This window comes from Parachryseolinea silvisoli, from assembly GCF_021190955.1.
Taxonomy (GTDB): Bacteria; Bacteroidota; Bacteroidia; order Cytophagales; family Cyclobacteriaceae; genus Ohtaekwangia; species Ohtaekwangia silvisoli.
Genome location: NZ_JAIOAO010000004.1, coordinates 1 through 57,671, shown reverse-complemented (window position 1 = coordinate 57,671; position 57,671 = coordinate 1). Strand labels below are relative to the sequence as shown.

The following is a 57,671-nucleotide window of genomic DNA, read 5'->3' as shown; positions in this document are numbered from 1 at the left end:
CAATTGTCCGTATGGGCGGTTGCTTTTTTCTTTTTCGCGCAGGGCTGTATAGGGATAAATTTATCCGTATACGATTCCATTTTCCCATACTTGCTGTACACCGTTGTACTCCTGAAATTTGTACACAAGAAAACGCACTGTATGGAACACAATTTTGATTTCAATAACGAACTGGCCGGTAAGATTGCTCTTGTCACGGGCGGTACCAAAGGAACCGGCAAGGCAATAGCAACCCGACTGCTGGCCGCCGGAGCCACGGTGATTATCACAGCCCGCAACGCGCCAGAAGATAGGTCGGAAGACTTTCACTTTATCAAGGCCGACTTAAGTACACCGCAGGGTACCGAAAAGGTCGTTCAAGAGGTCTTGTCAAAATTTCAAAAGCTCGATGTGCTTGTGAATAACCTCGGAGGATCGGAGACGCCGGCAGGTGGATTTGCCATCTTGACCCACGAAGATTGGCTCAGTACCATAGAAACAAATCTGTTGGCACCGGTACAATTAGATCGAGGCTTTCTGCCCAACATGATCGAACGCAAAGCAGGCGTAATCATTCACATCGCCTCCATCCAGGGTAAGCTTCCGTTGCACGACTCCACACTTCCGTATGCAGCGGCAAAAGCCGGATTGATCAACTACAGCAAGGGGTTGTCAAAGGAAGTATCCCCGAAAGGCGTGCGAGTACTAACAGTTTCTCCCGGTTGGATTATGACCACCGCCGCAAAACGAATGATGGAGCGAATCGCTGACAGTTCGATGATTTCACTGGATGAAGCAACACAAAGTGTCATGCGTGCGCTGGGAGGAATTCCCTACGGAAGACCAGCAGAACCAGAGGAAGTGGCAGAACTTGTCGGATTTCTTGCTTCTCCACGCGCCGGCTACCTGACCGGCGCGGAATACGTAATTGACGGAGGAACCATTCCGACCATTTAAAACAAGTATTAGAGTTTTTTTGCTTTTAACCAATAATAAATCAATATGAAAACAATGAATTTGCCAACATCAGTAAAGTCTTTGATTCAGGCACAGGAACGTCTCGATAGTGTTGCTTATGCAAAGAGTTTTTCGCCAGATGCCAAAGTGTTTGACGAAGGGAGAACGCACGAAGGACATGATGAAATAAAACAATGGATCCAACGCGCAAATGCAAAATACAAAACCGTCATGGAGCCGGTTGAATACCGTGAGGCATCCTCGGGCGGTATCCTCAAAGCGAAAATAACGGGTTCGTTTGAAGGAAGCCCGGCCGTCCTCACTTACTATTTCCGTTTCAAGGAAAACCTTATTAGTTCTTTGGGAATTACCGGCTGACGTCTCAATCAAAATAGGGGCTATTGTTTAATCAAGGTGATAAAGGTAATTTGTATTCATGTACGAACGAAAGATAACACCTTCACTCAATTGTGGGCTTGACCTGATTGGAGAGGTTCTTTATGGAAAATGGAAAATTCGTTTGTTGTGGTTTATCAATGAAGGTCATCAAAGACCCAGTGAACTGCAGCGCAAAATCCCAGATGCGTCCAGAAGGGTATTGAACATGCAGCTAAATGAACTTGAGGCACACCAACTTATCACGAAGATAATATTTCCGGTTGTACCCCCTAAAGTCGAATACAGCCTGACCGACCTCGGAAAGAGCTTAATACCGGTAATCGGAGCGCTTGGGGAATGGGCAGATCACCACCAGGAAGTACTGCGCGAAACAGTCCTAAAAAACATCAGCTCATCGTAATAAGCGCTTTTTATCGCGACACATCCGCGCCAGCGTGAGATTGTCTTCTTCTGTTAGTTTATCCCGATAACCTCTGAAAAATCCAGTCGTCCAAAACGACTGAAGTAATCCTATACTCTAATACTTCATAATTCGGTAGGTTCTCCTCCGATATCCCCTGGCAGGGAAAAATGTACCAGGCGCATGGATATTTGTCCATTTTCTTGGGCCGTCATCCGCTGCACCTTTGTACCGTCAAATTACTACAACAAAAAAATTAATAAGATATGAATAGCGCAGCCACTGCCATCTGGACCGGCACCATCAAAGAAGGCAACGGTAACCTTACAACGCAAAGCGAAACGTTAAGTAACGCAGCGTACTCGTTTCAGTCACGACTAAAAAAAGAGACAGGCACAAATCCCGAAGAATTAATGGCTGCAGCGCATGCGGGATGTTTCACGATGAAGCTAAGCGCAGACCTGACATCCGCAGGATTTATTCCCGAAGAACTCACCACGACGGCGATAGTATCCCTCATCAATGGAGTCATCTCTAAATCTGCGCTTCATAGTCATGCGCGCGTCCCTGGAATAACAAAAGAGCAATTTATCAAGATCGCAGAACAAGCTAAAGATACTTGTCCTGTAAGCAAAGCGTATAACATGGAGATCACGTTAGAAGCACAACTGAAGTAATACCATCAAACTCTAAATATTAACTAAAATGAAAGCAATCATCTTATTCACAGCAGCTACTATCATTAGCGTTTCGCTCTTTGCACAGGGGAAAAGAGTGCCCGCGTCTGCGGGACGACAAGAATTCATTGAAGTGGAGAAAAATGTAAAACTCCATGTTACTGACATCGGTGAAGGACAACCCGTCGTGTTGATTCACGGGTGGCCACTCAGTGACGCCATGTATGAATACCAATACCAGGCGCTGGCACAGAGGGGGTTTCGCGTAATCGGCATTACACTGCGAGGCTTTGGAAAATCAGACAGGCCGTATGGAAAGTACGATTTTGACGTCTTCTCAGACGACATAAAAGTAGTGCTGGAGGAACTTAAAATTCAACGTGCAGTCCTGGGAGGTTTCTCAATGGGTGGTGCAGTGGTTCTTCATTATGTAACGAAGTACAACGCCGCCCACGTAAGCAAACTCGCATTGTTTGCAGCCGCTGCGCCTTCGTGGAAAAAGCGTGACGATTTCCCGTATGGAATTTCAGACGCTGATGCCGAAGGACTGATAAAAGCCACCATGACCAGCCGGCAGGACTTGATCGCCAGCTTCGGGGCAGCATTTCCGGCAAAGGAAGGCGGCATATCAAAGAACGTAGAGAAATGGCTGGAGAGCATCAACCTGGAAGCATGGCCTTACGCGATTACGCAGTCAATCACTGCACTGCGCGATCTTGATCTGCGTCCTGCACTACCAAAAATTAAGATCCCAGTCGCCATTTTTCATGGCACGCAAGACAAGCTGTGTAACTTTGTGTTTGCCGAAGAACTTCAAAAAGGCATTAAGAACTCATACATTGTAAAATTTGAAAACAGTGGTCACGCATTGTTTGTCGAAGAGGCAGAGAAATTTAATACTGAACTTGAAAAGTTCGCAAAAAAATAAATCGCGGCACGTTGCCGCTAAAGGAACAGCCATCGCCCCAGGGATCGCGTCATCCACACGGATACAACACGGCACTAAAAGAAAGGCGTCCGCATAATCAGCGGACGCTTTTCTTCATTTTAACAAGAGTCGTGCGTTTTAACACTTTTTTGTTTGCCAGATCTTTGACGAATTGTGATTCAGGATCACTTGCCATGCGGTTTTGATTTTAGCTGTTTTAAAACTTTATCCAGTTGATCAAATCGTTTTTCCCATAGTTGCCGGAACTGGTCCAACCACGCGTCCACTTCTTTTAGTTTTGTTGGATTAAACGAGTAGTATATCTCGCGACCGGACTGTTCCTGCTGCACCAGCTCGCATTCGGTCAGGATACGAATGTGTTTGGAAACCGCTTGCCGGCTGGTATCAAAGTGCTCAGCCAATGCGTTCGGCGTCATCGCCTGTATCGCAATGAGTGTCAAAATGGCCCGCCGGGTAGGATCGGCAATGGCCTGAAATACATCCCTTCTCTCAATCATACATTTAATTGGAAACTATTTGATTGCAATATATGCGCAACTACGTGGCTTCTCAAATATTATTTTTCAAACGCATGCAACCTTCCCCCCTTCATCGGTATCTTCTGTCAGTACCCCGTATTCTCCACATTTTAAACCCTCCTGCGTATGTTGAAGAATTTCATCATCATTGCCTTGCGGTCGATGTCGCGGCAGAAAATGTACACCACCATTAATATTGGTGGTTTTGCGCTGGGGCTTGCCACGTGCATGCTCATCTTCCTGTTCATCCGGCACGAGCTAAGCCATGATCAGGCCTACCAGGAGGGGAACCGCATTTATCGGCTCTATAATAATTTTACCAAACCCGATGCCGGCAAATGGACGTCCATGCCTGCCTCGGTGGCGTCTATCGTGAAAGCTGACTATCCTGAGGTCGAGCTTTCCGCGCGGCTTATTCCCTTCAACTGGTTTAAAGCCGGCAGCAACTTGTTCCGCCGCGAAGAGCAGGCGGAGAATACCTTTGAAGAAGGCTTTGCTTACGCCGATCAGGCCCTACTTCAAATTCTGGAAATACCCATGGTCTATGGTAACGCGCTGCATGCGCTGGATCGCCCTAATACCATTGTGATCTCAAAAAGCAAAGCTGACAAATACTTCCCGGGCGAAGACCCCATTGGCCGCACGGTTGTCTTAAATGACGAGCGCAAAGTGCCCTTTACCATTGGCGGGGTGATGCCGGATTTTCCGGCCACATCACACTTGCATTTTGACTTCCTGATCACGCTGCAAGACGTTGAATTCTGGCCCGGCGAGCAAACGAGCTGGTGTTGCTGGAACTACGATGTATACCTGCGCCTGCGCCCCGATGCCGACCCGCATGTCTTAGAACAAAAGCTGACCAGTATGCGCGATAAGCACTTGCTGGGTTATATGAAGGAGGTGGGCGACCAATCTATCGACGACGTACGCAAGTATCATCACTTCGGCCTGCTGCCTGTACGCGATATATACCTGACCGCCGAAATCAACGACTCCCTTCAGCATGGCGATATGCGGTACGTTTGGCTGTTTGGAGCCGTGGCGTGTTTTATCCTCGCGTTGGCGTGTATCAACTTTATCAATCTTTCGACGGCCCGGTCGGCCAATCGTGCAAAGGAAGTGGGACTGCGCAAAGTTGTCGGCTCATTGCGTTTTCACCTGGTCCGACAATTCCTGATGGAGTCGTTGCTCTATAGTCTCATCTCCTTTGTCATTGCCTTGCTGCTGGTATGGATGGCATTACCCTCTTTCAGCGCTCTGGCCGGTCGTACGCTCGCCATGCCGTGGACAGCCTGGTGGTTGGTGCCAATGGTCTTGCTTGCTGCGGTACTGATCGGCGTGGTCGCCGGTATATATCCTTCGTTTTACCTGTCGGCTTTCAAGCCGATCGATGTATTGAAAGGCAGCGTGAGCCGCGGCAGCCGCAGCGCCGGACTGCGCAACGGATTGGTGGTCTTTCAATTCACCACCTCGATGGTCTTGATCATCGGCACGTTTATCATCTACCGGCAGATGAATTATATGCTGCACACCAGGATCGGGTTTAGCAAAGATCAGGTCATCATGATCCAGGGCACCAACACGTTGACCACAGAGGGACTCAAAACGCTGAAAGACGAAGTATTAACCTTGTCCGGAGTGCAGCATGCCACTACCGGCAATTATCTGCCCGTAGCGGGATCACACCGCGATCAGAATTCATTCTGGAAAGAAGGGCGCTCCAAGATCGACAAAGGTGTTTCCGCACAGCGTTGGTTTGTAGACCCCGACTATTTGGCCACCATGGATATGAAACTGCTACAGGGCCGGAACTTCGATGTACAGATCGCCTCCGATTCCCAGGCAGTCATCATTAATCAGGCCATGGCCCGCGAGCTGGGCTTACAAAACCCGCTTGGCGAGCACATTCAGAATTGGGAAACATTTACCGTGATCGGCGTAGTCGAAGACTTTCACTTCGAATCCATGAAAAGTAAGATCAATCCTTTGTGCATGACGTTGGGCAGTGGCGGCTCGGTCATGGCCGTCAAGACACAAACAGCCGACATGCAGGGTATACTGAAAGCAATTCAGGATAAATGGGACGTGGCCATGCCCAACCAACCTTTCCGGTATACCTTCCTCGACGAAAGCTACGCCAGGCTCTACGAAGATGTGCAGCGCATGGGGAGTGTGTTTGCAAGCTTCGCCGTGCTGGCTGTCATCGTTGCCTGTCTGGGATTGTTCGCACTTTCATCCTTTATAGTTGAACAACGTAGTAAGGAGATCAGTATTCGGATGGTGTTGGGTGCCTCTGTCAATACCATCCTGCGCCTGCTGACGCAGAGCTTTGTACGCCTGGTATTGATCTCGTTTGCCTTGGCTACTCCGCTGGCCTGGTACCTCATGCAGCGATGGCTGGACGACTACTCTTACCGCATCGAGCTCACGTGGGATGTATTCGCCCTGGCGGGCGTCGCAGCGCTCGCGATTGCCTTGTTAACAATTAGTTACCAATCAATCAAAGCCGCGTTGGCAAATCCGGCTACGCGGTTACGATCGGAGTAAAAGAAGAAGGGGCTTCAAAGCCCCTTCTTAAATGCGTTCACAATAGCGTCTACTGGTTGATATAGCAACGTTTCATTGACCATAAGCATCGCGCGGTTGTCGCCGTCGGGTATAGGCATCAGGATGTTCGATTCGCGCAGGGTGTCTCTTAACTTTTTACGGTCTATCTTTTTATCCAGGTCAAGCGTATAAATGTTCGTTCCCCCGTCAAGCGCGCCAATCTTTACACCTGGTAATTTATTCAACGCTGCAAAGATTACTTTGGACGCCTGAATGGCATTTTGCAAACGGGTTTCAAAACCTTCCATGCGGTGTAATGCCATGGCGGCATTCGCCCAGTTGCCATACATGGCACCGCCGTGTACTTTCACCAGGTGGGCCATCTTGTCTATGACCTCGCGCGGACCGCACAGCATAGCGCCGGCTGCCGCGCCAAAGTATTTGTAGAGTGAAATGTATACCGTATCAAAATAAGAGGCATATTCTTTAATCGATACACCTGTCCAGCCGGAGGCCAGAAAGATACGTGCACCGTCGAGATGCAGGCCGATGTTGTTGCTGCGACAATAGGCGCTGATCTTTTTTATTTCTTCCAACGGCACCACCCGACCGTCGGCACGGCGTACGGGGTTTTCAATTGACACCGCTCCTACATTTGTTTTGAATACCTCCGCCTCCTTTAATGCCGCAATACCTTCTGCTAATTGTTGCCCGGTGAAGTATGCCGCGTCTTTCGCCAGCGGCACAAGCCGTTTGCTAAAGATCGTTTGGGCAGCGTCGCTTTCGTCCCGGAACACATGGCTGGTCTCCTGTACGATCACTTTGGTATTTTCACCACTCAGCACCGAGATGGCCAGTTGGTTCGACATCGTACCACTGGGCATAAAGATGGCTTTTTCCTTGCCCGTTATCTCGGTAAACTTTTTTTCCAGCGCTTCAATAGACCCACCCATGCCATACCGGTCGCGGCCAATGCCGGTAGTCGCCTGAAACTTTTGCAGCTCGGCCAAATAGTCAACAGGCTCAAACATTTCGCCGTCGCCAAAGAATTTCACCGCTGGCCCCGTCGGCGCAGCAGGTTGAGTGTGCCCCATGCTCGTCGCCAAGACCGACGATACGGGAATCATGGCCGGCAGCAATGCCGCGCCGGATGTCTTTAGGAATTTTCTTCTGTCCAGGTTCATGGGATAGGTGTGTTACAACCGCTGTAAGATAGGTACGTGACAAGGGATCCACAATACTATTCGCTGCGCAACACCTCCGCGGGAAGGGTCATACGATACGAATAACAAGATCATCAAGCTTACCTCCTACCCAATATTCACGCCATGAATAAATGACCCTACGGGACCCCTGGGGGCCTTAGCCAGTCGCCGGACGCCCATCGGCGGACGGAAGTGTCCGCTGGCGGATGATACCAGCGTTGTCTATTTCACCCAATACCCGTTGGCCCCACCCCCCTGGAATACAAGATCCCTGTGTAACATATGTTTTCCTAACAGGCTCTCGCCGCTACCTTTTGTCAGATCATATGCGTACACCAACGTGTCATACTCCGCAAACGTTGTATACATGCGATTTTTCTCATCCACTGCATAGTACCTACCGGGGAACGAAATAAATTCTCCTTTTTTACTTACAAGATTTATTACCCCGTCAAATTCGCCACATTGTATCGCCATGAACATTTTCGGAATGGGTTGCGGATCAGGGATCCAGACGCCAGCTTCGCTCTCCAATGGCCCTATATATTTTTCGGTAATGCTATCGCCCACAAGGCATCTCATCCAAACGTCTCCGGTATTTTCTAAACTCGATCCTGTATTAAGGCAAATGATCAATACGACCCGGAAGGAATCTACTTCGATGGTATCATAGTTGATATTATACCTATCGGAAGGATATTTCACGAGCGAGAACTTGCCTTCCCAACGCTCCTCCACGGGAGCTACGGCTGCCTGTTGGTGCAGCCAATACACGGCGTTCCCTATAGTGATCAATGTACCGATCACTATCACAACCAGTATACCCGCCACAATCTTAAGTACTATACTGGAACTGCTTAAAACAGCCCTGCATCCGTAGACAACCACCGCCAGCACGATAAAGACAACGACCAGGAACAGCGTCTTGGTTAAGACAAAATACGTGTCATGAAGTTGTATGTCGACCGGCTGGCCATCCCATAACGCTTCTCCAAAAACCAGGATTCCGGTAATTAACGTCGACAGCAGGATGGCGCCAGCCCAGTATAGTTCTTTTCTTTTATCGAATCCCATTGACATTTATCGTTCAGGAATGCACATAAGCGGCTTAAAGTAGAAAAAATCATACGGCAATACAACAGACCGCCAGGTTCACTATATTTGGGTTCCTACAGTATGTATGGTACAACCTACCCGTAACTCCCCGCCACGGAACTTTGCGCACAAAGTTCTCGGCACCCTTAGCCTTCAACGCTCTTGGTTTAAGAAATTTACAAAAGCCATCTGGATCCTGCTCATAAGTTTTATCGTGGCGGTGCCGCTGTACTTTTATGTGGTTAGTATCAACTTGTTCGGCCTTTTTGGCGAGATGCCCAGCCTCCGGGCTATTGAAAATCCGGAGAATGATCTCTCTTCCGAGGTTATCTCTGCCGACGGCGTATCGCTGGGGCGTTACTTCCGTTATAACAGAAGTCAGGTAACGTACGAGCAGCTTGCACCCGTACTGGTTAAAACCCTGATAGAGTCTGAAGACCACCGTTTCCATAACCATTCCGGCATCGACTTCTGGGCCTATCCACGGGTAATCTTTGGTGCGTTAACCTTTAACCTCCAGGGCGGCGGCAGCACGTTGACCCAGCAGCTTGCCAAGAACCTCTATACGCTCGACCTCGACGGGCCGTTGGCGAAGGCCGGTAAACTACCACAACGGCTCATTCAAAAATCCAAGGAGTTAATTATCGCCATCCAGCTCGAACGTAATTATACGAAAAACGAAATTCTGACGATGTACTTAAACACCGTCGAGTTTAGTAGCAATGCGTATGGCATTAAGGTTGCGAGTGAAACATATTTTAATAAACCTCCGTCAAAACTCAACCAGCAGGAAGCGGCCGTGCTGGTAGGGATGTGCCAGAATCCCGATTATTTTAATCCTCATTATCACGCAGACCGATCGCTTCGCAAACGAAACGAAGTGTTATACAAACTTTACACACGTGGACATATCGCGAAAATCCGTTACGATTCGCTGAAAGCGTTGCCGCTCGACTTGAAGTATTCCGTGCAAAACCAAAACAAAGGCATGGCAACTTATTTTCGTAGTGTTCTTTATCCAGAGCTTAGTGCGTGGTGCAAGGAACATGGCTATGATATACGCGATGCCGGATTGAAGATCCATACCACGATCGATAGCCGCCTGCAGCGCGATGCCGAAGACGCGGTGGCTGACCACATGGCTGGCCTACAGCAACAATTCAACCGGGAGTGGCGCCAACGCGGTCTTAACCCCTGGGTAGACCCTCGTACGGGGCAGGAAATAAAAGGCTACCTGGAGGCCAAGATCAAACGCACCGATGCGTATCGCAACCTGGTGAAACACTACGGCGCCGATTCCGATTCGGTGGGCATCCTGTTACGTGCTAAAAAGCCCATGACCGTCTTTACCTACCACGGCGAACGCGACACACTCTTCAGCTCCATGGATTCGCTGGCGTACTATAACCGGTTCCTGCAAACCGGACTGATGTCAATGGACCCGCGCACCGGCGCGATCAAAGCGTGGGTGGGCGGCATCTCGCACAAATATTTCAAATATGACCACGTACGCCAGGGCACACGTCAACCCGGCTCTACGTTCAAGCCCTTTGTTTACGGCACCGCCATCGAAGCGGGCTTTAGTCCCTGCCAGGAATTTGCAGACATATCGCCCACCATCCGCCTCGCCGACGGCACGCCCTGGACACCTGCTAATTCCAACGGATCCCACGGCTCAGGCGACATCATGACCATGCGCCGGGCCATGGCGTTATCCTTGAATTCCATTACCGCACAGGTCATGCAAAAGGTTACGCCGCAAAATGTCGTTTCCTTTGCCCAGCGATTGGGTATCACCAGCAAACTGGACGCGGTACCTTCACTTTGCCTGGGTACGAGTGACGTTACGTTATATGAAATGGTGGCGGCTTACAGTAGCTTTGTCAATCTGGGCATCTACACACAGCCCTTTTATATCACCCGCATAGAAGACAAGAATGGCAACGTATTAGAGAATTTTACACCCAAAACCCGCCAGGTAATGGACGAGCTCACGGCGTACAAAATGATTTATATGCTACGTGGCGGTGTAGAAGAGGTCGATGGCACTTCGGCAGGACTGAGCTACGACCTGAAGGTAGGCAACCAAATCGGAGGAAAGACGGGAACGACTGATAATGCATCCGACGGCTGGTATATTGGCATCACGCACAACCTGGTGACCGGCGTCTGGGTAGGTGGCGATGAGCGCAACATTCACTTCCCTTCCTGGAGTTTTGGTTCAGGTACGCGCAGCGCACGCCCTATTTGGGATAAATATATGACCATGGTCTATCGCGATCGAAACGACGGCTATGACAAAGGTACATTCCGCCAGCCATCCCAAAAGCTGGACATCGAGCTGGACTGCAGCCAGTATATTGATACGCCGACGGAAGAAGGAACTTTCTAACCTCCTACAGCGATCCTGGTATCAGTACGCATAGCGACAATACCCGTTTACCTCCTGCACAATCTTTTCAATGTTGTCCTTGATCGAAAGTGACAAGGCCTCGATAAGCGCCGAGTTGAAATCGGCACGGAGCAATTTTGGGGAGCCGTAACGCATGTCCGGTGTTTGGGGAGCGTGTTGGCTACGAACAACATCTTCTATCAAAATCGTGTCACCCTTCCGCAATCGATAGCGACATTGTGCATAAGCCATGGAGTTACCGATACCTTCTTTTTCATCAAAAGCATAGGCAAAAAGCAAATAGATAAAAGATCCTTTCTTAAAATATTGCCCCTGGGCGCCAATGCTGTCGATCCCTATTTCCAGTACCAGGTCATCCGCAGTACGAGCACTATCCGCAGTAAAAATGCCGCTTCGTGAGCTCTCGGTGATTACGGCCGATTGAACAAACGAGGCTACGTCTTGTTGAATCGAAGCGCTACCAAGCCTGTAGTCAAACTCACTTCCCCACTCGTTATAGATGATCACAGGAATGACGTACGAGCGCGCTGCACGAACAGATCCGGGTCTGTTAAAAGAAGGATCCGTTATTACCGGTCTCACGACCTGCACCTGACAGGCGGACAGCTTCTGATTTTTGGGCGCATCGTGCAGGTATTGCAAGCTGGTTTTCCGACTGGTAAAGTCTTTATAGAAGCGAGTGGAGGAGCCACAAGATGTCGCTCCGAAGGCCATCACCACGAGGCCTGCCAACGGTAGGTATATTTTAACGTCCATAGTTTACGAGGCGAAAACGGGTTTTGGCGATTGCTTTTACGGTCTCGTTCGACGTGCAGTCAAACGCTTGCTGATAGCGGGCCCGAACATCCACCGAGTCGGCTTTAAGTGCATGGAGGCAATCCGTTTTCAGGATCAGCGCCTGACAATCCAGCCCGTCGCCCGGAAATTTTGCTATCATCTGATACGAGGCCAGGTATTTTTTCTCATTTAACAGCCGGATGGAGCGCAACAGGATACGGGTAGGACCATCCTCCACGTAACCGATCTTAGCATCGAATTGCTCCCATTTCCTTTTGTTAATATAGTCGATCAGCTTCGCGTCAGGCACTTTCTGCGCATCGATCAGGAAAAGTTTCTGTTGGATGGGCTGGTTCACCGCTTTCGGGTACGTCTTGTCCGTAACAACCTGGTAGGTAGCCGAAGATCCACAGGCCATACATAGTCCGGTAACGACCAGAAAAAGCATGGCGTTTAGCACACATCGATAGTTCATGCAGGTGATAGAGTTTACACGAAATAAACGAAAACCACGCAGGATTAGTATACATACCTATATTATTTTCTGGCTACGTCCAGGCATCTCCGTTTTTTACAACAGCCGGCAGCCGTCCATCCCCATTTACTTCACTACCGGCAATCATAACGATTTCTTAAAAAAGCTTTTCGGTCGCAAATCCCGATACCGCCTTACCTTTCGGACATGGCCGGACAACATACGTCCGGTTAAACTTCATAGCATGAATCTGAAAATATCGCTGCCCCTGTTCTGGGCAATCCTGCTGTGCGTGACGGCCCACGCGCAAACCGACAAAACCCCTATCAACCACCTGCAAGTGATCGGCTCGCACAACAGCTATAAGAAGGCCATTGATCCGTCCTTGTTTCGTATTCTGCAACAGCGCGACTCCCTGCGCATGACGCGCATTGATTATAGCCACATCAGCATCCTCGAACAACTAGACCTCGGGTTGCTCAACCTCGAGATCGACGTCTATGCCGACGCGCAGGGCGGCCGTTATGCACATCCCAAAGGCCTGGAGTGGGCTCCCGGGCAACCGCCCTTCGACCCGGAAGGTGTCATGCTCAAGCCTGGTTTTAAGATCTTCCACATTCAGGACATCGACTTCCGCAGCCACGCGCTCACGTTTAAGCAGTGCCTGGAGCAGCTCAAACAATGGTCGGACAAACACCCCACCCACTACCCGATCTTCATTACCATGAACGCTAAAGACGAAACGATCGACAAACCGGGCTTTACTGCGCCGGAGAAGTTCACGCCTGCGGTATACGACGCGCTGGACCGCGAGATCCTGGAGTACCTCGGCGCCCGCGATGTCATTACACCCGACCAGGTACGTGGCAAACAAAAGACGCTGGAAGCCGCCGTCCTGAAACAGCAATGGCCTACACTCAAAGAGGCCCAGGGTAAATTTGTCTTCATTCTCGACGAGAACGGCGCCAAGCGTGAGCTGTACGAAGCAGCCCACCCGTCGCTGAAAGGGCGCGTCATGTTCACCAACGCGGAGCCCGGCACGCCCGAGGCGGCCATCCGCATTGTTAACGACGCCAGGGGCAACGTTGCCCTGATCAAAAACCTGGTCGAAAAAGGTTATATCGTACGTACCCGGGCCGACTCGGACACGCAAGAGGCACGGGCCAATGACAAAAGTGCCTTCGAGGCGGCGTTACAATCAGGCGCACAGATCATTACAACGGACTATTACCGCAAAAGCACGCACTTTGACTCGGAATACATCATCACCTTTGAAGGCGGCGGTTTTTCACGGGAGAATCCCCTGTTTACGGGTAAACAGTAACTTTTTTTTGTTTTTTTCACCCAGGTGAAAATTCTTGCGGCAGTAATACGGCATGTTTGCATTGTCAATACGACAACGACTTAACAAACACGCATATGAAACGTACTGCTACCGCCGTTTGGAACGGCAACATCAAAGAAGGTCAGGGCCATATTTCTACGGAAAGCGCTGTCCTGAACAAAACATCCTACTCTGTTGCCAGCCGGTTTGAGAACGGCGTTCTGAAATACAACGGGCAACCGTCCACCAACCCGGAAGAACTGATGGCAGCGGCCCATGCCGGATGTTTTACCATGAAGCTGAACCTGCTGCTGACGACCGCCGGTTTTAACCCCGCTACGCTGGAAACACAGTGCAGTGTAACGCTCGACCCGAAGATTGCTGCCATTACCCAGTCAGCGCTAAAGCTCAAGGCGAGGGTGGCCGGCATTACCAAAGAACGATTTAACGAGATCACGCAAGACGCCAAAGCCAACTGCCCGGTGAGCAAAGCGTATCAAAACAACATGGAGATCACGCTTGAAGCCGAGCTGCTCGCGTAAGTGTCACCTGGCTGTTACCGGATTCGGGGCGCTCATCTTATCTTTGTACCGCCCCCACCGGGTGCACGATTGATATGGATCAGAACAAAGCGTTTCTCACTGAACGGCTAACAGCTTTTTCCGAGCTCACTGCGAACGACATCGCGGTGAGCTTGCCTTTTTGGAAAACCCGCAAGATCAGCAAGGGCGATTTCTTCAACATGCAGAATATCGTCTGCTCCGACCTCGGGTTGGTGATCAAAGGTATCTTCCGCATATACTATATCGACGCCGGGACGCAGGAAGAACGCAATGTTTTTTTCTTTTCTGAAAACCAGTTCATTGTATCTTTCCGCAGCTTCCTGCACCGCATGCCTTGTTACTATTTTATCCAGGCGCTGGAAGACTCTGAAATCATCTCGATTCAGCATCACGATCTGAACTACCTGTATAGCACCTATAAGCCGTGGGAACGTTTCGGCCGCCGGATTGCCGAGCTGTTTTTTGAGTATTCTCAATCAAGCATCGAGGACCAGCTTTTTAGCACCGTAGAAGATCGTTATGTCAAGCTTGTGCAAAACCATCCGCAGCTGGTAGAACGAATCCCCCTCTATCATATCTCTTCTTACCTCAACATCAAGAACCCTTCCCTGAGCCGGATCCGGAAGCGGCTCGAGGCGCGCGACCGCGCACGTGCGAAATCTCGGTAATACCGGGCGATCGCCATACGCTTCTCGTTATCCCCTGGCTGTTCGTAAGCGTTGCCGACGACACTCCTGCGGGAACGGGAACCTTGCGCGTCGATGCTGACAAGTAACCACTGCCGTAGTACAGTTCCTGGCGTTGGCGTTTGCCGGAAGGCCATGCAAATTCAATGGCAACATCGAGCGACGCGGGCGTGATCCAGTCGGTTCGCGAGGCTACCGGCGTAAAAACCCGCAGACTATCCCGATTGGCCGTGGCTAACCAATTCGAGGCACCGTTTGCACCGGCCAGCAACGCCAGGCTCTTCGCATCGCTGTTTATAAAGAACCCCGAACGTGTTGCCGGCAGCGCGTGAAATGCGCCGTGACCATCCCCCAACAGGCAGAGGCCAATACCAGCATCGTAGTGTCCCACCAGCGGATCGATGGCGTAGCAGTTACCAATGCCCAACAGGTCGAGATGGCCGTCGTGGTTGATGTCCGTTGCCTGCAGGCCGTTAAGAGGGGCCGTTTGCGCCTCCACCGGCAGGGAACGTATAGCAAACCGGCCATCGCCCAGGTTCTCCACGTAGGACGACGTCAGGGTGGTTGCCTGAAGGACCAATGCACCTTCCAACTGTTCCGCCGGCAGCAGGTCAGCGCGCGTAGCCGCACCGTAGATACTATACCGTGTCAGGTTGCGTTTGTAGCGTACGATCTGGTCCGTCAGGGTTTCGCGTGGGTGGGTAAGGTGCTCCCGACCGTTGATATAGCGCGACATCAGCGGGTCGAAGGAGCCACTGCCATCGAAGTCCTTCGCATAGATCGAAACGGGTTCCCGTGCCGACGCTTCAAACAACGTATTCAACCCCACGTTGCCCGCGATATAATCCGTGTCGCCATCGTGATCAAAATCACCGCCGGTAATGCTGTTCCACCAGCCGGGCGCTTCGGCAAATGCCTGTGTGAGCGAGCGACCCTGGTCGTTGCGATAGAAGGTAATGGGCATCCACTCTCCTACTACGGCCAGGTCAATCCAGCCGTCGTTATCGAAGTCCGTCCACAAAGCACCTGTGATCATGCCGGCATGTTTCAGGGCGGGCGCCAGTGCGTCAGTGACGTTCGTGAATATACCCTTGCCGTTGTTCAACAAGATCAGGCTTTCCGGTGCGGATGGATACTGCCGCGGCACAATGCGGCCGCCGACGAACAGATCAAGATCGCCGTCGCGGTCAACGTCACACGCCACCACGCAGCTACCGCTGCTGGTTTCGCCGGGCAGGGCGGTGGTATCCGCGCGCAGTATACCGCCTTCGTTGCGATAGAAACGATCCTGATACAAGGTATGCCCGGCACCGAACTCGGTGCTGCCGCTCACGCAGTACAGGTCGTTGTCGCCGTCACCATCGGCATCAAATAATAGCAGGCCGGCATCTTCGTTTCCCTTGCCCGGCAAAGAGTCTGGGCGAAAGGTGCCGTCGCGTTGTTGATGAAAGATACGTGCTGCCCGGCGGGCGGCGCCACACAAGACCACGTCGTCCAGACCGTCGCCATCAATGTCGCCCACCGCTACTGCCGGGCCGGCTTGAGAATATTGCATCGGCAAGGTGGGCGTGGCCTTAAAATCAATATAAGTATCTTCTTCGTGGCGATACTGCAGATGAAGTGATGCCGACACTTCCTGGAAGAACAGCGCGGGCTTTTTATCACCGCGTTCCTTTGCCCGCGTGGCATCTTTGATATCAAGCGTCAGTACCTGGTTCGCAGCCACGCCGGTCAGCACTTGTTCGTAGCCGCCCGGCCACCGTATATGTACCGTGTCGACAACAGTGGTTTCACCCAGGCCAAAGTGTAAGTATGGCTCTACCGTGGATTGATACCCCCGCTGCGGCGCATACTCCCGCACTTGCTGCTGCCCGTGCTGGTGCAGTGTAACGCGCGCGCCAACACCGTTGTGGTTAGCGTCTGAGCCTTTGAGTTGTATCGGCAGATAATGATGGTGCCTCGCATCCTGGTCGACACTGGTGTTTTGGTAGACAAAAGCCCTTTCGTTTATATTGTTTACTACCAGGTCTAAGTCGCCGTCATTGTCCAGGTCGGCATAAGCGGCGCCGTTGCCATAGGCCTCTTGTGTCATGCCCCAGGCCTGCGAAGCGTTGGCAAAGCGCAGGTTACCCTCATTGTGGAATAGAAGGTCGGGCTTGGGTACTCCCTCCAACGCTTCGACGGCTTTCAACGCATGCTTGAGCCGAATGGCGTCGGTGCCAAACTTCGAGGCTTCCTGGCTGTAGGCCATGAAGTCGAGGTTGGTAATGTCTTTGCGATAACCGTTAGTGATCAGCATGTCCTGCCGGCTGTCGTTGTCGAGGTCGGCCATCAGCGCGCTCCAGCTCCAATCCGTAGCATAGATGCCGGCCAGGTAACCAATGTCGCTGAAGGTCCCGTTGCCATTGTTGAGCTGTAACACGTTACGTACATACTGCGGCTGGTAGTGCATGCGTATATTCTGCTGAAACCGGTCATAGCCTGTGCCGGAGAACATCGTCTTCTGCCGCAAGTTATCTTCCGGCATCATGTCCACCACCAGAATATCTTGCAAGCCGTCGTTGTTGATATCGCCAATGTCAGCACCCATGCCGTTATACTCCTGGTGACGTAACGCGGCAGCGATCGTGTTGGTAAACGTGCCGTCGCCGTTGTTGGTATATAGATGATCGTTCGACAGAAAGTCATTGGCCACATAGATGTCGGGATGGCCGTCAAGATTAATATCACTGACAACAATTCCGAGCCCCCACCCTTCTGTGAGGATGCCCGCGGCAGCCGATACGTCAGTAAAATGAGGCAACGTGCCGGGTGTTCCATCATTGCGATATAACTTATCCACGCTCTTGCCCCCACCATCGGTGCGCTGACCGATGGGAGCGTTGCGCGTATAACGCTCGATCGCGTTGGTCAGCAAGTACATATCGAGGTCGCCGTCGCCGTCGTAATCCAGAAAGGCCGCCTGGGTAGAGTAGCTGTGATCGGCCAGGCCAACCTGGGCAGCCACTTCTTCGAAGATCGGTATTCCCTGATCGTTGAGACCTTTGTTGTGAAAAAGCAGGTTGGGCGAGGAATGTTTAGGATCGGGATGGACGGTAGAAATATACACATCCTGCCAGCCATCCTGGTCGATGTCTACAACGGCCACACCGGTACACCAGTGTCGTGTAGCCACGCCTGATAGGGCTGTCACGTCGCGAAATCGCAGGGAACCTCTGTTGAGATACAACCGACTGCTGACCATGTTGCCGGCCAGAAACACATCTGACAAGCCATCGTTGTTAAAATCGCCAATTCCAACGCCTCCGCCGTTATAAATATACTCAAACGTCAGTACGTTGAGCGTATCGTTTTCGGTCAGACGGTTTTCAAAATCAATGCCGGTATAGGCTGCCGGTAGCAACTCAAAACGTTTGGGCTGGCGGCAGCTGATCGCTGCCGCCAGAACCAAACACGCTATCGTGTAGACTTTCCTGTTCATGCCTAACGTTGGAGACCGGGTTAATATCCCAGGTTCTGATCGTCCTGGGTAATGTTGGGGTTATTATTTAATTCGTCCTGTGGCAGCGGCAACAACTCGTACATCGGGGCGTAATACGAAATTGGCTCCGTGGTGAGTTTATCGTCTTTGCGCCAGCGCAGAATATCAAAGTTGCGGACTTCCTCGCCCGCCAGCTCGACCCGACGCTCGTGAATGATCGCCCGCGTGATCTCAGCCTGCGAGTTGACGGGATACTCGGCCGTAGGATACTCCGGCATGTTTACACTCGGCCGGTTGCGGATCTCGTTGAGATAATCAATGGCAGCCTCGGGAGAGCCGACTTCGTTTTCACACTCGGCCAGCATCAGCAACACATCGGCGTAGCGGTACATGCGGTAGTTGATACCGATTTTATCCCAAAATCCTCCGGGGTCGAGTTTGTACATCACCGAGTATTTCTTCCAGCTTACCTTCTGTTCTACACCGTTAAAAATACTTTTGTTACCCTGCACTTTGTCTTCCGTAAGCTCCAGCGGCGCACCGGGGTCGCCGTAGGTATCGCCGATGAAGTAGAAGGTATCTTTCAGGCGCGGGTCGTTGGGCTCGTATTCCGCCAGCAAACTATTGGAAGGAATCAGGTTACGCCACCCCACCGCCGAATATTCCTGCGAGCGAATCCAGGACTCGTTTACTTGTGTGGCGTTCCCGTCGGCATCCCAGTTATAGTTACCACCGGAAGTATATGAAAGCTCAAAGATCGACTCCTGATTATATTCTGTCTCCTCCGTGAAATTATCGAAGTAATTATCGGTAAGCGCATAGCCCAGGTCTTTGATAGCCTCCAGACGGGTTTTGGCATTGGTATAGTCACCATTAAAGATATAGGCCTTTGCCAGTACCATCAGGGCCGCGCCGCGCCCGGCACGTCCGAAATCGTTTTTATTATACTCTTCGGGCAGATCGGGAACAACGGCGTTCAGCTCCGTGTAAACAAAGTTCCAAATCTCGGCAGCGGTACTGCGCGCTTGCGGTTCGGAGTCTTCAAACTGTATCGGCGTGGTGGTATACAGCGGCACACCGCCCCAGAACCCCGCCAGCTGATAATAAGCCCAGGCACGTAAGAAGCGGGATTCGGCAACCAAACGTTTCTTCAGCTCTGCATCGCCGGTAGCATCCGGCGCATTTTGAATGATGGCGTTGGCGCGATGTATCAGGCGGAACATACCGTTGTAGACCGACGTCATAACCGCGTTGGTGGGGCCGTGCGAGCCGATCAGCAGCTGGTTGCGCGGCGTCTCTAACTGGCCGCCACCGGCAGTCACGTCGTCCGAGCGCAAGTCGTGCAGAAAAAAGTATTCCCGCCCACCCAGGTTGTTACTTTGCAAGATAGCGTAGGCGCCCGTGAGGGCACGCGAAAGCTCGTCTACGGTACGATAATAATTATCGACCTGCACATAGTTCTCGCTCTTTTTATCGAGGGCCGAATCGCCGCAGGCATTTGCCAGCAACGCCGCGGTGGCCGTGAACAGTATAGTTGTGATGTTGATTCTCATAATGCTGTTTCTTTATCGATCCGTTAAAAACCTAACTGTATACCGGCCATCACCGTGCGGGGCGAAGGAAACTGACCGTAATCGATGCCGTTGATCAGCGTATTGCCCGTCGTGTTCTGATAGCGGTTGCCGATCTCGGGGTCATAGCCCGTGTAGTCGGTAATCGTAAACAGGTTTTGTGCCGACACATACACACGAAGTTTCTTGAGCGTGCCGCGTGTCATATCCTGTGCCAGCGTCCCGGGCAAGCTATAGCCAAGGCTGATATTCTTCATCCGCAAGAAGGAGCCGTCTTCCACAAAGCGATTGGAGGTGCGTGAGTTCTGATTCGGATCGCCGCTCACCGCGCGGGGTACATCGGTATTCCGGTTTGTCTCTGTCCAGGCATTGTTCACCGCCGTGCCGGCGCCAAACAACCGCAGCATACCTTGTTCCAGTACCTTCGTACCGTTGTAGATGGAGTTGCCTTGTACACCTTGCAAGAAAATGGCCAGGTCGAAGTTGCGGAAGTTGGCCGAGAGGTTTACACCGTAGGTAAAATCGGGCAGGTAGTTGCCCAGGCTCGTCTGATCGGAGGCATCGATCACGCCGTCGCCGTTGATGTCCTTGAAGCGGATGTCGCCCGGGGCAGCGTTGTTTTGATATTTAGTGGTGGGATCACCATCCAATGCGTTGGCCGCCTGAATCTCTTCCGTATTTTGAAAGATGCCATCCGTCTGATAGCCGTAAAACTCCTGGATCGGGCGTCCTGCCACGGTGCGGGCTATATTAAAGCCGCCAAAGTCGGCATTGTTACCGCTAAAGAGCGCCGCGTTGGGAGTATTGAGGCTCTTCACTTCATTGCGGATGATACCCACGTTGGCGCCCAGGTTAAATGTCAGCGCTCCCACCGCCCGCGTGTAGCCCACGGAAAATTCACTCCCCCAGTTCTTCATTTTTGCCACGTTCATTTTGGTGGGCGCCGTGAAGCCGAGCGAGGGGGTGGCGTTTACGTCAAGCAACAGATCGTCGGTATTCCGCACAAAATACTCAACCGAAAAGGTCAGCGCATTGGCAAACAACCCTACATCGATACCGTAGTTGATCATGTTGGTTTTCTCCCACGTGAGGTTGGGATTTGACAGGCGCTCGTAGTACGAACCGGGCGTAGCCGTGTTGTTAAAATCATAGGCCGTATTGGAGCTGATGAAAGACTGGTACTCATACGAACCCACGCTGGAAATAGAACCCAGCGAGCCATAGCTGGCACGCACCTTCAATTCCGATATTGCCGGCACAGACTGTAAGAAAGCTTCTTCGCTCAGGCGCCATCCCACCGACACACCGGGAAAGCTTCCCCACCGGTTATCGGGTGAAAAGCCGGAGTAGCCATCGCGACGCAGCGACGCGCTCAACAGGTATTTTGATTTATACTCATAGTTCACACGCCCCAGGAACGACAGCAGCACATTCTCATTCAGGTTACCACTCACGGCGGGGTTGGCCGTTCCGTCCATCTGACCAATGTCGTTGCGGGCATGCTGAGCGGAGCTGTTGAGCACCTGTATGGCGTTGTCCTGACGCTCGGCCACCGCGACAACATTGAGCGTATGCGCACCGATAACTTTATCGAACGTCAACTGGTTGGAATAATACGGCGATAGCGTCGTTGTGCGGTTGTCCACAATGTTGTGCGTCGTGCGCCCGTTGAAGCTGTCACTATAAATAGGCAGGTCTTCGGTATGGCGTACGACAGAGTAGTTCAACCCGGCGGTAAAGCGGTAATGCAGACCATCGACAATGCGGGCGTCAATATAGGCGCGGCCGATCAGGTTCATGACATTGTCCTTGTTGACGTCCATCGTGGCAATGCGTACCGGGTTCTCGGGGTCAGAGCCGTCGTTGCCACTCGGCGCGCGGAAGCCGCCCGCCAGCGTCGGATCGTGTATCGGGATATAGGGCACCGAGCGGATAAGATGCTGCACCATGGTGCGGGCACCGCTCTCGGGTTGGTTCTGGATGGTTGCCGTCGAGATACTCACATTTTCGCCGAAGGTAAAACGGTCGTTGATGCGCGTCTCGTAGTTCAGACGCAAGCTGTAACGGTCGAAGTCGGTGCCGAGCATGATACCCTCCTGCTGGAACCGGCTGACGGAAGTATACAATTTAGACTTCTCCGTCCCGGTCGACAACGACACCTGCACCTGCGAGATGGGGGCCGTGCGGAACATCGCGTCCTGCCAGTCGGTGTTGGTCTGCCGGTAAGTTTGCGTGGCGCCGGTATAGACCGGATCATCCATCGCCGAGAATCGTTTCGGCAATTCACTGCCAGCATTTGTCAGCAGGGTCGTGCCGTACCTGACATAATCGTCCGTACCCAACAAGTCGAGCTGGCGCCAGGCCTTTTGTACGCCATAATAAGCGTCTACATCGATGTGTACCTTGTTATCACGGGCACCGCTTTTGGTGGTAATGATAATGACACCATTGGCCGCACGCGATCCATAGATAGCGGACGCCGCGGCATCTTTCAGTACCTCTACCGATTCAATGTCTTTGGTATCGATGTTATTCAGGTTTCCGGCTTGCGGAAAACCGTCAATTACATAGAGCGGTTGAGACGACCCGGTAATCGATCCGATACCACGAATGCGAACGGATGGCGTTGTACCCGGGCTGCCATTGTTGGTTACTTGTACACCGGGCACGCGGCCCTGGATGGCGGCATCCACACCCGCGACGGGTAAGGCGGCGACCTCATTCGAAGAAACCGTCGTCACAGCACCGGTAACGGACGAGCGCCGTTGCGTGCCGTACCCCACCACTACTATTTCATTGAGTTGCTGTACATCGGGTTGTAATACAATGTTCAGGCTTGTTTGTGTACCGACGGTAATTTCCTGCGACACATAGCCAATAAACGTAATGACCAGTACCGCACTTCCATCCGGTACGGACAGCGTGAAGCGACCCTCGGTATCGGTCGTCACCCCTTGCGCCGTTCCTTTCAGCAGAATATTTACACCGGGCAGCGGACTACCGGCGTCGTCCGTTACTTTGCCGCTCACAAGGATATCAGCAAAGGCGGCCGCCAGCGCTTCCGTCGTGCTCACGGATGCTACCGGGGAAAGAAATATATCAGTGGCGCTTTCTGCATTGGCTTGCGCAAGTTGCGCGTCGGCCGCAGGGCGTGTACGCGCTTTGGGAAAGATGGAATACGTACGACTGTTGATCTTTTTGTATTTTAATCCCAACGGGTCCAGTACGTATGATAATACATGTTCTATTTTTTCGCGGGGTGGGATCGTTCCTGAAAATTGTTTTCCTTCTACCGCAGCAGGCTCGTAAATGAATGTGATGGCAAAATGGTCGCGAATTTCTTCCAGCACATCTGGTAGCGGTCGGGTACCGGTTCTGCGTTCTGCCTGTGCCAGCATGCTGTCCTGCGCCGGTAGCAGCAGCGGCAGCAGTATCAGTACCAGCATGCTGCAAAGCATTCGTATGGCGTTATAGTTGTAGCGATATAACATATTGGGTTTGGTTTTGGGTTAAATTGATATAGTTGATTGTTAGTATCTTATGGTGATGATATTGTCACATGCTGGCCCTCGCGGTGTACTTCGAGGTTGAAGGTCTCGGCAATGGCATATAAGACATCCTCTACCGTCGCCGATGATATCTCGCCGGAGAGCTCACGGTGCTCCAGTCTCGGGCCGACAAACGTGACCTCTAATCCATAGGTGTCGTGTAATAGTGTCGCCACTTCGGCCAACGGTGTGCGGTCGAATACTAATGTCTGGTGCAACCACGATGTGTATCGACGCTCTTCCACCGGGTGAGTCGACACTGTCGTGCCCACGACGGAGGCAAGCTCGCCGGGGCGAAGGTATACCGGGGCACCGGTGCCGTTCACGACTTCGAGTTTAACTTTGCCTTCCGTCAGCATCACTTCCGACCGCTCCGCGCGGCTTCGCACATTGAATTTTGTACCCAGCACTTCGACATTCAATTCCTGGGAAGTATGCACAATGAACTTTGTATCGAACTCGGTGTGACGCACCGCAAAAAAGGCTTCTCCGTCTATCCAGACCTCTCTTTCCCCATTTTTCTTCCAATCGGTTGCATACCGCAACGACGAGTTTCCGTTAAGGGTCACCTGCGAGCTGTCGGGCAGCGTAACGCTGATCCGTTCGCCGGGTAGACTATAAACAGTAGTCATGGCGTTTATCTTCCAGTACAATACCACCGTGACCGCCAACAGCAACAACACCGCAGCCGCCATGCGATAGGCCTGCGCAGTATATATCCACGGACGTGCGGGTTGCTCCAACCGTGTGATTTGCCGACGCGTTTCCGCGAACATCGTTTCTTTTAAGAGCGTTCGATCTTCTGGTGACAGGCTGTCCAGGTAGGAAGTATCTTCCATGGCCTGCTGCCAGAAATCTTCAAGTTGTTGGCGCTCATGCGGCAATAGCGTTCCTGCCCGATGCCGTCGAATCAGGTCCCCAAGAGGGTAATAGTCCATTTTACTATAAGGTTTCTATCTGTATGAAGGTTGTGGGGGCTCGACACCCTAAATCGATTGCAATATTTTTTACATCGATTACATTTTTTTATAACTTCCCTACACCAACACCTAACCCAATATGTTCAGCACCCGGAAGGAAGGCATGACCGATGTGGAATTTGCGGAGATCTACGAACTCTTCTGGGCGAAGCTTTATGGCGTTGCCTACAACTATTTCCGGGACAGAACCACGGCACAAGAACTGGTACAGGATGTTTTTGTACACCTCTGGATGAAGCGCACCGAGCTCAGCCATGTACAAGACCTGCCGGCATACCTGTTCCGTTGTATGCGGAACAAGATCTACGATCAATATGACTCGCTGGCCAGTCGCGAAAAGCTGATACGCTCCGCCACGCATAGCTATCGCGAAGAAGTATATGCGACAGATGAAACACTGGCCTACGAAGAGACGCTCGACCTTCTGAACCAGGAGCTTGCCAAACTTCCGCCCACGACCCAAACCATCTTTAGGTTAAGCCGTTTTGACCGCTATACCAACGAGGAGATCGCCAAGCGCATGCAGGTGTCGGCCAAAGCCGTGGAATATCACATTACCATCGCGCTGAAAAAGCTACGGATCAAGCTGGACCGGGTAGTTTATATTATTATAGCCATTCTGACATCGGGTAATAGCTGATGATGGGGTCTCGCACTATAAAAAAATATATAGCAAGGGTACTTTCACCCGTAAACGGGTAAATTATTTCTATATCTTTGAGGTTGCGTTTGCCAACCAGAACGACTATCTGCCCTGCATGAAAAGGTATATGCTTTTGCAAAAAGACCGGTGGGATGCCGTGTCCAATACCAACGATTCCCTGCGCCTGGAACTTACCGAGGCTATTAAATTCCTGGAATCCATTAAATCCGGCAATCTTCAGGCCACCTATGAAGGTGACCAACAGTCCGAGTTCGGGCTGGCCCTGACCTCGTTGCGCGACCGCATGGTCGAGCTCAACCAGGAGGAAGAACAGCGGAACTGGATCAACCGTGGCCTGGCCACGTTCTCGGACATCCTGCGTCAACAGCAGGACGATATCCATCAGTTGTTTGACCAGGTAGTCTCCAAGTTGGTAAACTATCTCGGCGTAAACCAGGGTGCCATCTTCGTCCTGAACGACGATGATCCCGACGATGCCCATCTGCAACTGATCAGTGCCTATGCGTACGAGAAAAAGAAACACGTGGAAATGCGCGTGAGCATCGGTGAAGGCCTGATCGGCCAATGCTTCCTGGAAAAAGATCTCGTGTACCTCAGCGACGTACCCCGCGGCTACATCCGCATTACTTCAGGGCTGGGCGAAGCTACTCCCCGTTGCGTGGTGATCGTTCCCCTCCTGCTGGACCGCGAGATTGTCGGGGTGCTGGAACTGGCATCCTTCCGCGCGGTAGAACCTTATAAGATCGAGTTCCTCAAGAAGATCGCCGAGAACATCGCGGCCCTTTACTCCAGTGCCCGCAACGCCCGCCGCACCCGCACCCTGTTACAGGACAGCCAGGCGGCAGGTGAGCAGCTCAAGTCGCAGGAAGAGGAAATGCGCCAGAACATGGAAGAGCTTGTCGCCACGCAGGAAGAGGTGTCGCGCCAGATGCAGCGCGCCCGCGACAACCAATTATATTATAACGAGATCATCGAAGGCATCGACGATTGTATTGTCACCGTCGACCCGGGCTTTCAGATCATGGTCGCCAACAAAGCCTTCCGCACGTTGTTCTCCCGCTATGGCGTACCGGTAGACCCGGGCAACAGCCTGCTGGCCATGGCGCCGGGCCGCGAAGAGCAATTTAAGCAGCCTTACCTGCGCGCCCTGGCCGGCGAGCATGTAGAAGAGCCGTTGCGCCACCACTTCGACCGCGACTTCCACGTAACGTATAACCCGCTACGCAATACCGTCGGCACCATCATCGGCGTAAGCCTGATCGCCCGCGACATTACTGACCAGCGTGCTCAGCTGAAGAAGACTGAAGCCATGCTGCTCGAGTCGCAGCAGCAAGCCGAAGAGCTCAAAGCGCAGGAAGAAGAAATGCGCCAGAATATGGAAGAGCTCAATGCGCAGCAGGATGAAATGGTACGTGCCATGAATGAAATGGATGCGCGTGAGCAATACTTCAACGAGCTCATCAACCACTCCGGCGACGCCATCTTCACCCTGAATCGTAAATATCGTATAGAGACCTACAACACCCGCTTTGCCGAACGCATGCAGCAGATGGACGTGAAGGTTAAGAAAGGATTTGACTTCTTCTCGATCTTAAAGCCGGAAGCGCATGCGGCGCATAAAGAACGGTATGACCGCGCATTTGCCGGTGAAGAGTTTGAGCATGCGGAAACGTCGATGGTCAATGGGCACGCGCTGCCGATTGTATCGCGTTATTCGCCGATGCGAGATTTGAAAGGAGAGATCGCCACGATTGCTTGTTTTACGCGGGAAGTCAAGTAGAACGAAGATATAGCTCAAAAAAGAAGCTACGTCCATATTGGACGCAGCTTCTCATACTGACAACATCATACCTTACATAATAAAACTACGACTTTACCAAAGTAAGGTGGTCGCCGGGCTGCAGTTTGGACATTCAGTATTCGCCCACGCGTTAGAAGCCACGTCGCCCTTCACATTGTGATTAATTACGCCGTCCATATTTAACTGCCAAAATGGAGGCTCTGTATAGAACGGCCCGTGCTGGGCGTTGACAATAGGAACGTACCAAGCCCCACTATAGCAGTCATTGGATGTATTGATGTTATAAAAATATTGCGGGAGTCCGGAACCAATCATTTGCGCCCATCCCGATACACTCACGGTTGTTCTCCGTTGCTCTCCAGCAGGTTTCCAGCTACCGCTCCCCTTCCACTCCAGCTTGATCCGCAAAACCAAATGGCTATAATACACAGGACCAGGGGCAACGCTGTACGTTTCATCATAGACCTCGTGAACATACTTTCTATTCCCGGCTGCATTACCCAGCGTCCCGCCACAGGGCTGGTACGTTTGTTGGCTAAATGGACGCTGGTTCTGCGCATTTAAACCATTCCATTGAATGGGTGCCGTGCCGGGCCGACCATTTGGGCTATTCGCAGCACCAATGGCGGTGGATGTAACCGCACCGTATTTTGTGCACTTCTCCGGATGGCGTTTTAGTTCACTCAAATGGGACTCCTGGTCTTTTGAAAAAGAGTACAATGTGCCTTCATTAAACCAAATAATATTATCTCCTACCTGAAATTCATAGTCCTTATTCAGCATAGTTTTAAGCATACTAGAATAATTTTCCAGGGACGGATCTTCTGTATTCAAAAGCGTTGTGTGATTTTTCTCGGTTGCCCATTGGGCCAGCTGTTCCACGGTGGACTTCTCTAAGAGCATTATATACGTTCGATCAAAATCTGCCATATCCTTGAAAACCAGTCGGTCTGTTGGAGCAGAATTTAAAACGACATTTTCTTTGTCACATGACAGTACAACAAGTAGCATGGCTACAAAAAATACAAAACTTGATTTCATGTTTGTTTTCTTTAATTATATGTAATAAAAATAACGAGTAAGGTATGATCTCAGGAGAAGGCTGGTATGGTATACCCAAATGATGTGCTGCTAATGGTACCATTGAATAGTGGCTAACGTTATTATACGATAATATTACAGTTTAAAAATGAAACTATCATGAACAGCATTAACTATTCTATCGAAAGAGACACAAATCCAGATTACTGCAAGTCGTCCGCCGGATTCCCGTTCGCTAAAGCTACATCCCGGCTCCCTCCATAAGGCAACGTCAGTTCCATCAAGCCCCCTGAAAAATCAGGTACAATTGCAGCCAACTTCCAATATATTCAATAGATATCCAATAGTTAATAAAATCATACCAAATAGATATTCAATAATTATATAACTATTCAATATCTCCCTAAGATCTTCAACTTTAAAAATATATTTCTATTTGATATATTCTAAGATGCCTACCTTTCCGTATATTCGACCTGGACACCGTTACTAATTTCGATGTTGTCTGAAACCCTCTCGTTACCGCTAAAACTAATCGATTATGCCCTTTCTTGAAGGACCATTCGCCTTTACTGGCAAGTTGGATATGCTCAGCGCCTACCGCATGCGCGGCGTTGACGGGATTGTCGTCCGCCGCAAAGGCGGCCCGAGTGGCGAAAAAGTAAAAACTGCCGCCAGCTTTGCAAATACGCGCCGCACCATGTCGGAATTCGGCGGCTGCTCACGTCACGGCAGTTACGTGCGCAAGGCGTTGATTCAGATCCGACACCTCTCGGACTATAATTTCGGCAGCGACATCAACAGCATTATGCGCCAGGTACAATTGCGCGATGGCACCAGCGAATGGGGCCGCCGCCGGATTACCCTCTCCGAACATACGCGCCTGCTCGAAGGTTTCTCCACCACGCTAAAAGCCCCAAGCTTCGATTCCATCGTGCGCGCACCTATATATTATACAATGGACCGCCAGAAGCGTTCGGCGCGCATCGATCTTCCGGAACTGCTGCGTGATATTAATTATTTCCCACAAAACAATCATGCCATGTTTCGCCTGACCGTCACATTGGGAATTGTACCCGATGTGACATACGACGTGCCGTCCAAAGAATACCTGCCGCCAACCTGGTATAGCCGGGCTTACAATTCGATAGACGCTTCGACGGATTGGAATCCTTCTCTGGAAGGTATGCCCGGTACTACGCTGGAGCTCACGATGGACGCGGCACTCCCGCCGGACGATGCATGGACATTGATGCTATCGATAGGAATCGAATATGGCGCGTTTCGCGAAAACGGAAAGATCAGAGAAATACCGCGGTTCGGCGCGGCGAAGATTATGGCCCTGCAGGGGAAGGATGGCGCATCCGGAGAAGCTCCGGAAGACGACGGAAGCGAAGCCGATGCAGCGCATGTGACCGATACGCCGGTTGTGACTGAAAGTATGTCACCTATAGCCCTGGAAAAAGCACCAGACGTCGCTCAACAGCCAGTGCTACACTATGTCTACACGACAAAGGAAACTGTGACGAAAAAACAGGAAACCAGGGTTTATAGCTATGTTGTTCCAGTGCCAGCGGAGAACGTAAACTGTTCTGACACGGCACGACATGCAGTTGCGCATGCAGCGCCAGGACTCACGCCAGTCGTAAACAACAACCTTTTCCGCTCTACATTACCGAATCACAATTTTCTTTACCAGAACAATAACATCTTTGTGGACCACCAAATTATACAGCCCCGCAGGGAGATGCTCCAGCGATATCGTGGCGGGGTCTTTCGTCAGGGTGATTGTCAGCGCATGAACAATATTCCCTTGAGCATTGACCACCGACACCGAAGCTGTACCGCGCAAAGTATTATTCACACGTATCTGAAACACACCCTTACTGGGATTGGGATAAACTTTCAGTGCCTGATCTGAACGCTCTTCCATTCCCGTAATAACGATTTGGCGAGACGCGTAGCCGGCGGAAACACATTCTGCTTCGCTTATGCTATAAACCTTATAGAGGCCTGACTCCGTCGCGGTGATAGTGGCCGCATGTGTTTGCAACGCAACGTCGTTTAGTGTCCATCGATAGGTATCGGCGTTGCTGGTGGCTGTTAAGGTCGTGCCCGATGCATCTTCAGTCAATGTTGGTGTAGCCGGTAAAGCATGTACCGTTATGTTCACTGCCGCCGATGGCGGACTGGGGCAGCCGTTGTCTACGGAAACATCATAGCCGCCGCTCTCGTTCACCTCAATTGCGCGCGTGGTGGCACCGTTGCTCCAGTGATATTCATTAAACCCTTCCGGGGCAGAGAGCGTAACGCTTCCGCCCGAGCAAAACGCAAGAGGTCCATTCGCGGTAATTACCGGCTGGGCAGGAGAACCAAATTGCAAGGTTATGGTCTGTGACACGGTGGTACCACATTCATTCGCCATCGTGCAGACCCAGGTACCGGCGTGGGCTGATGTGAAGGCCTGGAAGTGCAGTGTTGTGGATGTCTGTTTATCATCCGGTACGCCGTCGTGTTTCCAGCTGGCGGTTGTGGTATTGTTGCTGCCCAGGTCCACTGTAAAGGGGGCGTCAGCGCAGACGGAGTAGGTTGTTTGCTCGAGTGGTGTGTAGGCAGGCTTGCGGCAAATTGGTATCAGTGATGGAGCGTAGCCTACTCCATTGAAGCGACCTGCCGTGCGCATGACACCGTCGGTCGGATTATATTCAAAGATGCCATATTGCGTGGCGCCATAGAGCTTCTTGTTCTTGCCCTGGATCAGTGGCGTGGGAAAAACGCCCAGGTCATAGATTGACTGGCCTGCAATCGTAAAGCTATACTTCTTCGTAAAGGTTCCAGTTGCAAGGTCGAATTCAAACAGTATGCCGCCACCGGCAGGAAGGCCGGGACCGGGCTCAGGGATGCCACCACCGTGGGCGGTGCCATAGAGCTTGCCATTGCCAACCGAGATCAATGACTGCACCTGGTAGCTATAGGGGTAGCCGACGAAGTCATGAAGTTTGGTATAGGTGTTTGCTGTAGGGCTGTATTCATAGATCACACCGCTGTTGCCCGTCCCACCGTATGCCGTCGTTCCATAGAGCTTCCCGTTTACTTCGGCCAAAGAGCCGTCGTAGGAATAACCGTCCGACACCAGACAGCTGGCCTTAAAAAACACCTCAATGCCGTTGCCATTGGCGTCCATGCGCATAAAGGAGCCAGCGTACGGGTTGGGAATGGGACACTGCGAATTGGTGGATGTAGTCGCATACCAATAATTGCCAACCTTGTAGAACCCCTGGTTCAATTTATTTTGCAGGGTGCTATTCATGGCGTCGCCTGTATAGGTCGGAAGAATGAAAGGTCTGGTGAACTCGCCTGTGTTGATGTTATAGGAAAACACATAGGTTCCCTGACGCAAAAGTCCGTATAGCACGCCGGGCCGGATCTCTGTCAATACCGGCTTTCCTTCTGCCCGTGGAAGGGTCGGATTTGATGGAAGCCCCGTGAGGTTGGTACCGAAGGCGGCCAGCACACGAAACTGATCGGTGGCCGGGTCGTATTCGAATAGTGTGCCGCTGGAATATATACCTGCCGACGGCGAGCCACCCGAGGCGGCCATGCCGTAGAGCTTGTTGTTACTGGCCAGTGTCAACGCGCTGATGTTCTCGCCGTCGATGTCTGTTTTGAAATGATGTACGATTTGCAAATTGTCGCCGATGGAGTCGGACCGGAAAATAAACCCGTTGTTATAGTCTCCTCCGGACATGGACGAGCCCCAAAGCTCGCGTTGAGCGTATGAAGTAGTGCAAATAAGGAAAAACAGAAGGAAACACAGCAGACTTTGGCGCAGGGTGAGCGGTAACACAGGACGTATGGTGTTTAGTTGCGAAAACGGAGAGTCTTGCGGCTATATCGTTTTCGAGCGGCATATGTAACCTGTGCGTGTGTGTGCAATCCTGATTTTTGGGAAAGAAGATCCGGAATCCGGCTACATCCTTCGGGGGTTCGGATACTTTTGGACACATCGGGATGTGGAGCTTTGTCCTATGAAAACAACATTAACACAAATCAAACTCGGTAGCCAGGGGCTCGTCGTTCCGACTATCGGACTGGGCTGCATGGGCATGACCGGCTTTATGGACAATGATATGTATGGGCGGGCGGATGAGGCCGAAGCGATTGCCACCATTCATCGATCATTGGAGCTGGGCGGCAACTTTCTCGATACGGCCGATATGTACGGTCCGTTCCTGAACGAGCGTCTCGTCGGCAAAGCTATTAATGGTCAACGCGACCGCTATACCGTGGCCACTAAATTTGGTTGGGAGATCGACGACGAAGAAAAACTCACGTGGGTTATCAACGGTAAAAAAGATTATGTTCGGAAATCGGTCGAGCGCTCGCTCAGGAACCTGAATACGGACTACATCGATCTATACTACCTGCATCGTCTCGATAAGAACACCCCTATTGAGGAAACGGTAGAGGCTATGAGTGCCTTGGTGAAAGAGGGCAAGGTGAAATATATCGGCCTGTCGGAAGTATCTTCCTCCACGCTCCGTAAAGCACATGCAGTGCATCCTATCACGGCGGTTCAGAGCGAATACTCGCTGTTTGAGCGCAGCATTGAAGAAGCCGGCATTACCAGCGCGTTGCGTGACCTGGGCGTTGGCCTGGTGGCCTATTCACCACTCGGGAGAGGATTCCTTTCCGGGCAATTCCGGAAGCCCGACGATCTGCCGGAAAACGACTTCCGGCGCGGTATGCCCAAGTACCAGGGGGAGCAGTTTCAGAAGAACCTGGAGCTGCTGCAAGCGATCGAGCAGATGGCTGCCGACAAGGGTATCGCCAGTACACAACTCGCCATTGCCTGGACGATCGCAAAAGGATCGTTGCCCATTCCCGGCACCAAACGTGTGAAATACCTGGAGCAAAATATCGCCGCTGCCAGTGTCACATTGACAAGCGATGACCTGGCAAAACTTGAAAGTATCATTCCGTTGGGCACGGAGACGGGCAATCGCTATGATGACTTCGGTATGCAGTTAATTGATTAAATTTATCTCCGGAAAGCGGCACGCCTGGGCTGCTTTCTATCTTCCTCTCTATGAAAACACCACATTACGTAGACTCCATCTCGGTACTGCACAGCACGCTGGGGTTGAAGAAACCAAAACATCCGCTGGTGAGCGTGGTCAAGCTGGACGATGTCGTTTCAGCGCTTCACCGGCTGGAAGCGTTTGCATCGTATAGCTACTATTGCATTGCCCTGAAGATGAATTTCGAAGGCAAGATAAAATATGGTCAACAGTATTTAGACTTTAACGAAGGGGTGATGACCTTCACGGCGCCCAGGCAAGTTATTCAAATCGAGGCACTGAGCCCGGTACCTGTGTCGGGATATCTGTTGATGGCACATCCTGATTTTTTTCAATCCTATCCGCTGGCCACCAAGATCAAAGAGTACGGCTTTTTCTCGTATGCGGTACATGAAGCCTTGCATTTATCCGATACGGAAGAGACGATGATTGCCGACATGATGCAGAACATCGAGCGGGAGATCGCCGCCCCGATCGATTCCTTTAGTCAGGATGTAATTGTATCGCACATCGACTTGCTGTTAAACTATGCCAATCGTTTTTATAACCGCCAATTTATTACGCGCAAAACCGTCAACAACGATATACTGATCAAACTCGAAACGTTGTTAGAAGAGTACTTCAACAGTGACAAAATAGAACAGGCCGGACCGCCGTCGGTGCAGTATATTGCCGGCAAGCTCCACATTTCGCCCAATTACCTGAGCGATATGCTGCGCGCCCATACCGGACAAAACACCAAACAGCACATTCAAACCAGGTTGCTCGACAAAGCCAAAGAACTACTCACCACCACCTCGCTGCCGGTAGCAGAAATTGCCTATCGTCTCGGCTTTGAATTTCCGCAGTCGTTCAACAAGCTCTTCAAAAGCAAGACCAACGTCTCGCCGCGGGAATATCGGCAGTCCTATCAGTGACACTGACTATTTGCCCATAATCTTCTTACGATGGGAAAGTCCCCAAAAGTGTAGCTCCTCCATGACCTTCTCCAGCGACTGGCCGTGGGGGGTGATGGCATATTCCACGGTGGGCGGAAAAGTGTCGTATACCGCGCGGGTGATGAGGCTGTTCATCTCGAGGTTCTTGAGTTCTTTCGAAAGAATCTTATCGGATATACCCTCCACATCTTTCGAAATCGTTTTAAACCGTTTGGGACCGGTGGCGAGCGAAAACAAGATCAGCAGCTTCCACTTTCCTTCCAGGGCTTCCAGGGCATCCCGGATCGACATCATGTTCTTGGGGCATCCTCCGCGTGTCAGCATTTGTGTAGGGGTGTTATTGATCGATACTATCCTGTAGGTAAGCGCTTTCCCGCAGGATAGTGCTTACCAACGGAAAGCAAAGATACAATACCTTTGGCCATCATACGAACATCATGACAAATCAACCTAAACCTTCGAAAGCCTTGCACATCACCCTGTGGGTGGTGCAAATACTAGTAGCCATAACACTCCTGTGGGCCAGTGCGGTAAAATTGTTTCAACCCGTAGGCGAAGTTGCCGCCATGTGGCCGTGGGCGGGCGAGGTGCCCGTAGCCGTGCTAAAACTCACCGGCGTGGTTGATCTGCTGGGGGGGCTGGGGTTGATTCTGCCCGCATTACTGCGGATACAGCCCCGGCTTACAGCAATCGCAGCCGTGGGTATCGTCGTATTGATGTTCTGTGCCAGCGCCTTTCACATTTCTCGCGGCGAGGGATCGCAGATCGGGTTCAATGTACTATTTGCAGCTTTGTCGGCATTTGTCGCCTGGGGACGATGGCGTAAAGCGTCTATTGCGCCGAAGCATCCCTAAACAATGTGGTAACTTTATCGGCGACATTACATCGGCACCGAGATATAGTATTTTATACCTATATTTCGGTGCCCTCTCGATGTATTACAGTTCGCTGAACAGTATCGTATCATGAAACTCCTCATCTCCGGAGCCCTCCTGTTGCTCCTTAACACTTTCCTTGCTGCGCAAGACAAAATCCGGTATTACAAAGAAGACGGCACAAATGCGCTCGATGAAGCAAGCGCGGCCTACTACCGTACCGTGGAGAAAACGGCCGACGGTAAAGAGCTGCATCGCTATTACTGGTTGCCATCAAAGAACAAAAAAGAAGAGGGATACTATACGAACGATAAGAAGACCGGGGTATACAAATGGTATTATCGCTCGGGCGCGCCCAACGCCGAAGCACTTTACGGCGGTGAGAACACACGGTATATACAATTTTGGTCTTCAGAAGGTAAACCCTTGCTAACACAAGGCAACGGTTTTGTGCCTCAGGCTGCAACACCAGGCTGGAATGCTACGTTTCTGATCATCGAAGACTCATTGCTTACCTGCGGTGGCATCGTACGCCCTGAAAAGGGCGACACCCTTTATTCAGGGGGTAACATCCAGGCGGAATACCCCGGTGGCACCGCCGCATTTAATCGCGAGCTTGGGCAGGCACTGGTATACCCCGACGCAGCCAGGCGCCTGGGCATTACAGGCACCGTGACGCTGGAATTTGTTATCACCAAAACCGGTACGTTAGACGAGATTGTCGTCATCCAAGGCATCAGCGACAACTGCGACGCTGCCGCTGTAACTGCACTGAAGACCCTCCGCCCCTTCAAGCCTGCTACCTATAAAAACAAGCCCGTAAAAGTAAAAATGAGACTGCCGTTATACTTCAAGCTCGACGGCGAAGACGAGGACGACGACGAAAAGAAAGGCCGTAAACGCAAAAAGCGCAACGACGATTAACCTTTATGGCCGCAACACACTTCGAACCGCTTTGATGTCAATCCACTTCACATCGCCCTGGCTACTGAAAAAGAAATAATCTCCACCCGGCGCGAAATACGGGCAATACTCGCGCGTGCCGGTATTAAACGCCGGACCGAAGTGAACGGCCGGCTTCCACACGCCATCCTTGCCGCGCACAGCGCCATAGAGATCGGCACCGCCAAACGTATCACTGCGCTTAGACGATGCAAATACCAGCATATCTTCCTGTTGCGAAATGCCGGGATCGTATTCTGACTTCTCTGAGTTAATGGCGGGGCCGAGGTTCCGAGGCATGCCATAGTTCCCTTCGCTGTACGCGCTCACATAAATATCTTCCTGCCCCAGGCCACCGGCACGGGACGATGCAAAGTAAAGGTTGCTGTTGTGCGCCACGGAGATATAATATTCATTGCTGTCGGAGTTGACTGCCGTCAGGTTTTGAATCGGCGACCAGCCCTCCGCTTGCGGAGTTACAAACCAGATATCATAGTCTGCCAGTGTATCACGTGCATCTTTCGGGCGGTTGGAAATAAAGTATAGTTTACCATCCGGCCCAAAGGCCGGATCGGCCTGCGAGTAGCCGGCTTCGGTAAATGGCACCGGCACGGCCGTATGCCATATACTATCATACCGCGCGACGTAGAGGATCAATTGCCCCTTTATGGACCGCGTGAAGTAGTACGCTTTGCCGTCGGGCGAAAACGCTGCATTAAAGTCCAGCGAGTCGCCCGACACGACTCCCTTCAGGAAAGTAAGGGCCGTTGTATCGGGCAGCGGAAAGGGATATGGAATATGGTTATGTCCCTTTTCCTCGCGCGTGGTGCATGCAAACACGTTGAACAAGCATATGACTATTAAAAATCTGACAACATTCATGCTGCTCCTATTTATTTTACTCTCACCCACACATCTTTATCAAACGCCAGGAATTCTGTTACAGCGCCCTGTTCTTTTTTCGTAACCTTGATTGGAAAGTGGAAGTCTTTGGCAAAAAAGGCAGTCTCTGATTCGGCTTCGAACACAACTTCGCGTCCATCCCATTCTTGTTTCAGGATCAACTTCTCGTCTCGTGATGTTAATTGCAAATGCGCGTCAGGTCTGCCTACCATGGAGTATCTGCCCTCCAGCGATTTCCACTGGTGCGGATCGAGCTTGGCAATCTTCTTGGGTGCCGGTACTTCAAATCCTTTCCAGTGATAGGCGATTGCTACGCTGTTAAGCAGTTCGTGCAGAATCGCGCCGTTATCGGAGTTTACCATGATTGCTACGCCGTTGCCACCTTCGAAACTACCGGTGTAAAAACATCGAAAGCCGTCGTTAGAACCGCCGTGCTCAAAATACCGGGCATTGTCGCGATTGGTAATAAACACCCCTAACCCGGCGGCCTCGCGATAAGGCGTGAGTCTTTTCTCGGTATATGCCTGGGTCAATACTTTTGAAGATTTGCCCTGCAGGGCCAGCTGTGTTTCGATTATATACCGGGCCAGGTCGGTGGGTGTTGTCCATAACCCGGCGGCAGCTTGTTCCGGGTAGATGTGGAATTTTCCCGCTACCGGTGTGCCGTCGTGGTGATATGCTGTCGTTAGTTGCGCTTGTTTGGCCGCCGGGGGTGGCTGTGTATAGAAGCTGTTGATCATTCCCAGCGGTTTTAGCACCGACTGCTCCATAAAAACATCATACGGTTGGCCCGTGACGTCCATGGCGATCAACTGACTGATGGTGGTGCCCCCGCCGGAGTATATGGGCGCCTGATCGGGCTCTCGCATCGACCGCACAGCGTCCGAGTTAGCGGGCTTCTTTCCATTTAGGATTTCGATTATGGTTGGTAAGGAATCTCCCGGGGCGTAACCGCCAAAGCCGTGCACGGTGAGCCCCGCGGTGTGCGATAGCAAGTTGGTGATCGTTATCTTTTTGCCATGAGATGCGGAATCGTAGGGGAACTTCCAGGAAGTGAGATAGGTATTAATATCTGTATCCAACGCTACCTTGCCATCTTGCGCCAGCTTCAACAATCCCACGGCGTTTAATGACTTGCTGATGGACGCTGCCTGAAACACCGTTTCGGTGGTCACGGCCCGTTGCTCTGCGCTATCCGCCCATCCGTAGGCCTTGGCCCAATCGAGCTTGTAATCCCTGATCACGGCAATGCTCACGCCATGGATTTTATGAACGGCCAGGCGCTCCTCTATGGTCCAGGGCCCCTCGCCTTCTATCCGCACCGGGGCGAAAAGGTTCTTCTCTACATCACTGATGCGATCCTGTACGTTGTCTGATGCCGGCTTAGGCTGGCTGCACGATAAGACACAACAGGCGGCGACGGCTACGCTCGCAAAAATGTTACGATTCATGGGAAACGGGTTAAGGTGAATACCAATATACATCTATACTGTTACAAATACCAATGCCGTAAATACCTCGCGATAGAATAGCAAGAAACAGGTTTTGCCCGCGCTGTGCGTATGCCAGCTTTGTTATCAAAACAACATCTATGCACCACGTCAGCAGTCCTTCCATTTTATATTTTGGTACACCCGTCGTCGTGATCAGTACCCTCAACGAAGATGGCACCTCTAACCTGGCCCCGATCTCGTCGGTGTTCTGGCTCGGCTATCGTTGTATGATCGGGCTCTCGGCACAGTCCAAAACCACCGAAAATCTTTTGCGTGCACGCGAATGTGTGTTGAATCTTCCCTCCGTCGACCAGGCTGCCGGCGTGGACCGGTTGGCCCTGACGACCGGCTCCGATCCCGTTCCGCCGGGCAAAGCCAGCCGCGGGTACCAGCACGAGTCAGACAAGTGGCGTCGGTCGGGCTTTACACCGTTGCCGTCCAACCTAGTGGATACACCACGTATTTACGAATGTCCTGTACAGCTGGAAGCGTCGCTGGTGGCCATTCACCCAATCGGTGCGGATGCGGGTGCGGCCAACATTCGTATCCTGTCGTTCGAGCTGAAGATACTTCGCGTTCACCTGCACGAGTCGATCCTGGCCGACGATCGTCCGAATCACGTCGATCCGGACAAGTGGCGGCCGTTGATTATGAGTTTTCAGCAGTTTTATGGTTTGGGTGAGCGGGTACATTCCTCCGCGCTGGCGCAGGTTCCGGAGCATTTATACCGCACCGCCGACGCGGAGCTCGCCGCGCCCCGCTAGTACTTACCCGTAAATTTTTCATATCAGAAGAAATCCGCTTCCATGTAATATCTACCTGCAATAGAAGTGGCTCGCAGGGAACGTTTCTCCGGACCTTTGCGTAATTACGCACGAAGGAACCAGCATGAAAAACCCCTACTTTTCCCTGCTTGCCAAAGCCTGGAAATATGCCCGTCAGGAACGAGGACGCTTTGCACTGATCTACACGCTCTTCGTTCTCGCCAACATTACGATCGCCATGAACCCACTCTTTTACGGTTGGTTCATCGACTCGTTGCAACAACAAGGCGCTGACATCCTGAAGCAAGGTTGGATTTACGCCCTGGGCTTTCTCGGGCTGCGGTTACTGGAGTGGGCCTTCCACGGGCCTGCGCGCGTCATGGAACGCAAGCTGGCCTTCAACCTGAGCAGTAACTTCATTGATGAGCTTTACCACAAGGTACTGCATCTGCCGGTGAAATGGCACCAGGACAATCACAGTGGCTCCACCATCAGCCGGCTGCGCAAAGCCCACGAAGGACTTCGCGACTTCTTCCAACATGGCTTTATCTATTTCTACTCCTTCGGAAAGTTCTTCTTTTCGTTCGCGGCAATGTTGTACTTCTCGCCGCTGTTTGGCGCCATCGGGGTGCTGATCGGCGTGCTGACGATTTTTATCATCGTGAAATTCGACAAACCTTACCTGCAAACGCTGCGCGAAACCAACAGCCGCGAGCACGAGGTATCGTCCACACTTTTCGACAGTCTCTCCAACATCGTCACGGTGATTACGCTGCGCCTGGAGAAGAGTATGCAGCACAGCTTTATGCAAAAGGTGGCGGCTGTGTTCCCGCCATTCCGACGTAATGTGATCATCAACGAGTGGAAGTGGTTTGTGGCGCAGATGATGGTCGGCCTGATCTATGCCACCATCACCGTCGGTTACCTATACCAGCATTGGCACACCGGCCAGCCGTTCCTCATCGGTGGGCTGGTGGTTTTGCTGGGGTATGTAAACCAGTTTACCAGCGTCTTTAACGACATCGCAGCACAATACACGCAGATCATTAAATACCACAGCGACGTACAGAACGTAGCCGACATCGAGCGCGCGTGGGACGAGAAACATACGCCGGAAGAAAGTACGCTGCCTGCGCAGTGGAACGAGATCAACATTCAGCAGCTGAGCTTCACCCGCGCCAACGACCAGACACTCGGTCGCGCCACGGGCCTGAACAACGTACACCTGCGCATACAGCGTGGCAAGCGCATCGCCCTGATCGGGGAAAGCGGCAGCGGCAAGAGCACCTTGCTGGCCACCTTGCGTGGCCTGTATACACCGGCACCCGGCGTGCAGACGGTAATCGATCAAACCCAGCCGGTACCGTTCACCAGCCTCGGTGGTACGGTGACGTTGTTCCCGCAAGATCCCGAGATCTTTGAAAACACCATTCGTTACAATATCACGCTCGGATTACCCTTTAGCGAGGAAGAGGTGATGGCCGCCTGCGAGGCCGCCCAGTTTGCGGGCGTCGTGCGCACCCTGCCGCACGGGTTGGAGACCAACATCCAGGAAAAAGGCGTGAACCTGTCCGGTGGACAAAAGCAACGGCTGGCATTGGCACGCGGTATCCTCGCGGCCCGCTCGAGCAGCATCATCCTGATGGACGAGCCCACCAGCAGTGTAGACCCGCGCACGGAGAAACGCATCTATAGCGCCCTGTTCGATACCATGCAGGACAAGGCTGTTATCTCTTCGCTGCACCGCCTGCACTTGCTCACCGAGTTCGATTATATCTATATTTTACGGGACGGCGCCGTGATTGAAGAGGGCACCTTTGAAGAATTGAAACGCAGCAGCCTGGTGTTCAATGAGCTCTGGGCGCATCAGGCTACGACCGCCGAACTGCAGTCTCCAGCTGTCGATGAAATCTCGGCTGCTGGGTAGCGCTTACAAGTACGGCAGCTTTTAGCATAGAAAAAAAGAAGGCAACGCTGCCTTCTTTTTTTCTCTCTCCAGTGTTAGTTATTCTATTCGTCTTTCAGCGACTTGGCCGGGTTGGTCAACGCGGCCTTGATAGACTCGTAGCTTACAGTGATCCAGGCAATGAACAGCGCTACGACGAAGGCGAACGCAAAGATGGTCCAGTCCAGCGTGATGTGGAAGGCAAAACCTTCCAGCCAGCGGCTCATGGCATACCAGCCGATGGGCGCTGCCACCAGCATGGCGATCAGCACGGGCTTGGTGAAGGTCGACAGCAGCAAGTAGACGAGGTGCCCAAGCGAAGCGCCCAGTACCTTCCGCACGCCCAGCTCTTTTGTACGCCGCTCTGCCAGGAAGGCTGAGAGGCCGTACAAGCCCAGGCATGAGATAAAGATGGCCAGCACGGCAAAGATGTTGAACAGGCCTCCCAGACGTTGCTCGGCCCGGTACATGTTGTCGAGGTCCTGATCGATAAATTTATAGGAGAACGGATACTCCGGGTTCAACGTTTGGCAGATCCGCCCCAGCGCTTTGATGGTGTTCTCGGTTTCACCGGGAGCCGTACGCACAACCGCCGCGCCACCCCAGGTATTCAACCGGAGAATGAGCGGCTCGATGGGTTGCTGTATGGGCTTGAAGTTAAAGTCCTTTACCACGCCGATAATCATTCCTTTGTTGCCCCACAATGTGAGGGGCTTGCCTACGGCCGTTTCGACATTCATGCCCATCGTGCGGAGTGCAGACTCGTTTACCAGGTAATTGGACGTGTCGGCTTTAGAGTCTTTGGCGAATCCACGTCCGTCGAGCAAGGTGACCTTAAACACATCGAGAAAGTTTTCGTCGATGGCCATATTGCAAAAGAGCGGCTGCGAGCTTTTGTCTTTCCCCTCCCACTCGACCGACACCGTACCGTTTACAACGTTCGTGGGAAGGTCTTGCACCACGGTGAAGTGCTGTGTCAGCGGTTCCTGCTCCAGGGACGTGCGTAGCGTTTGGTATTTTTGCCACAGGTCGCCCGTCATGGGCACATAGACCAGGTTCTCTTTGTCATAGCCCAGACTGCGGCTTTGAATAAACTTCAACTGTTTATATACTGCCGCGGTACCGACTAACAGAATGATCGATACAGAAAACTGCAGCACCACCATGGTGTTCCGGAAAAAGCTCCCCGAAGCACCTGCCTTTAAATTTCCTTTTAATACAGTCGCCGGCATGAATGACGACAAGAAGAGCGCAGGATAGCTACCGGCCAACAGGCCCGTCAGGAACGTAATACCCAATAAGCCCACGACCAGCTTGGCGTTCAGCAAGTCGATTGAGAGTTGTTTTCCCGCCAGGGTATTAAAACCGGGCAGCGCCGCAAATACGATGAGCACCGCCACGATCAACGCAATGACCGAGATAAGCGACGACTCCGCCAGGAACTGACGGACAAGCTGCGCACGTACGGCACCCGCCACTTTACGCAGTCCTACCTCTTTCGCCCGACGTGCCGAACGCGCCGTGGCCAGGTTCATGAAGTTGATGCACGCCACCACCAGGATGAAGATGGCCACCACGATAAAGATATATACATACTGAATGTTGCCATGGCCGGGCAGATCGGCCAGGAAGTTTGAATGCAGGTGAATGTCGGTGACAGGCTGTACGTGAAAGTCCACCTTCAGCTCCTTTTCATGGGCCCGATAGACCGCGGTGATTTGTTCACCCAGTTTAGCCAGCCCTTCGGGTGATGCGTCGGCCTTTTCGTCCAGCTTGATATAGTCGTAAAAATTGAAGTTGTCCCAGACACGTTGTTTCAGGTCGCGGTCTGTCCGGGCCAGGAACGACATGGGAATCACAAAATCGAATTGCAGGTGTGAGTTCGGGGGAATGTCTGCCAACACACCGGCTACTGCAAAGTCATTCTTACGATCGCTGCGAATGGTCTTGCCCAGCGGGTCTTCGTTGCCGAAGTATTTCTTCGCCATGGACTCGGTGATCAAAATGGTCTCGGGGTTCTTGAACGCTTCCGCCGGGTCGCCCGCCACGAGCTTAAAAGAAAACATTTTGAGGAAGGTCGAGTCAGCATAGAAGATGCGCTCTTCTTCAAACATCCGGTCTCCTACTTCCATCAGCAGCGAACGCATGCCGTTCAACCGCACCGTCTGCCGGATGGCCGGCACCTGGGCCTGGAGCGCTTCGGGCAACGGCGCCGGCGCTACCGCCGCATGGATGTTCATTTCCGAGAGACTGGCCGTTACGCGGTATAGCTGCTCTGCGTCCCGGTGAAACCGGTCATAGCTCAGCTCATCCCGAACCCACAGCAGGATAAGAATGCTGCAGGCCATGCCGATCGAAAGACCGGCGATGTTAATCAGCGAGAAGCCCTTGTGGCGACGAAGGCTTCGGAAGGCAATTTTCAAATAATTATACAGCATAGGGAATGGTGTTGTTGTTTGACGCCAACAGCGCCAGGAAGGTTACAGCCGTACCAGCGCCAAAAACCGCGCCGGACATAGCCTATGCTTTACAGATGCAAAATCGACGATAAGGGTTGCGTACCTGCAACATTTCGTACAGGGTCTGTTCATAAACGGACAACGGTTCCGGCTTCGGACGAACTTTATACTAATTACAATTAGTGTATTCGGTGGTAGTGGCGTTGGAGCTATCAACCTCTCCTTTGGTATTCGTGGTTGTCAGCGTCTGGTTAATGGGGAATCCTTTTGCGTTGTAGTCATAAACATAGAGCGTCGAGGCCCTGTTTTGAAAGGCTGTGCCCTCGGCATTGGGTTCCAGGTATGTCACACGCGTGATGTTGTGTAGTTGGAGAAAGTTTGGTCGGGTACCGGGCACGGTCGGATGGCCCTTCGGCCGGCCGTATATATACCGGCTCGGATTCTCGCGGGTGTCATATTCATAGATCGTTCCGGAGGACGGCTTGCTATTGATGTAGCGCTCTTCTTTGGCTATCTGCCCTTCTGCCGTATACTCGTACCGAAATTCATCGGTGCCGCCACCCCAGGTCTCGATCGATTTGGTCAGCCACCCTTTGTCGTTATACTGCAGGAACGGCGATGTCACGTTTCCGGCGCCATCCGTCGTCGTTATTTTCTGAATAATGTTACCATTATACGTGATGGCGGTCGAGCTATTATTGTACGTATTGGAGTATTTGATCAGCTTGCCGGCGCCGTCGTACTCGTACTGAGATACATAGTTGCTAGGCTTGCCATCGGTCACACTGGTCACCGCCGATTTTATCAGGCGGCCGTTCTCATACGTATATTCCTCATTAGTGGATGAATTGCTGGTCACGCCGTCCTTGTCAGTCGAATTGTATTGCCGCACGGTACGAAGCAGAAAGCCGTCGGTGTCATACTGCATGCTGGTGTTCGACGTGCTGGAAGCCTTTTTTCCGTCCTTATACGTGTTGGTGTACTGGACCGTGCTTCCGATCTGGTTTCCCTTGTCATCATATTCATACGAGAACACAGCCGTGTAGCTGTATTCATTCGGTGTACCGATATATACCTGGGCGGTGGTCGTTTGCTTTACAGCCCGGCAAGCTGACTCTTCGATGGAAGGATCTGTGTCACCATCGTCGTCCTTGCACGATGTCGCCATAACCATTGCTGCGATCAGAAGAACGGAAAAGAATCGCGCAGGGCCCGCGCTGGCGTGGCCTCGAAAAGCCTGTGTGATAACTGTTGTTTTCATGACCGGGGTGTTTTCGAACAAAGGTAGCGGGGGCCTGGACGCGGGGCTATAACCTTTTTGGGTAGTGCGGCTGTTATCTCAAAGCCGTTACAACCTCTCTTTACTTCCTTGTGTCTAAAGACAACAAGATCATCCTATACATAAACTCGAACCCAGTAATTATTCTCCTAATGAAAAGAATCCTTTTATTCGCCTTTCCCGCAATAGTTGCCTTTGGCTGTCAGGACCAGGCCGGGCCGAAAGGCTGTGGTCTGGAGTTGAGGCTTGTAAAAATGACCTCTTCCTGGACCGGAGACAAAAGCGCGGACGATGACCTGCCGTGGCAGGAGACGATCGCATTATGGGATGACAGCACCTTTTTAAAACGCCGCACCTATCAGGACACCGTCTCCGAGGCGGTGGGTCGCTATACCTACGTGACCCTGGACAACAGACAATACGTTGAGCTCTCCTATGACCCCCGCGAGGACAACATACGCGCAAGCTGCTCCCCTACCGAGTTCATCGAGGTGAAGTCTTCCACCCAATTCAAAAACACGGAATGGCAAGCCTGCGACGGTCCAGTACTGGACTACGAGGCACACACTACCCGCTGCAGTGAATAAGTGAAAAAGGCCTTTTAAACGCAAAAGCGCTGTGTAACCCAGGGATAAACGGGCGAAATCGCGGTTATCCTTACATGAACGGCCGGTAGACGGTAATGGCATCCCACATGTTCGTATCTTGCGAGCCGTTTAACCTTTCTATGACACGTTTCCATCGTTTCTGCCTGCTGCTGGTGCTGCCGATCCTGCTACCCTCTGGTTCTTATGCTCAATTCGCCAAAAGTAAGACCATCTACAGCGCGAGCAGTTTTTATGTCCCCCAGACATTTGACGCGGGCGACCTGAATGGCGACGGTAAACTCGATTTCGTCGTCAAGCAAATGGAGGGACGGCCCGCCTATTACGTGCTTAACCTGGGCGGAGGCAACTTCAGTGCTCCGACGGAGCTGCCTCAAAGTGCGCAGAATTACCTGACGTACATTAAAACGTTCGACTGTGACAACGACGGAGATATCGACATTGCCGCGTCGTTCCGGAACAAAGTGGTGATTTGGAAAAATTACGGCAGTGGATCATTCGCCGCCCCTGTGCAAATCGCATCCGGTCTTGACTACGCCGGGACGCTTTTTGTCACCGACATGGATAACGACGGCGACCCGGATATTCTGGTGGGCGAGCAATACGCTGATTCGTTCTGGCTTCAAAACAATCAAGGCGCTTCCTGGACAAAGCAAGCGTGGGCAGGTATAGGCTATGCTGACCGTTTTGATATCGCCGACATGGATCAGAACGGAACCCCGGATTACATCACCATTTCAGGTTCGGGCGGCTACGTGAAAATCAATGGAAAAAAGGTTGGTGAGTCTTACTATTACTTCCGCAACGGGGCGCACGTAAAGGCAGTTGACCTGGATGGCGACGGAGATATGGACATCGTGGCAAGTGGTGTCTACCTCAATGGCAGCGCAAAAGCTCTTCTGCTGTTGGAAAATACCGGCAAAACTTTCACCACGCGCTACCTGGAAAATTCCTCGGGTGATTACCGCGCCCTAGCCGTGTATGACTACGATGGCGACGGCGATACAGATATATTTGCAACCTGTTGGATGTACTGCACGCTGGATTTATTCGAAAATACAGGCGGCGGGAAATTTAAGTTTGTGCAGAATTATATCGCCACGAGTGGGGTGAACGACGGCGAAATGCAGGCGCTGGACGTCGACGGTGACGGGTTGCGCGATCTTGTAAAGACCGAGGGCGCATCACATGTTGTGCATTGGTTTGGCAACATTACGCCGCAGTTCACGGGCATCGAGGCAGAATTTCAATGGGAAGGGCAATGTCAGCGCGATACCGTGCGCTTTCTGCAAACCGTTCGCGGCCGCGATATTGTCTCGTGGCAATGGAACTTTGGTGACGGTACGCCGACCGCAAACCAACGCCGTGTGAACCATGTGTATACAGAACCGGGCGAGTATACTGTTACGCTGAAGGCCACCAACGCACAGGGACAATCACACACAGCCACCGAGCTTGTGAAGGTTCATACCTCCCCCACCAACGAGGCGCGTTCGATTACTGCGTGTGAGAGCTCCGGTCCGATTACACTCGACCCTACAGAATATACCTATAAATGGTATAACACCCCACAGGGAGGCAGTCCCTATAGAGAAGGCAATTCGACGTCATATTATACAACGAGCACGTCCACAACATACGTTTCGAAAACCAGCAAGGTCACGGGCTGTACAAGCGCTGGGCGCGATGTCGTTACGGTGACCTATTATGGTTATGCATATCAACCGGTTGTGGCCGGCGCGATCAGCTATACGGGGCCGGCTACCCTTGTGCTACAAGCTACGCCGCAGAGAATAAATGAAACAATCGAATGGTTTCAGGACCCTGCCGCACAAACGCGTATTGAAAAGGGGTACTTTCTTTCCAGGTATGTAGCATCGACAACGACTGTTTATGCGCGCGCGTCATTTGATGGCGCCTGCCCGGGATATGTGGTTCCGGTGACCGCGACAATCTCGGCGCCTGTACCGGACGCACGTTACGTGTGGTCAGACGCGGGTAAGTTCGATAAGGTCTCCCATGCTGCCGACATCCTATTGGATGCTGGTGGCAATCCGATTATCATCGGCAACGGCCCGACTGGACAGGTCACTACCGCGAACAATACGCTACAAAGCATGTTCGGTCGCAACTACGCGATCCGCTATAGCAAAACTGGTGTCGCGCTGGAGGCCTGGAATCTCGAGCCTACCACTGTCACGCTGGACGCGGACGGCAACCAGTATGCCACGGGCGATTTGACGGCAACGACGACCGTCGTTGGCGGAACGAATATCACCAAACCGAACGATGGCCAGCGCTACCGGTATGTCGCCAAGCTTGGCACGGATGGCAAAATGGTGTGGTACCAGGTGTTTAAAGCAGACGGTGTCGCGACCTTACAGGTGGACAAGTTGCAAAATGTATATTTCACCGCCTACCATAACGGCAGCACTACCATTGCCGGCACCAACGTCGCTACGACCAGTGGCAAAGCCGGCACTGCACTGGCTGTATTGACAAAGACGGGGGCCTTGCGCTATGCTACCACGACGAATACAGCGCTATACTACCACAAAACGGCGTACGACAGCAAAGGGAATGTGTACATCGTCGGCGAGCTTACGGAACCGACCACGTTTGGCAGCGTTACGCTCAGCCCTGCTAACGGCGTTCAGGTCCTGGTAAAATATACCCCGACGGGCGCAGTAGCCTGGGCTAAAAACCTAAGTCCTACTGCGTCTCTTTATACGCCGAATGTCGCCGTCGACGGCAGCGACCATTTGATCTTGACGACCCGCATGACAACGTCTAAATCCTCCACGTCCGTGAAGGTGCTGGATAGGGAGGTTGGTAATGTCGGCACCTACCTGGTCCTGAAAATAACGGATGCCGGCACACCGGTGTGGATACGGCAGATCACAAGCACAGGTCAGATCGAGGTAACGGATATGGCGGCTGACATTGCCGGCAATATATTTATTGCTGGGCTTTACGCGAACGATCTGAATTTCGACGGCTTACGGGTTCCTGAATCAACAAGCCACAGCTTCTCCAGCTATGCTGCGAAGTACGATGCGGCCGGTGCGATTCAATGGGCAAAAGGGCTTGTAAAGGACGGGGTACTTAAATATTGCATACCCGATCAGGAAGGCGACGTTTACATTGCGGGTGAATTTGATAAGACCGTCCAACTGGACGACAAGACACTCAACGCAAACGTACTCCTGCCTGCGCCGTACGTCAGTAGCAACCTGCTGCTTGCAAAGGTAGGTTTTGGTGAGGCCACCGCTTTCCGTACGAGCCGGCACTGTGCAGGCGAGTCGATCAGGTTCCAGGATGTCAGCCAGCCCGCGGCCGGTGAGACGGTCAATCGCTGGTCGTGGAACTTCGGCGATGGCAAGAGTTCAAACGAGCAACATCCGGAACATACTTACACCAACGTCGGAAAGTATACTGTGACGCTGACCACCACGGCCGCCGATGGTACCGTAGCGTCGCACCAGGAAGTCATGGACGTGCGGTCGATGGCGCCGCTTTCACTCCGCATCATTCCGGACGATGCCAGTCAACTGGCCGGAGTTTGTGAAGGAGCACCAGTGGGTTACAAAACCACTACCAACGTCGTCGAGGGTCATTACAGGATTCGCTGGTATTTCAACGATGGACCTGCCACGCGCTTTACCTCTTCGATATACGAACAGATAAACGCCACCCAGGAGGTTAAGGCCAGGGTCGAGCTTCTGGCCAAAGATGTCTGCCTCTCTAAATTTACAGCTTCCGACTCGATCGTTCAGAAGGTCTACAAATATCCGGCGGCGCCCGCCGTCACAGCCTCTTCCATGCCCGTGTGTGCAGACCAGGCGGCTGTATTGCGCGCGGTCGATGAATACCCGTATTACCAATGGAGTGACGGCCAGACGGCACGTGAGATTTCGATCCTCCGGACCGACGACATTCAATCACCTCGCTCCCTGCGTGTGGGTGAATCAGCACAATGCCTCAGTGCGCCCTCTCAGGCGATCGCCGTTCAGTTTGTCGAAGTACCCACGATTGCCATTACCCACCGGGAAAACGTTCTCCTGGCCACGCCAGGCTTTATATCGTACAGCTGGTATCGCGATGGCGTATTGCAGGATGAGCAAACCTCCAGCCTCACGGCACTGAGGTCAGGAAGCTACCGCGTAACCGGAATAGCCACGTCTGGCTGCACGGCCGAGTCTACGCCTGTATCGTTTGTCATCACGGGGCTTGAAACACCCGGCAGCCGCGCCGGCATAGCAGTGTATCCCGTTCCGTTTAAGTCAGATCTTTTGCTGTCGCAAGTCGTGCCGGTAAGGCAAGCCCGGATCGTAGACCAACTGGGTCGCACAGTAGGGGTCTATACGAACGTCGGCGCCGGCCAAACGATCGACGTATCGCAGATTCCTGCGGGACAGTATGTACTCGTGATTGTGACGGCGCAGGGGACTTATCAGCGAAATGTGGTGAAGGTGGAGTAGCGCAAAACCCCGGAAAGGCGCGAAAACCACAAAAGACGCTTTTTTTTGTGATGGAATGCCGGCTTTTTCTATTTTTGCACCCCACCATCGGAGTTTTTCCGTATTTCCGGTGTTTTTGGTTCCGTAGTACAATGGATAGTATTTCAGATTCCGATTCTGAAGATGCAGGTTCGATTCCTGCCGGGACTACTAACATGAAAAGCCTGGAGTCTTGATTGATTTCAGGCTTTTTTGTGTTCGATAATTCTTGTTCGGTACCTTCTACGTAGTAATCAAATTTTTTCATTCTGCTGTGGCGGGTGTCGGAAGCTTTAGCAAGCACATTCCCGTCAGCTTGGGATCAATTTGCCACCAGCGGCCCTGTGTGGGTCGTGCACGCGGAAGAAACTGGTATTAATGTTCAATTCGAGATCGTCTTCATTCTCAATGCCGTTATATTCGAACTTCTGGGGTATGCTGTATCCCTGTTGTACGAGTTAAATGTTACCCCAAATGGATAATAATCACCGCCCTCATTAGGCATTTATCATTCACATGTTGCTTCAATCAAATAATACCAGTTAGAGTCCAGCTTAATATATCCTCTTTTAAATAAGAAATCTTCATTTCTAGCGCCCCCTTCAACTTTCGTCAATGCTATACAGCGATCTAATTGAAAATAAAAATTTGCCCATGGATAACCAGATACCTCGTTCAGCCCTAATCTTTTAAAATTTTTATATTTAGACTTTATATTAGATTTCAAATCATTAGTATTCTGGTCGGAATAATGAGACAAAAATTCGACACCATCATCAAATTGCAATGTAGTATCATTGTTAATCCAATATAGTGAATCAAAGTCTTCATTGAGAGAAAACCATATGCTGCGATATTTTGACCTAGTTAAGAGGGAACCAGAACTGGCATATTGGTAAAAAGTTGAATCTTTATGCTCATAATACATCGAAAAAATTAACTTGTCACCACGTTCTAAAATTCGCCAGCAAGAAAAATCGCTCAAATCTGTGGTTTTAAGTATTGAATAAGTTTCGAGCATGTCGTCTTTGGTCTTTCGTTCTGTACAAAAAGTACAGAACCAAAATGCAATCAGAAATAGAATTAATCTCATCTTCATCAGTATAATACCATTTAAGAAAATCGTCACTATATTTTTTTATCCGAAGGCCTTTTATTGGAGGAATCGAACCTGTTTTCGTAGACGCTCGCCATGAGGACATGCCGACAGGTTTATCGTTTGGCATGTATTGTTAGCAACTGGTTTATCTCTTTTTAAATTGACCATATAATTCAAAAAACCTGTCTAAAGCTTTTCTCTCATCCCCATTGCATTCTTTTAGTATGATATTTTTCCATCCTGCGGTTGACTCAAACCATCCGAAATATTTGGCGATCCAATCGGGAAATTCATTAAATCTAAATGTATCATTGTCGTTCGAATTATTGATGGACGTAGCCAGACCAAAGCCATTCATGAATGCGGCTAATGAAGTTATCGTCCAGTCACCAGTGTACATCGGAGTCCTTTTCCTGAAATGTTCTAAATCCAATATATCAAACAACGATTTAAGTCTCTCTGTCATAGTTTTTCATTCATGTAAATGGCATTGTGGGCAGTCGTTGCACTACACCAAACTTCTCCTTTGTTCGTCCAGGTAGTCGAATTGTTTTTCTTCGAACAAATCTTCTAGTGCGTCACAACCAAATTCAATTTTATAATCTCTTTCTTTCTCGGTAATTGGAATAAACCAATAACAATGGATTTCCCGTCCATTGAGATTTATAATTTCAAGCTCTTCTCCTTCGATGTATGGCAGTGAAATGAACCCATGATCACACGTTGTATCGAAGTCTGTTAATTGTCCGACGACAACTGTATGATGTAAATTTAACGGCTCTGAGTTTCTATGAAAGGACGCATTCAAAGTCAATAATTCAACTCTTGATTTGTCCAGATTTTTTGAATAGGTAATTAATTCGATTAAATTGTTGTCATCCCTGTCCATTGACATTCCAACGGTTACATAAGTCCACATTTGATGTCGCTCTGATGGTCCAAACTCTAGAACATAAAAATCAGGATGAAGTTTATTCGTTGGTCCTTTGTCCCAAGTCAGTTTTTTGCCTGCAACGCCATAAAATGATTCGTAATGTCGTCTTAACTCGTCTGTATAGTTTTTGAAACTCATCTGTCGAAATGTAATGACCAGCCACCGTTTTGCTGTAAGGCGTGGCGGCACGCCAAAATAATCAAATTAAATGTCAACTGCGTCTGTAAGCTCCCCTGAAGTTCAGGCCATTTGAAAGTTGACTAGAAATGTTACCTACAACGTTCGATATGTAACTACCGGATATTCTTGCGATTTCGTAGTAAAATCATCCTCCGATCATGTCTCTCAACGTGCAGATTTTAAGCGAAACTGTATGATTTTGTTAAAATCGGAAAGAATTGAGCTCGAACCAATACCCCTCCGATCGACATTGAAAAAGCCTTCTAATTTTTAGAAATTAGAAGGCTTTTTTCTGTTTTACCGAAGAGGAGAAGTGCGTTGCAAATTGCGCTATCAAACCAGAGAGCAATTAAAAAAAGACTGTCGTAAACGACAGTCTCTATTATGCTTGAGTTGGTTTTTCTACTTCGTCACAACATTACTATCGAGGATAACTGCGGTTTGTGCAAGTAGTCTACCTTTCACAGAAGCTCCCGTCTGAAGAGTGATTCCGGTCTTTGAGAGAAGCGTACCTTCGAAGTGAGAGGTTGTACCAAGTGTTGCCTGGCCTGCAACTTGCCAGAAAATGTTTTTCGCTTGAGCACCTCCGGCAAGGGTAATATTCACCGCAGAACTCATGGTAAGATTTCCTGCAATCTGAAATATCCAAACAGCATCGGCATCGCCTGAAATTACAATGCTGGATGGAATCGTAACATTTCCAGTCCATTTATACAGACCCGGTGTGAGCGTCTTGCCTCCTATATTGCCAGCACCCAATTCAATAAAATCTGGCAATGTACGTCCGGCTGCATCATTGTATGCGGTAATCATGTTATTGACAGACGTGGTTAAATTGTCAGGTGTGGGCACAGCCATATCTGCTGCATATAATTTACCCGTGACTTGGCTTGATGTTGCATACCCTGTGGCGTTGGTCAATGCTAACCCGGTAATGTAAGAAGTAGCGGCAGGACTGAGTCCCAGGTCGCCTGTTATAGCAGAAGTTGAACTATTATTGATTGCTGTCTTGGCAACAATAACGTAGCCAGCCGCGTCGCCCAACGTTACAATTGATCGCACTGATGTAGATCCGCCCGTCGTAAAACTCGATACGAAGTCCGAAGAGAGTGCCTTGCCGTCCAAAGTTTTTGCGCCTGATGTTACTGTAATTGTGTATTCAGTCAGTGCTAATAAATTATCTGTAGGCGTAAAGGTTGCTACCATTCCAGTGTATGTGACGTCACCCGAGATCGCTGTACCACCCTGCCGAATAATAATCGTAGAGGAATTAATGGTTGCAGGATCCATTGCCGTACTGAACGTTACTAAAATTGAGTTGTTCCGTGCAATGCCTACAGCATTGTTGTTAGGACTTGTAAGACTTACTGCTGGCGTGGAGTCGGTATCATCGTCCTTTGAGCAAGCAGTAAATAAAAAGAGCATGATAAAAAACACAGATAACTGTTGAATTAGCTTTAAATATTTCATGTATTATTTTTTTTTTAGCGAGAGCATTAAGAGAGATAAGAAATGGCAGACAAATATGAAAGTATTGCAGAACCTTAGCATTACATAAGAAAAAGCTAAGGTTACATATATCCTATGTTTAGGAGACAAACTCTGCACATTGGGTTTAGATCCGGATTTATCCACGATCAAAGTAAATCCCAAGCGCAAGTAGTTGCATTGCCTGATTTGCCATTACCTCAACGAAAAAGCAAGAATTAATTGTTCGGACAACCTAAAGACTACTTAAAGAAATACAAAACATATTAACTTTAACCAATAAGACCTGGCAATTGATATAACGTATGTTTGACAGCTTAAAATGCAGCGTTTGTAGTCTTTATGCACTTAACCCGCGACTACAAAACGAATCTGCATGCTAAAAAGTAAAGAAGCCACATTGGAGATGGCCGTCGGATCAGGGTAGAACCCCTGTCTTTAAAACATCATCGTATTGCTCTAATCCGGATGTTACGATACGCCACTTTCATCGGTGGCCCTACATGCACTTGCAGACCCAGCAATCCGGAGATTTTTTGTGCGCCGGCATCGCCATCGGTCACGTCGCTCATCAGCACGCCGTTGATATAGTGCTGCATACGGTTGCCCTTTATCACCAGCCGGCATTCGTTCCAGTCGCCACTTTTGATCTTTTGCCGCAGCTCATCGCCGTCTCCCAGCGACCCGGTGATGGCCGGCTCCTGACCAGCCTCCAGACGCGACTGCTCTCCGCGCTTAGCCAAAAAACCACGGCCCCGCTCTTCGTAGTTCTGACCGGTATAGGTATGCTTACCATCAATATCTGCCTGGTATCCTTTCAACCCATAGGGCACACCACTCACCGGCTCGCTTCGGTAATTAATACCGCTGTTGCCTGTTTCGGTGATCTTGAACTCGGCCACAAGCTCGAAGTCACCTGGCTGGTCACCCTGCCAGATCAGAAATGTATTGTTCCTGAGCGTAACACCTGGCTTTACTTCACCGACAAGGGTACCTTGTTCTGCACGCCATACCGATGTATCGCCAGCCCAGCCCTTCAGCGTCTTGCCATCGAACAAAGAAATAAAGGCATCTTTCTTTTGCTGCGCCTCTACCACCGGTAGAGCACCCACATAAAAAAGTACCAGCAACAGGACTGTTTGTATCTTCATAGCTTATTGCGTTTTCTTACCCTTATACACTTCATGATTTTCATTGCCGCCCGACTTCAGGTAGTTCACCAGGTCGTTCAGCTCCTCGCGGTTCAGGCGGTTGATCAGCCCAGGTAACATCGGCGAAACTTCCGACACACGCGTGCTCGCCACCGCCTCCTTCATCAGTTCTCGTACTACTTGTGGGGCAAAGGGATTTTGGGCGATGTAGTACTTCGTAGCATCTTCGCGGATCAGCCTGCCCAGTACTGTCTTGCCGTCTTTTAATACAAACACGGTTGCCCCGTATTGATCGGATATCGTAAGGCTCGGGTTGATTATGGCTTCAAGAATGTCTTTCGTAGAAAAGCGGGTGCCTGTCTGCGTCAGGTCCGGGCCTGACACGCCACCCTCACCCTTGAACGTGTGACACTGGATACACAGCGATGCGGCAAACATGTCCTTGCCCCGGACGAAATCAGGTTTGTCGGTAACATTGTTCAGCTCCTGCAACGCCTCCTCTACGGACCAATTGCGCCCCGGCCCCTGCGGCTGATGCGCATTGTCGACCAATATGTTGCCCGAGAGCCTCACCAGCGAGTCGCCCGACAGTTTATTGTAGTACGTAAACTGTCCCGCGGGCACGTTCTGCAGGGCATTGGTCCGGGCCTTGTCGATATATCCGCGAAAACTATGACCGCCCTTGTAGCTGAAAGCATGATAGAACCATTCGAAATATTTCTTACGCAAATCGGCAGACCACCCGTTCTTAGCGGCACTCAATGCCGTGGCATAATAGGTCTGTTGTGCCGGCGGCACGTTCGATAGCATGTCGGCGATAGCCATGCCGTATTGCGGGTTGCGCAGAATCATGTCCGATGACTCCATCAACGTTTTTCCAGCGGGGTCGTCTTTGGCTGTTTCGAGCAAGGTCATGGTCTTCTCTACCACGCCGGGTGCATCCAGGTACACCAGCACTTTGCAAAGCGCGCGGTTCAGTGTATTCGAGCGGGCAGGGTATTGGTCGTTAAGGTAGGCCGTCACCTTTGTCTTCACCGCGCCCGGGGGCATACCCATGCGCGCCAGCACCAGCTCAAATACACGCACGACATCGGTCTGCTGCTGTTCGGTAAGCCTGGCAAACGGTATGCGTAGTAAAGCTTCGAGCAACGCGGACTCTACTTGGTGGCCGCCTTGCCGCGCCAGGGCCATGGCGGCATGTGTCAGCAGCACCGGGTCTTTCTCCTCCAGCACGCGCGCCTGCCAGGTTGCCACGGGCTGATGCTCTACGGCTATGCGGGCTGCATAGCGTATAAAACGATCCTCATGCTTCAGGTGCGGCCAGGCTTCTTCGACAGCGCCCTCTTTTACGTCCGAATGAAATGTCTCGAGTCTTCTGCGTAGCTGCTGCACCTCGCTCAGCGCAACGGCCTTTGCTTGCGGCGCCGGCAAATGGTCGGTATAGTAAACGCGATAGAGATCCGACTCGAGGTTGCGCCCGCCCGTTAGAAAGTATAATGCGCCGTCGGGCCCAATCACACCATCCGTCAGTGGCAAGGACGTACCGGACAGAAACTCCTCGCCCCTGGCCTTGTAAGAAGCACCGTCGGCTTCGGGGTAGATTGCATAGACAATGCCGAAGCTCCAGTCGAAAGCAAACAGACAATCCCTATACTTTTCCGGAAAACGTGCGCTGCCCCCATACACCAGATTAGTCGGGGAGCCCTGGCCAATGTTCATCACAGGCGAAAGGTTGTCGGCAAAGTACGGCGACCACACGCTATTGCCCGTGCGCCAGCCAAATTCACTACCGCTTGTAGCGTGGCAGATGCGCGTAGGCCGATACCAGGGCAACCCGAAATCCCACTCCATATCCGAATCGTACGTAAACAAATCACCCGCGGCATTAAAGGCCAGGTCAAAGGGATTGCGATAACCAGCGCTGACCAATTCCCATTTGTTGCCGGTAGAGTCGATGTGCGCGATCCACCCGCCGGGCGCCTTGAGCTCGGCAGCGTGGCCGTTGGGATCTGTGATCAGCGGAAAAAGGTTATCCTCACCCCAGTTCGAGGGCAAACGGTAGCTATCCATCGGCGGCACTTTGGTGTAATTGCCGGCGATCAGGTACATCGATTTTTTATCGGGTGCCAGAATGATGTTATGAGGGCCATGCTCCCCTGCGCCCTGCAACGTCTTCAGCAACGTGATTTTATCGAACTGGTCATTGCCATCAGTATCTTCTAAACGGTAAAGACCACTGCTTTTCTCAAATTCCTCGTCCTGATCGTGATTCACCACCACAAACAGGCTGTTAAAGGCCCACAATAGCCCATGCGCATACCCGATGCTCACCCGCTGGGTTGTATCGATCCCATTACCCGGTTGCTCTAAATCGATACGCTCCGCACGTGTCCTGGTCGTATCGCCTATGGCCGGTATCGTAAGCCGGTATATCGCACCGTACTGATCAGATGCCAATAACCGGCCTTTATGGTCGAAAGTCATCGACACCCAAGACCCCTCTTTGTTCTCCGACGGACCATACAGCCGCTCTGCTTTAAAACCTTCCGGCAGCTTGAGCCTGGCGATCTTCGGATCCTGAAGAGCAGCGGCATCTTCCCGAGCAGGACCGCAGGACATTGTTAAAAAAACTACTGGCAAAAAAAAGATCAGCAGGTGGCTGAGAAAGCGAAAAGTACGCAGCGGACAGATAAAGGTTAGAAACATGGAGTTTGGCTTGGTTTTGCGAGTATACAGTTTATCAACTACGCTATCAATGCATTCTGTACCAACGGTGACAATTTTTCGGAAAAAGATGCTCGGGTATTATATCCATCCTGCACTGTCCTGAGTTTGCGAGATAAAAGAAATCATGGTACTAGGTAGCGTCTAACTAACTGTGTAAAGGTACGATTGACCTCTGGTGGTCGTGGATAGGAAGTCCACAGGACCAGGTCAATCGATGGTTTTAAAAATCATTACCTTTAATACAGTACAATGAAAAAGA

At 51.3% G+C, this 57,671-nt stretch carries 42 protein-coding genes and 1 tRNA gene; 21 read left to right on the top strand and 22 right to left on the bottom strand.

Annotated features, from left to right (window positions below):
• Nucleotides 1–141: 141 nt before the first annotated feature.
• The 5 genes from K7P01_RS23240 to K7P01_RS23220 all read left to right on the top strand — a co-directional run bounded on the left by K7P01_RS23240 (nt 142) and on the right by K7P01_RS23220 (nt 3,340).
• Nucleotides 142–936 carry an SDR family oxidoreductase gene (locus tag K7P01_RS23240; RefSeq protein WP_267296980.1) on the top strand — a complete coding sequence of 265 codons (795 nt, stop codon included), beginning with the start codon at nt 142–144 and terminating at the stop codon, nt 934–936.
• 45 nt (nt 937–981) lie between these two features.
• The gene (locus tag K7P01_RS23235) at nt 982–1,314 is read left to right on the top strand and encodes a nuclear transport factor 2-like protein (RefSeq protein WP_267296979.1); all 333 of its coding nucleotides are present in this window, start codon (nt 982–984) and stop codon (nt 1,312–1,314) included.
• Nucleotides 1,315–1,372: 58 nt separating this feature from the next.
• Nucleotides 1,373–1,735: a winged helix-turn-helix transcriptional regulator gene (locus K7P01_RS23230; protein WP_267296978.1), complete on the top strand. Its 363-nt coding sequence runs from the start codon at nt 1,373–1,375 to the stop codon at nt 1,733–1,735.
• A 266-nt stretch (nt 1,736–2,001) separates the two neighbouring features.
• Nucleotides 2,002–2,412, top strand: coding sequence for an OsmC family peroxiredoxin (locus K7P01_RS23225; RefSeq protein ID WP_267296977.1), 411 nt, complete (start codon nt 2,002–2,004; stop codon nt 2,410–2,412).
• A gap of 28 nt (nt 2,413–2,440) precedes the next feature.
• Nucleotides 2,441–3,340 carry an alpha/beta fold hydrolase gene (locus tag K7P01_RS23220; protein WP_267296976.1) on the top strand — a complete coding sequence of 300 codons (900 nt, stop codon included), beginning with the start codon at nt 2,441–2,443 and terminating at the stop codon, nt 3,338–3,340.
• A 185-nt stretch (nt 3,341–3,525) separates the two neighbouring features.
• Here the strand turns inward: K7P01_RS23220 and K7P01_RS23215 are convergent, their stop codons facing one another.
• A complete protein-coding gene (locus tag K7P01_RS23215) occupies nt 3,526–3,858 on the bottom strand; it encodes an ArsR/SmtB family transcription factor (RefSeq protein ID WP_267296975.1) in 333 nt (110 codons plus the stop codon).
• Between the two features lie 147 nt (nt 3,859–4,005).
• Between K7P01_RS23215 and K7P01_RS23210 the strand changes: the two genes are divergently transcribed.
• Nucleotides 4,006–6,426 (top strand): ABC transporter permease, encoded by a 2,421-nt coding sequence (locus tag K7P01_RS23210; protein WP_267296974.1) that lies wholly within the window; start codon nt 4,006–4,008, stop codon nt 6,424–6,426.
• Between the two features lie 14 nt (nt 6,427–6,440).
• Here the strand turns inward: K7P01_RS23210 and K7P01_RS23205 are convergent, their stop codons facing one another.
• Entirely contained in the window at nt 6,441–7,610 is a 1,170-nt protein-coding gene (locus K7P01_RS23205; RefSeq protein ID WP_267296973.1) for a threonine aldolase family protein, read from the bottom strand.
• A gap of 243 nt (nt 7,611–7,853) precedes the next feature.
• Nucleotides 7,854–8,705, bottom strand: coding sequence for a hypothetical protein (locus K7P01_RS23200; RefSeq protein ID WP_267296972.1), 852 nt, complete (start codon nt 8,703–8,705; stop codon nt 7,854–7,856).
• Nucleotides 8,706–8,811: 106 nt separating this feature from the next.
• On the opposite strand from K7P01_RS23200, the gene K7P01_RS23195 reads away from it, so the two are divergent.
• The gene (locus K7P01_RS23195; protein WP_267296971.1) at nt 8,812–11,118 is read left to right on the top strand and encodes a transglycosylase domain-containing protein; all 2,307 of its coding nucleotides are present in this window, start codon (nt 8,812–8,814) and stop codon (nt 11,116–11,118) included.
• 21 nt (nt 11,119–11,139) lie between these two features.
• On the opposite strand, the gene K7P01_RS23190 is transcribed toward K7P01_RS23195, so the two are convergent.
• Together K7P01_RS23190 and K7P01_RS23185 are read right to left on the bottom strand one after the other, a co-directional pair.
• Nucleotides 11,140–11,895 carry a hypothetical protein gene (locus tag K7P01_RS23190; protein WP_267296970.1) on the bottom strand — a complete coding sequence of 252 codons (756 nt, stop codon included), beginning with the start codon at nt 11,893–11,895 and terminating at the stop codon, nt 11,140–11,142.
• A complete protein-coding gene (locus K7P01_RS23185) occupies nt 11,885–12,391 on the bottom strand; it encodes a hypothetical protein (protein ID WP_267296969.1) in 507 nt (168 codons plus the stop codon). Before K7P01_RS23185 ends, K7P01_RS23190 begins: the two co-directional genes overlap by 11 nt.
• Nucleotides 12,392–12,635: 244 nt before the next feature.
• Between K7P01_RS23185 and K7P01_RS23180 the strand changes: the two genes are divergently transcribed.
• From K7P01_RS23180 to K7P01_RS23170, 3 genes are all read left to right on the top strand, one after another.
• Nucleotides 12,636–13,715 carry a phosphatidylinositol-specific phospholipase C1-like protein gene (locus tag K7P01_RS23180; protein WP_267296968.1) on the top strand — a complete coding sequence of 360 codons (1,080 nt, stop codon included), beginning with the start codon at nt 12,636–12,638 and terminating at the stop codon, nt 13,713–13,715.
• Between the two features lie 95 nt (nt 13,716–13,810).
• Nucleotides 13,811–14,257 (top strand): OsmC family peroxiredoxin, encoded by a 447-nt coding sequence (locus K7P01_RS23175; protein WP_267296967.1) that lies wholly within the window; start codon nt 13,811–13,813, stop codon nt 14,255–14,257.
• Nucleotides 14,258–14,331: 74 nt separating this feature from the next.
• Complete coding sequence (locus K7P01_RS23170) at nt 14,332–14,946, top strand: Crp/Fnr family transcriptional regulator (protein ID WP_267296966.1); 615 nt, start codon at nt 14,332–14,334, stop codon at nt 14,944–14,946.
• On the opposite strand, the gene K7P01_RS23165 is transcribed toward K7P01_RS23170, so the two are convergent.
• The 4 genes from K7P01_RS23165 to K7P01_RS23150 are packed head-to-tail and all read right to left on the bottom strand — an operon-like array spanning nt 14,873 to nt 24,502.
• The gene (locus K7P01_RS23165; protein ID WP_267296965.1) at nt 14,873–18,445 is read right to left on the bottom strand and encodes a VCBS repeat-containing protein; all 3,573 of its coding nucleotides are present in this window, start codon (nt 18,443–18,445) and stop codon (nt 14,873–14,875) included. The genes K7P01_RS23170 and K7P01_RS23165 overlap by 74 nt on opposite strands.
• 20 nt (nt 18,446–18,465) lie before the next feature.
• Nucleotides 18,466–19,998, bottom strand: coding sequence for a RagB/SusD family nutrient uptake outer membrane protein (locus tag K7P01_RS23160; protein WP_267296964.1), 1,533 nt, complete (start codon nt 19,996–19,998; stop codon nt 18,466–18,468).
• Nucleotides 19,999–20,021: 23 nt separating this feature from the next.
• A complete protein-coding gene (locus K7P01_RS23155) occupies nt 20,022–23,507 on the bottom strand; it encodes a SusC/RagA family TonB-linked outer membrane protein (protein WP_267296963.1) in 3,486 nt (1,161 codons plus the stop codon).
• A 47-nt stretch (nt 23,508–23,554) separates the two neighbouring features.
• Nucleotides 23,555–24,502, bottom strand: a complete 948-nt coding sequence (locus K7P01_RS23150) for a FecR family protein (protein WP_267296962.1) — start codon at nt 24,500–24,502, stop codon at nt 23,555–23,557.
• A 121-nt stretch (nt 24,503–24,623) separates the two neighbouring features.
• Here K7P01_RS23150 and K7P01_RS23145 point away from each other — a divergent pair, with 121 nt between their 5' ends.
• Both K7P01_RS23145 and K7P01_RS23140 read left to right on the top strand, forming a co-directional pair.
• Nucleotides 24,624–25,184 carry an RNA polymerase sigma-70 factor gene (locus K7P01_RS23145; protein ID WP_267296961.1) on the top strand — a complete coding sequence of 187 codons (561 nt, stop codon included), beginning with the start codon at nt 24,624–24,626 and terminating at the stop codon, nt 25,182–25,184.
• A 118-nt stretch (nt 25,185–25,302) separates the two neighbouring features.
• The gene (locus tag K7P01_RS23140) at nt 25,303–26,988 is read left to right on the top strand and encodes a PAS domain-containing protein (RefSeq protein WP_267296960.1); all 1,686 of its coding nucleotides are present in this window, start codon (nt 25,303–25,305) and stop codon (nt 26,986–26,988) included.
• A gap of 93 nt (nt 26,989–27,081) precedes the next feature.
• On the opposite strand, the gene K7P01_RS23135 is transcribed toward K7P01_RS23140, so the two are convergent.
• Both K7P01_RS23135 and K7P01_RS23130 read right to left on the bottom strand, forming a co-directional pair.
• Entirely contained in the window at nt 27,082–28,050 is a 969-nt protein-coding gene (locus tag K7P01_RS23135; protein ID WP_267296959.1) for a hypothetical protein, read from the bottom strand.
• Between the two features lie 1,672 nt (nt 28,051–29,722).
• A complete protein-coding gene (locus K7P01_RS23130; RefSeq protein ID WP_267296958.1) occupies nt 29,723–31,897 on the bottom strand; it encodes a choice-of-anchor tandem repeat GloVer-containing protein in 2,175 nt (724 codons plus the stop codon).
• Nucleotides 31,898–32,078: 181 nt separating this feature from the next.
• Here K7P01_RS23130 and K7P01_RS23125 point away from each other — a divergent pair, with 181 nt between their 5' ends.
• Together K7P01_RS23125 and K7P01_RS23120 are read left to right on the top strand one after the other, a co-directional pair.
• Nucleotides 32,079–33,089: an aldo/keto reductase gene (locus tag K7P01_RS23125; protein ID WP_267296957.1), complete on the top strand. Its 1,011-nt coding sequence runs from the start codon at nt 32,079–32,081 to the stop codon at nt 33,087–33,089.
• Between the two features lie 50 nt (nt 33,090–33,139).
• A complete protein-coding gene (locus tag K7P01_RS23120; RefSeq protein ID WP_267296956.1) occupies nt 33,140–34,048 on the top strand; it encodes a helix-turn-helix domain-containing protein in 909 nt (302 codons plus the stop codon).
• Between the two features lie 6 nt (nt 34,049–34,054).
• Here K7P01_RS23120 and K7P01_RS23115 read toward each other — a convergent pair whose 3' ends face one another.
• The gene (locus K7P01_RS23115; protein ID WP_267296955.1) at nt 34,055–34,393 is read right to left on the bottom strand and encodes a winged helix-turn-helix transcriptional regulator; all 339 of its coding nucleotides are present in this window, start codon (nt 34,391–34,393) and stop codon (nt 34,055–34,057) included.
• A 113-nt stretch (nt 34,394–34,506) separates the two neighbouring features.
• On the opposite strand from K7P01_RS23115, the gene K7P01_RS23110 reads away from it, so the two are divergent.
• Both K7P01_RS23110 and K7P01_RS23105 read left to right on the top strand, forming a co-directional pair.
• Nucleotides 34,507–34,923: a DoxX family protein gene (locus tag K7P01_RS23110; protein WP_267296954.1), complete on the top strand. Its 417-nt coding sequence runs from the start codon at nt 34,507–34,509 to the stop codon at nt 34,921–34,923.
• Between the two features lie 111 nt (nt 34,924–35,034).
• Nucleotides 35,035–35,868, top strand: coding sequence for an energy transducer TonB (locus K7P01_RS23105; RefSeq protein ID WP_267296953.1), 834 nt, complete (start codon nt 35,035–35,037; stop codon nt 35,866–35,868).
• A gap of 3 nt (nt 35,869–35,871) precedes the next feature.
• Here K7P01_RS23105 and K7P01_RS23100 read toward each other — a convergent pair whose 3' ends face one another.
• Entirely contained in the window at nt 35,872–36,768 is an 897-nt protein-coding gene (locus K7P01_RS23100) for a TolB family protein (RefSeq protein WP_267296952.1), read from the bottom strand.
• Nucleotides 36,769–36,779: 11 nt separating this feature from the next.
• Nucleotides 36,780–38,240 (bottom strand): serine hydrolase domain-containing protein, encoded by a 1,461-nt coding sequence (locus tag K7P01_RS23095; protein ID WP_267296951.1) that lies wholly within the window; start codon nt 38,238–38,240, stop codon nt 36,780–36,782.
• Between the two features lie 140 nt (nt 38,241–38,380).
• Here K7P01_RS23095 and K7P01_RS23090 point away from each other — a divergent pair, with 140 nt between their 5' ends.
• Together K7P01_RS23090 and K7P01_RS23085 are read left to right on the top strand one after the other, a co-directional pair.
• Nucleotides 38,381–39,046 (top strand): flavin reductase family protein, encoded by a 666-nt coding sequence (locus tag K7P01_RS23090; protein WP_267296950.1) that lies wholly within the window; start codon nt 38,381–38,383, stop codon nt 39,044–39,046.
• A gap of 124 nt (nt 39,047–39,170) precedes the next feature.
• On the top strand, nt 39,171–40,973 hold the full coding sequence (locus tag K7P01_RS23085) for an ABC transporter ATP-binding protein (protein ID WP_267296949.1): 1,803 nt from the start codon (nt 39,171–39,173) through the stop codon (nt 40,971–40,973).
• Between the two features lie 83 nt (nt 40,974–41,056).
• On the opposite strand, the gene K7P01_RS23080 is transcribed toward K7P01_RS23085, so the two are convergent.
• On the bottom strand, nt 41,057–43,429 hold the full coding sequence (locus K7P01_RS23080; RefSeq protein ID WP_267296948.1) for an ABC transporter permease: 2,373 nt from the start codon (nt 43,427–43,429) through the stop codon (nt 41,057–41,059).
• A gap of 190 nt (nt 43,430–43,619) precedes the next feature.
• Nucleotides 43,620–44,711, bottom strand: a complete 1,092-nt coding sequence (locus K7P01_RS23075; RefSeq protein WP_267296947.1) for a hypothetical protein — start codon at nt 44,709–44,711, stop codon at nt 43,620–43,622.
• A 170-nt stretch (nt 44,712–44,881) separates the two neighbouring features.
• Here K7P01_RS23075 and K7P01_RS23070 point away from each other — a divergent pair, with 170 nt between their 5' ends.
• The 3 genes from K7P01_RS23070 to K7P01_RS23060 all read left to right on the top strand — a co-directional run bounded on the left by K7P01_RS23070 (nt 44,882) and on the right by K7P01_RS23060 (nt 50,004).
• Entirely contained in the window at nt 44,882–45,316 is a 435-nt protein-coding gene (locus tag K7P01_RS23070) for a hypothetical protein (RefSeq protein WP_267296946.1), read from the top strand.
• 140 nt (nt 45,317–45,456) lie between these two features.
• Nucleotides 45,457–49,815 carry a PKD domain-containing protein gene (locus K7P01_RS23065; protein ID WP_267296945.1) on the top strand — a complete coding sequence of 1,453 codons (4,359 nt, stop codon included), beginning with the start codon at nt 45,457–45,459 and terminating at the stop codon, nt 49,813–49,815.
• Nucleotides 49,816–49,932: 117 nt separating this feature from the next.
• Nucleotides 49,933–50,004 (top strand) — tRNA-Arg (locus K7P01_RS23060).
• Nucleotides 50,005–50,341: 337 nt separating this feature from the next.
• Here the strand turns inward: K7P01_RS23060 and K7P01_RS23055 are convergent.
• From K7P01_RS23055 to K7P01_RS23030, 6 genes are all read right to left on the bottom strand, one after another.
• Nucleotides 50,342–50,854 carry a hypothetical protein gene (locus K7P01_RS23055; protein WP_267296944.1) on the bottom strand — a complete coding sequence of 171 codons (513 nt, stop codon included), beginning with the start codon at nt 50,852–50,854 and terminating at the stop codon, nt 50,342–50,344.
• 223 nt (nt 50,855–51,077) lie between these two features.
• Nucleotides 51,078–51,398 carry a hypothetical protein gene (locus tag K7P01_RS23050; protein ID WP_267296943.1) on the bottom strand — a complete coding sequence of 107 codons (321 nt, stop codon included), beginning with the start codon at nt 51,396–51,398 and terminating at the stop codon, nt 51,078–51,080.
• Nucleotides 51,399–51,440: 42 nt separating this feature from the next.
• A complete protein-coding gene (locus tag K7P01_RS23045; RefSeq protein ID WP_267296942.1) occupies nt 51,441–52,004 on the bottom strand; it encodes a suppressor of fused domain protein in 564 nt (187 codons plus the stop codon).
• 444 nt (nt 52,005–52,448) lie between these two features.
• Nucleotides 52,449–53,516 (bottom strand): ice-binding family protein, encoded by a 1,068-nt coding sequence (locus K7P01_RS23040; RefSeq protein ID WP_267296941.1) that lies wholly within the window; start codon nt 53,514–53,516, stop codon nt 52,449–52,451.
• Between the two features lie 464 nt (nt 53,517–53,980).
• The gene (locus tag K7P01_RS23035; RefSeq protein ID WP_267296940.1) at nt 53,981–54,685 is read right to left on the bottom strand and encodes a 3-keto-disaccharide hydrolase; all 705 of its coding nucleotides are present in this window, start codon (nt 54,683–54,685) and stop codon (nt 53,981–53,983) included.
• Nucleotides 54,686–54,688: 3 nt separating this feature from the next.
• Complete coding sequence (locus K7P01_RS23030) at nt 54,689–57,391, bottom strand: c-type cytochrome (RefSeq protein ID WP_267296939.1); 2,703 nt, start codon at nt 57,389–57,391, stop codon at nt 54,689–54,691.
• Between the last annotated feature and the right edge of the window lie 280 nt (nt 57,392–57,671).

Coding starts and splice junctions, on each gene's coding strand:
- K7P01_RS23050 (WP_267296943.1), bottom strand. CDS start 51,398: ATGACAGAGAGACTTAAATCGTTGTTTGATATATTGGATTTAGAACAT.
- K7P01_RS23200 (WP_267296972.1), bottom strand. CDS start 8,705: ATGGGATTCGATAAAAGAAAAGAACTATACTGGGCTGGCGCCATCCTG.
- K7P01_RS23230 (WP_267296978.1), top strand. CDS start 1,373: ATGTACGAACGAAAGATAACACCTTCACTCAATTGTGGGCTTGACCTG.
- K7P01_RS23030 (WP_267296939.1), bottom strand. CDS start 57,391: ATGTTTCTAACCTTTATCTGTCCGCTGCGTACTTTTCGCTTTCTCAGC.
- K7P01_RS23095 (WP_267296951.1), bottom strand. CDS start 38,240: ATGAATCGTAACATTTTTGCGAGCGTAGCCGTCGCCGCCTGTTGTGTC.
- K7P01_RS23145 (WP_267296961.1), top strand. CDS start 24,624: ATGTTCAGCACCCGGAAGGAAGGCATGACCGATGTGGAATTTGCGGAG.
- K7P01_RS23180 (WP_267296968.1), top strand. CDS start 12,636: ATGAATCTGAAAATATCGCTGCCCCTGTTCTGGGCAATCCTGCTGTGC.
- K7P01_RS23115 (WP_267296955.1), bottom strand. CDS start 34,393: ATGCTGACACGCGGAGGATGCCCCAAGAACATGATGTCGATCCGGGAT.
- K7P01_RS23170 (WP_267296966.1), top strand. CDS start 14,332: ATGGATCAGAACAAAGCGTTTCTCACTGAACGGCTAACAGCTTTTTCC.
- K7P01_RS23075 (WP_267296947.1), bottom strand. CDS start 44,711: ATGAAAACAACAGTTATCACACAGGCTTTTCGAGGCCACGCCAGCGCG.
- K7P01_RS23190 (WP_267296970.1), bottom strand. CDS start 11,895: ATGGACGTTAAAATATACCTACCGTTGGCAGGCCTCGTGGTGATGGCC.
- K7P01_RS23185 (WP_267296969.1), bottom strand. CDS start 12,391: ATGAACTATCGATGTGTGCTAAACGCCATGCTTTTTCTGGTCGTTACC.
- K7P01_RS23045 (WP_267296942.1), bottom strand. CDS start 52,004: ATGAGTTTCAAAAACTATACAGACGAGTTAAGACGACATTACGAATCA.
- K7P01_RS23225 (WP_267296977.1), top strand. CDS start 2,002: ATGAATAGCGCAGCCACTGCCATCTGGACCGGCACCATCAAAGAAGGC.
- K7P01_RS23080 (WP_267296948.1), bottom strand. CDS start 43,429: ATGCTGTATAATTATTTGAAAATTGCCTTCCGAAGCCTTCGTCGCCAC.
- K7P01_RS23065 (WP_267296945.1), top strand. CDS start 45,457: ATGACACGTTTCCATCGTTTCTGCCTGCTGCTGGTGCTGCCGATCCTG.
- K7P01_RS23035 (WP_267296940.1), bottom strand. CDS start 54,685: ATGAAGATACAAACAGTCCTGTTGCTGGTACTTTTTTATGTGGGTGCT.
- K7P01_RS23120 (WP_267296956.1), top strand. CDS start 33,140: ATGAAAACACCACATTACGTAGACTCCATCTCGGTACTGCACAGCACG.
- K7P01_RS23105 (WP_267296953.1), top strand. CDS start 35,035: ATGAAACTCCTCATCTCCGGAGCCCTCCTGTTGCTCCTTAACACTTTC.
- K7P01_RS23235 (WP_267296979.1), top strand. CDS start 982: ATGAAAACAATGAATTTGCCAACATCAGTAAAGTCTTTGATTCAGGCA.
- K7P01_RS23110 (WP_267296954.1), top strand. CDS start 34,507: ATGACAAATCAACCTAAACCTTCGAAAGCCTTGCACATCACCCTGTGG.
- K7P01_RS23150 (WP_267296962.1), bottom strand. CDS start 24,502: ATGGACTATTACCCTCTTGGGGACCTGATTCGACGGCATCGGGCAGGA.
- K7P01_RS23100 (WP_267296952.1), bottom strand. CDS start 36,768: ATGAATGTTGTCAGATTTTTAATAGTCATATGCTTGTTCAACGTGTTT.
- K7P01_RS23085 (WP_267296949.1), top strand. CDS start 39,171: ATGAAAAACCCCTACTTTTCCCTGCTTGCCAAAGCCTGGAAATATGCC.
- K7P01_RS23165 (WP_267296965.1), bottom strand. CDS start 18,445: ATGAACAGGAAAGTCTACACGATAGCGTGTTTGGTTCTGGCGGCAGCG.
- K7P01_RS23055 (WP_267296944.1), bottom strand. CDS start 50,854: ATGCTCGAAACTTATTCAATACTTAAAACCACAGATTTGAGCGATTTT.
- K7P01_RS23195 (WP_267296971.1), top strand. CDS start 8,812: ATGGTACAACCTACCCGTAACTCCCCGCCACGGAACTTTGCGCACAAA.
- K7P01_RS23160 (WP_267296964.1), bottom strand. CDS start 19,998: ATGAGAATCAACATCACAACTATACTGTTCACGGCCACCGCGGCGTTG.
- K7P01_RS23155 (WP_267296963.1), bottom strand. CDS start 23,507: ATGTTATATCGCTACAACTATAACGCCATACGAATGCTTTGCAGCATG.
- K7P01_RS23220 (WP_267296976.1), top strand. CDS start 2,441: ATGAAAGCAATCATCTTATTCACAGCAGCTACTATCATTAGCGTTTCG.
- K7P01_RS23205 (WP_267296973.1), bottom strand. CDS start 7,610: ATGAACCTGGACAGAAGAAAATTCCTAAAGACATCCGGCGCGGCATTG.
- K7P01_RS23210 (WP_267296974.1), top strand. CDS start 4,006: ATGTTGAAGAATTTCATCATCATTGCCTTGCGGTCGATGTCGCGGCAG.
- K7P01_RS23040 (WP_267296941.1), bottom strand. CDS start 53,516: ATGAAATATTTAAAGCTAATTCAACAGTTATCTGTGTTTTTTATCATG.
- K7P01_RS23090 (WP_267296950.1), top strand. CDS start 38,381: ATGCACCACGTCAGCAGTCCTTCCATTTTATATTTTGGTACACCCGTC.
- K7P01_RS23215 (WP_267296975.1), bottom strand. CDS start 3,858: ATGATTGAGAGAAGGGATGTATTTCAGGCCATTGCCGATCCTACCCGG.
- K7P01_RS23175 (WP_267296967.1), top strand. CDS start 13,811: ATGAAACGTACTGCTACCGCCGTTTGGAACGGCAACATCAAAGAAGGT.
- K7P01_RS23070 (WP_267296946.1), top strand. CDS start 44,882: ATGAAAAGAATCCTTTTATTCGCCTTTCCCGCAATAGTTGCCTTTGGC.
- K7P01_RS23140 (WP_267296960.1), top strand. CDS start 25,303: ATGAAAAGGTATATGCTTTTGCAAAAAGACCGGTGGGATGCCGTGTCC.
- K7P01_RS23240 (WP_267296980.1), top strand. CDS start 142: ATGGAACACAATTTTGATTTCAATAACGAACTGGCCGGTAAGATTGCT.
- K7P01_RS23125 (WP_267296957.1), top strand. CDS start 32,079: ATGAAAACAACATTAACACAAATCAAACTCGGTAGCCAGGGGCTCGTC.
- K7P01_RS23135 (WP_267296959.1), bottom strand. CDS start 28,050: ATGAAATCAAGTTTTGTATTTTTTGTAGCCATGCTACTTGTTGTACTG.